The sequence below is a fragment of the Streptococcus mitis genome (genome assembly GCF_009496155.1).
Lineage (GTDB): Bacteria > Bacillota > Bacilli > Lactobacillales > Streptococcaceae > Streptococcus > Streptococcus mitis_BQ.
This window is the reverse complement of record NZ_WIJP01000010.1, coordinates 1-57,671: the sequence shown is the minus strand read 5'-3', so window position 1 is coordinate 57,671 and position 57,671 is coordinate 1. Positions and strand designations below refer to the sequence as shown.

Below are 57,671 nucleotides of genomic sequence, written 5' to 3'. Positions count from 1 at the left end.
ACAGGACAGGAACGCTTCCTCTATAACGATGGGTACAAGACGACACGTCAATATCTAAAAGATCCGATTATTGTGGTTTTAACGCCACAAGCGACTGGAACAAGACCTGTTGCAGGAATGTTATGGGGAACTACGGCTAATAGTGCCTTAAAACTAGATCGATATAGCGACAGCATCACAGCTCTAAAAGAGCAAGGTCTGTATCACAAGGTCTCTTACTTGGTAAAAAGCCAGCTATTTTTTGCCAAGGTACTAAATGACAAACGGATGGAGTTCTACTCTCTCCTTATTGGGACGATTCTGACCCTGTCTACGGCTATCTTGTTATTTGATTCCATGAATCTTCTCTATTTTGAGCAGTTCAGAAGGGAGATTATGATTAAACGTCTTTCTGGTATGACAATCTATGAACTTCATGGCAAGTACTTACTGGCGCAAGGAGGAGTTCTCTTGCTTGGGCTAATCCTATCTAGTGTTTTGACAGGAGATGGTTTGATCAGCGCTCTAGTTGTAGCTTTGTTTACTCTTAACGCCCTCTTGATTTTAGTAAGGCAGGATAAAAAGGAAGAAGCTGGTAGCATGGCAGTATTGAAAGGAAAATAAGATGATTGATATTCAAGGATTGGAAAAGAAATTTAATGACCGTGCGATTTTCTCTGGTTTAAATCTCAAGCTGGAGAAGGGCAAGGTTTATGCCTTAATCGGAAAGAGTGGAAGCGGAAAGACGACTTTGCTTAATATCTTAGGCAAACTAGAAAAGATAGATGGTGGAAGGGTTCTCTATCAGGGGAAAGATTTAAAAACCATTCCCACTCGTGAGTATTTTCGAGACCAGATGGGCTATCTCTTTCAAAATTTTGGCCTTTTAGAAAACCAATCAATCAAAGAGAATTTGGATTTGGGCTTTGTTGGTCAGAAAACCTCAAAAGTAGAACGTTTGGAAAGGCAAGTGGAGGCTTTAGAACAAGTTAATCTAGGGTATTTGGATTTAGAACAAAAAATTTATACTTTATCTGGGGGAGAGGCCCAACGAGTTGCCCTTGCGAAGACTATTTTGAAAAATCCCCCCTTGATTTTGGCGGATGAACCAACAGCAGCTCTTGATCCTGAAAATTCAGAGGAAGTTATGAATCTCTTGGTGGGCTTGAAAGATGAAAATCGAATGATCATCATTGCGACCCATAATCCCCTAGTCTGGAATAAGGCCGATGAAATCATTGATATGAGGGGGCTTGCTCATGTGTGAAAAAATCCGTATTCGCAGGGTATCTGATTATCCTAGTGCCAGAGGTGGTTTAGAAGATATCCTCATCATGGAAAATATGACCAACCATCTCCTTTTGGTTCAAATCCGAGTGAATGGATATTTGCTTGATTTTGCTAGTATTGAAGGTCAAAGGCAAAAGCATTATCGTTTGAAAAATTTACCTCAAACGGTTGAACTGACAGTGGACGATGTGGAGGAGGATGTAGATTTGACCCTACCTGAAAATCGAAGTTATCAAGAAGCTGATTTTTTCGAACGTATGTTTCGAGAGAACCGATAAGTTCACCTTTAAAGATTTCCAAGAGTCTGGGACAAAAGTCTAACCTTAAATATAAAAAGCGAACAAAACGAGTTATCCGACACTCAGAATTCTATCTTGTTCGCTTTTTTGTCTAATCTATCGGTTTTTAAAATTTATAATAAAGAATTCCTGAAATCAAAATCTTTTTGTCCCAGACTCTTTTAGTATGATTTTCACCCCCAAAATACAAGGGGAATGTGTTACAATAGAAGTAGCAGATAATAGAAAAGAGAATAGATGAGAATTGCAGATTATAGCGTGACCAAGGCAGTGCTGGAGCGTCACGGTTTTACCTTTAAAAAGTCCTTCGGGCAAAATTTCTTGACGGATACCAATATCCTACAAAAAATCGTGGATACGGCTGAGATTGATGACCAGGTTAATGTCATCGAAATCGGGCCAGGGATTGGTGCCTTGACAGAATTTTTGGCTGAGCGTGTAGCAGAAGTTATGGCCTTTGAGATCGACCACCGTTTGGTACCGATTTTGGCAGATACCCTACGTGATTTTGATAATGTGACTGTAGTCAACGAGGACATTCTTAAGGTTGACTTGGCGCAACATATCCAGAGTTTTAAGAATCCTGACCTGCCAATCAAGGTAGTGGCTAACTTGCCTTATTACATCACGACGCCTATTCTCATGCACTTGATCGAGAGTGGCATTCCTTTTAGTGAATTTGTCGTCATGATGCAAAAAGAGGTGGCGGACCGCATTTCAGCCCAGCCAAACACCAAATCCTATGGTAGCTTGTCGATTGCGGTTCAGTACTACATGACTGCCAAGGTTGCCTTTATCGTGCCTCGGACTGTCTTTGTGCCAGCGCCAAATGTGGACTCGGCCATTTTGAAAATGGTGCGTCGTCCAGAGCCAGCCGTAGCAGTAAAAGACGAGAACTTCTTCTTTAAGGTTTCCAAGGCTAGTTTTACCCATCGCCGAAAGACCTTGTGGAACAATTTGACAGGTTACTTTGGCAAGACCGAGGAAGTCAAGGACAAACTGACCAAAGCTCTAGACCAAGCAGGCTTGTCACCAAGTGTGCGTGGGGAAGCTCTCAGCTTGGCAGAATTCGCCAGCCTAGCAGATGCCTTGCAAAACATCTTTAAATAGTGTTAGTTAAGCTATGAAAATGCCAAAAGAGGCTGGGACAAAAACTTAATTTTAGTAAAAAATGAAGTAGATCTTTCTATGATAAAACGCATATTATCAAGGTTTTTCAACACCTGATAATATGCGTTTCTCTGATTTTAAAGACTTTTGTCCCAGCATCTTGGTATATATAGTAGATTGAAATAAGATATGAACAAAGAGATTAGGAAAGTCAAATTAATTTCTAGAAATGTTTTAGAATCCTTAGTGTACTATTCTAGGTTCAATCCATTATAGTTCGTATTAAATCAATGAATCAGTAGTTGATTGGGCACTTCATTAGATTTTTAAGCTCGTGAAATACCTGTTTCTGCCCCATCGATTTTTCATTCGACATTTATATATGAAATTTACTCTAACAATACTATTCTATCATAAAACTAGTAGAAAAAACAGTCTTGTATTTATTTATTTTTGTGATACATTAGTAGGTGAATAAGGGCATGTTCAATAGACTTAGAAAGGAGTTTTTTGTAGCAAACTATTGAAATATATGTAGCCAAGATTTGGAACAGTTACCTATAGGAGTGTGAATTGCTTTCAGATAGATATCCTATTCTGAAATATAAGGAAACGTTCATCTTATATTAGCTATTTTTACTCCTCTTGAAAATGGGAAGGATATATTCATGAGAAAAAAATTAGTCAATAGCCTTATGTGTGCAGTGGTTCTATCAGGATTTCCTATTGCGACTTATGCAAATGAGAAGAATATTGGTCCAAATATAACGGTTTCTAATGGGCAAACTAGATTATCTATACCTGAAAAAAATGGGGTAGAAGTGATTCAGTCTGAAGAAAATCGAGTTGTATATGAGGTGAAAGAGGCAGCTAAAATAAAAACTAGCGATGGAGATATGGTGGCCCCCATTGTTGTGGATAGCCGTATTACTTCTATAAACAATCAAGTAGTACAAGGAAAAACTGTTTATACCGCTGATTTAGAGAAGGCTACTTTTACTGAAGAGGGTTACAATAAGCTTGCTAAACCAACGAATATATTAGAACATATTTTTGGTATACAGAAAGTGCACGCTTATACTCAAAACATTACTACTCATCAAAGTCAGTTTGATAGTACTTATAGTGTGGAATTGTATACTGTTGTTCACTGGGTGAGTCATGATGGAGGTGTACAAAAAAATATTACTAAAATAAGTGGAGGAGTTGACTTCCATGAAAGGGATATCGAAATAGAATCTTCAAGTGTGGAAGTTAGACAAGGTGGTTTGTATTCATCCCAGCAAAAATGGTTTAATCCAGGTGCAAGAAGTAGTTGGGAGTATAGCACAGGTTTTTCTAAGGTTGGACCAGGTGAAAATCGGGTAGTAACTAATTATACTGTTAAGTTGATTCGATATGGAGATAGATGGTCAGCTTACTTGCAAAATAATCCATGGTAGAGAATATGAAAAAAATAATTAGTCCCCTTCTTTTTTTAGTGAGCTATTGTTTACCTTTCTATAAAGTAGTTGATGTGATTGATGGAGAAACGACTGAAAGTATGATTTATGGTTTTCAATTTATGTTGCGAAATTGGTCAATCTATCTACTTTGTCTGTTCTTATTGATGATTTTTCTATGGCGAAAGCAAGGATGGATTCTAATTGTAGCAGTATTTATGTATGTTCTTTGTTTACTATCTCTAACGACCTATGATTTCTATCAATTTCCAATCATCTATCTACCAGGCTATTTTATAGAGTCTGTCTTTCCCCATATGATGTATGGAATTTATATTCATATTTTTTGTCTTGCTTTATTAGGTTTTTTCTATTACACACAGAAAAAGTAAAGCGAACAGGGAGTTTTAGGCTCTCTGTTCGCCTGTTTTTATATAAGGAGGTAGATTCGTTATTTTTGTATAAAACTTTGTATCTAAAGCGTGAGTGTATCTTTTTCTTTTAGAATAGACTTATCGAAATTGTAATAGAGAAGCTAAGCTAAAATAGCTTTTTTTTGTTATAATGGAACTAACAATTTTAAAGGAGTTATTTTGCAGGGACAAATCATTAAAGCCTTGGCAGGGTTCTACTATGTAGAAAGTGATGGCCAGGTATATCAAACACGCGCGCGTGGGAATTTCCGTAAAAAAGGGCATACTCCCTACGTTGGGGATTGGGTCGATTTTTCTGCCGAGGAAAATTCAGAGGGCTATATCCTTAAGATTCACGAACGGAAAAATAGTCTGGTCCGTCCGCCCATTGTCAATATCGACCAAGCTGTAGTAATCATGTCCGTCAAGGAACCTGAATTTAACAGCAATTTGCTGGATCGTTTCTTGGTTCTTTTGGAGCATAAGGGCATCCATCCCATTGTCTATATTTCCAAAATGGATTTGTTGGAAGATAGAGGTCAACTGGATTTTTATGAACAGACTTATGGTGACATCGGCTATGACTTTGTGACCAGTAAAGAAGAACTTTTGCCCTTGTTAACAGGCAAGGTTACAGTCTTTATGGGGCAGACAGGTGTTGGGAAGTCAACTCTTCTCAATAAAATCGCACCGGATCTCAATCTTGAAACAGGAGAAATTTCAGATAGTCTGGGTCGTGGGCGCCACACTACTCGAGCAGTTAGTTTTTATAATCTCAATGGGGGTAAAATCGCAGATACACCAGGTTTTTCATCTCTGGATTATGAAGTGTCAACAGCAGAAGATCTCAATCAGGCCTTTCCAGAGATTGACAGTGTCAGCCGAGACTGTAAGTTTCGTACTTGTACCCATACCCATGAGCCGTCGTGTGCGGTTAAGACAGCTGTAGAAGAGGGTACCATTGCAACCTTCCGTTTTGACAACTACCTGCAATTCCTCAGCGAAATTGAAAATCGCAGAGAAACCTATAAAAAGGTCAGCAAAAAAATTCCAAAATAAGGAGAAACCGATGTCTCAATACAAGATTGCTCCGTCAATTCTGGCAGCAGATTATGCCAATTTTGAACGTGAAATCAAACGTCTAGAAGCAACTGGGGCAGAGTATGCCCATATCGATATCATGGATGGTCATTTTGTGCCACAAATCAGTTTTGGTGCGGGTGTGGTCGAATCTCTTCGTCCTCATAGTAAGATGGTTTTCGACTGCCACTTGATGGTGTCAAATCCTGAGCATCATTTAGAGGACTTTGCGCGTGCAGGTGCAGACATCATCAGTATCCATGTGGAAGCAACGCCTCATATTCATGGTGCCCTCCAAAAAATTCGTTCACTCGGTGTCAAGCCATCTGTTGTTATCAATCCTGGTACGCCTGTTGAGGCGATTAAGCACGTGATTCACCTAGTTGACCAAGTCTTAGTCATGACAGTGAACCCTGGCTTCGGTGGGCAAGCTTTTCTACCTGAAACCATGGATAAGGTTCGTGAGTTGGTTGCCCTTCGTGATGAAAAAGGTTTGAACTTTGAAATCGAAGTGGATGGTGGGATTGATGATAAAACGATTGCTCAAGCCAAAGAAGCTGGTGCGACCGTTTTTGTAGCAGGTTCCTATGTCTTTAAGGGAGATGTCAATGAGCGAGTACAAACTCTCAGAAAACAACTGGACTAGGGTTGCCGTTTTTGCTGGCGGAGACCGCGGTCATTATCGGACGGACTTTGATAGCTTTGTCGGTGTGGATCGAGGCTCACTCTGGGTCTTGGAGCAAAACCTACCTCTTGCTCTAGCAGTCGGAGATTTTGATTCTGTGACCGAAGAAGAGCGACAGGTGATTCAAAAACGTGCCCTGCGCTTTGTTCAAGCCCAGCCAGAAAAGGATGATACCGATTTGGAATTGGCTCTCTTAACCATTTTTGAGAACAATCCTCAGGCTGAGGTTACTATTTTCGGTGCTTTAGGTGGTCGTATTGATCACATGTTGGCTAATGTCTTTCTGCCCAGCAATCCCAAGTTGGCGCCCTATATGCGCCAGATAGCGATTGAGGATGGGCAAAATTTGATTGCCTATTGTCCAGAAGGGACCAGTCAGCTACATCCCCGTTCAGACTACGACTATCTAGCTTTTATGCCGGTTCGGGATAGTCAACTGACCATTCTTGGTGCCAAGTATGAGTTGGCAGAGGAAAATTTTTTCTTTAAAAAAGTGTACGCTTCTAACGAATATATAGATAGGGAAGTGTCGGTGACTTGCCCAGATGGCTATGTGGTTGTGCTGCATAGTAAGGACAGGAGGTAGGATGGAAAGTTTACTTGTTCTATTATTGCTTACCAACCTAGCTGGTCTCTTTCTGATTTGGCAAAGGCAGGATAAGCAGGAAAAACATCTCAGCAAGAACTTGGAGGACCAGGCAGATCACTTGTCAGACCAGTTAGATTATCGCTTTGAACAAGCCAGACAAGCCAGCCAGTTGGACCAAAAAGACTTGGAAGTGGCTGTCAGTGACCGTTTGCAAGAAGTGCGAATTGAATTGCACCAAGGGCTGACGCAAGTCCGTCAAGAAATGACAGATAATCTCCTCCAAACCAGAGACAAGACTGACCAACGTCTCCAAGCCTTGCAGGAATCAAATGAGAAACGTTTGGAACAAATGCGCCAAACGGTCGAGGAAAAACTAGAAAAGACCTTGCAGACGCGCTTGCAAGCTTCTTTTGAGACAGTTTCCAAACAACTGGAGTCAGTCAATCGTGGCCTTGGAGAAATGCAGACAGTTGCCCGCGATGTTGGAGCCCTCAATAAGGTTCTCTCAGGAACCAAAACGCGAGGAATTCTGGGAGAATTACAACTGGGGCAAATCATCGAAGACATCATGACCCCTGCCCAGTATGAACGAGAATACGCAACGGTTGAAAACTCTAGTGAACGAGTGGAGTACGCCATCAAGTTACCCGGACAAGGCGACCAGGAATACGTCTACCTACCAATTGACTCTAAGTTTCCACTGGCAGATTATTACCGCTTAGAAGAAGCCTATGAAGCAGGGGACAAGGATGAAATCGAACGCTGTCGTAAGTCGCTCTTAGCAAGTGTCAAGCGCTTTGCCAAGGATATCAAGAGCAAATACATAGCACCGCCTCGGACGACCAATTTTGGAGTTTTGTTTGTTCCGACAGAAGGTCTCTACTCAGAAATCGTCCGCAATCCTGTTTTCTTTGATGACTTGAGACGGGAAGAGCAGATTATTGTCGCAGGACCAAGTACCCTGTCAGCTCTGCTCAACTCCCTATCGGTTGGCTTCAAGACTCTCAATATCCAAAAGAGTGCCGACCATATCAGTAAGACCCTTGCTAGCGTTAAGACCGAGTTTGGCAAGTTTGGTGGTATTCTGGTCAAGGCACAAAAGCATCTCCAACATGCCTCTGGCAATATTGATGAACTATTAAACCGTCGCACCACAGCTATCGAGCGGACGCTCCGTCACATTGAGTTATCAGAAGGTGAGCCTGCGCTTGATCTACTCCATTTCCAAGAAAATGAGGAAGAATATGAAGATTAGTCACATGAAAAAAGATGAGCTGTTTGAAGGATTTTACCTAATCAAATCAGCTGACCTGAGGCAGACACGAGCTGGGAAAAACTACCTAGCCTTTACCTTCCAAGATGATAGTGGCGAGATTGATGGGAAGCTCTGGGATGCCCAACCTCATAACATTGAGGCCTTTACCGTAGGTAAGGTTGTCCACATGAAAGGACGCCGAGAAGTTTATAACAACACCCCTCAAGTCAATCAAATTACCCTACGCTTGCCTCAACCTGGCGAACCAAATGACCCAGCTGATTTCAAGGTCAAGTCGCCAGTTGATGTCAAGGAAATCCGAGAGTATATGATTCAGATGATTTTCAAAATAGAAAATCCTGTTTGGCAACGAATTGTCCGAAATCTCTACACCAAGTATGATAAGGAATTCTACTCCTATCCAGCAGCCAAGACCAACCACCATGCCTTTGAAACGGGTTTGGCCTATCATACGGCGACCATGGTGCGTTTGGCAGATGCTATTAGCGAAGTCTATCCTCAGCTCAATAAGAACCTGCTCTATGCAGGGATTATGCTGCATGACTTGGCTAAGGTCATTGAGTTGACGGGGCCAGACCATACCGAGTACACAGTGCGAGGCAATCTCCTTGGGCATATCGCTCTAATTGATAGCGAAATTACTAAGACAGTGATGGAACTCGGTATCGATGATACCAAGGAAGAAGTCGTTCTGCTTCGTCACGTCATCCTCAGTCACCACGGCTTACTTGAGTATGGAAGCCCAGTCCGTCCACGCATTATGGAAGCAGAGATTATCCATATGATTGACAATCTGGATGCAAGCATGATGATGATGTCAACAGCTCTGGCTTTGGTAGATAAAGGAGAGATGACCAATAAAATCTTCGCTATGGACAATCGTTCCTTCTATAAACCAGATCTAGATTAATAATTTAAGAAAAATGAGCATTTTTTAGGATAAGAATGTTCGTTTTTTTGTGTGAATATGGTATAATAGATAAAATATCAAAATTAAATGAAGTGGGAAATAGAAATGAAATTAAGAAGAAGTGATCGGATGGTTGTCATTTCCAACTATTTGATTAATAATCCTTATAAACTAACTAGTCTCAATACTTTTGCTGAAAAGTATGAATCTGCTAAATCATCCATCTCAGAAGATATCGTCATTATCAAACGCGCCTTTGAGGAAATTGAAATCGGTCATATCCAGACAGTAACTGGGGCTGGTGGAGGTGTTATCTTTACACCGTCTATTTCGAGTCAGGATGCTAAGGAAATGGTTGAAGACTTGCGTGCCAAGTTGTCAGAAAGTGACCGTATCTTGCCAGGTGGCTACATCTACCTGTCTGATTTGCTTAGCACACCAGCTATCTTGAAAAACATTGGTCGTATTATTGCCAAGAGCTTTATGGACCAAAAAATTGACGCGGTTATGACTGTAGCGACCAAGGGTGTTCCACTTGCAAATGCAGTTGCCAATGTCCTCAATGTTCCCTTTGTCATTGTACGCCGTGACTTGAAAATTACCGAAGGTTCAACGGTTAGCGTCAACTATGTTTCAGGTTCAAGTGGTGACCGCATTGAGAAAATGTTCCTTTCAAAACGTAGTCTCAAGGCAGGAAGCCGTGTCTTGATTGTGGATGACTTCTTGAAAGGCGGAGGAACTGTCAACGGGATGATCAGTCTCTTGCGTGAGTTTGATTCAGAATTGGCAGGTGTAGCGGTCTTTGCGGACAATGCCCAAGAAGAACGTGAAAAGCAGTTTGACTACAAGTCACTCTTGAAGGTAACCAATATTGATGTCAAGAATCAAGCCATCGATGTTGAGGTTGGAAATATCTTTGACGAAGATAAATAAGAAATAGAACTAAAGGTTGGAACGATTGTCCCAGCCTTTCTTTGCAAATAGAATAGAAGGAAGCTTATGAAAACACCATTTATCAATAAAGAAGACTTAGAAGAGATTGTTGCCGAGTTCCCCACTCCCTTTCACTTGTATGATGAGAAGGGAATTCGTGAGAAGGCAAGAGCCGTCAACCAAGCCTTTTCGTGGAACAAGGGCTTTAAGGAATATTTTGCAGTTAAGGCTACTCCAACCCCAGCTATTTTGAAAATTCTCCAAGAGGAAGGCTGTGGCGTGGACTGCTCTAGTTATGTAGAGCTTTTGATGAGTCATAAACTGGATTTTCCAGGTTATGAGATCATGTTCTCTTCAAACAATACGCCAGATAAGGAATATGCCTATGCGCGTGAATTGGGTGCGACCATTAACTTGGATGCTTTTGAAGATATTGAACATCTGGAGCGAGCAGCAGGCATTCCAGAAATCATCTCATGTCGTTATAATCCTGGAGGCGTTTTTGAACTGGGGACAGACATCATGGACAATCCTGGAGAAGCCAAGTTTGGCATGACCAAGGACCAGCTCTTTGAAGCTTTTGCTATCTTGAAGGAAAAAGGAGCCAAGACCTTTGGGATTCACTCCTTCCTAGCGTCCAATACCGTGACCCATCTCTATTATCCAGAGTTGGCTCGTCAGCTTTTTGAATTGGCTGTTGAAATCAAGGAAAAGTTGGGTATTTCGCTAGACTTTATCAATCTTTCTGGCGGTATTGGTGTCAATTATCGTCCAGACCAGGAGCCAAATGATATTGCCTTGATTGGCGAGGGAGTTCGTAAGGTGTATGAAGAGGTTCTTACGCCAGCAGGTCTTGGTCAGGTTAAGATTTTCACCGAATTGGGTCGCTTTATGCTAGCCCCTCATGGTGCTTTGGTCACAAGAGTTACTCATAAGAAGAAAACCTACCGTACCTATCTAGGTGTGGATGCATCAGCAGTCAACCTTATGCGTCCAGCCATGTACGGAGCCTACCACCATATCACCAATCTGACACATCCAGATGGGCCAGCTGAAGTGGTAGATGTGGTCGGTTCACTCTGTGAAAACAATGATAAATTTGCAGTGAATCGTGAACTGCCTCATACAGAAATTGGTGATTTGCTGGTAATTCATGATACAGGTGCCCACGGTTTTTCAATGGGCTACCAGTACAACGCCAAACTTCGTTCTGCGGAAATCCTTTATACTGAAGAAGGCAAAGCCCGTCAAATCCGCCGTGCAGAGCGCCCTGAGGACTATTTTGCAACCTTGTATGGTTTTGATTTTGAAGAATAAAATGATAATTAATTGAAAATGAAATTGAAAAACAGATTGCTTTCTAAAAAATAGGCAAAAATCTTGTTTTTCCTTCAAGTCATGATATAATAAAACTATAAAACGTTTTCAAGGAAGGTAACGATATGTCTGAAGAAACAATTGATTATGGACAAGTGACAGGAATGGTGCATTCAACGGAGAGCTTTGGTTCGGTAGACGGACCTGGTATTCGCTTTATTGTCTTTTTGCAGGGCTGTCACATGCGTTGCCAGTATTGCCACAACCCAGATACTTGGGCGATGGAGTCCAATAAATCACGTGAACGGACGGTAGATGATGTCTTGGCAGAGGCCTTGCGCTACCGTGGTTTCTGGGGAAATAAGGGTGGGATTACAGTCAGTGGAGGAGAAGCCCTCTTGCAGATTGATTTCTTGATTGCCCTCTTTACCAAGGCTAAAGAACACGGAATCCACTGTACCTTGGATACTTGTGCCCTTCCTTTCCGTAATAAACCACGTTACCTTGAAAAGTTTGACAAACTCATGGCTGTCACTGACTTGGTCCTCTTGGATATCAAGGAAATCAACGAAGAACAGCACAAGATTGTTACTAGCCAAACCAATAAAAATATCTTGGCCTGTGCCCAGTATCTATCAGATATCGGAAAACCTGTCTGGATTCGCCACGTGTTAGTTCCAGGTTTGACAGACAGAGATGATGACTTGATTGAACTTGGTAAGTTCGTCAAGACCCTCAAAAATGTTGATAAGTTTGAAATTCTACCATATCACACCATGGGTGAGTTTAAATGGCGTGAATTGGGAATTCCATATTCTCTCGAAGGGGTTAAACCACCAACAGCAGACCGCGTCAAGAACGCTAAAAAACTCATGGATACCGAAAGTTACCAAGACTATATGAAACGTGTACATGGATAAAAAAGAAGCCTGATGGAAACATCGGGCTTTTGATACTCAATGAAAATCAAAGTGCAAACTAGGAAGCTAGCCGCAGGTTGCTCAAAACACTGTTTTGAGGTTGCAGATAGAGCTGACGTGGTTTGAAGAGATTTTCGAAGAGTATGACTTGCAAAAAGACTTAGCAAACCAGCTAAGCCTTTTTCTTCTTATCTCGAACGTTGTTTTCCAGCGTTGCGATTTTTGTGTTTTTTCTTGCTTGTGATAGCAGTTGGTTGTTCAGGAGTAACGTCTTTTCGTCCACTTGGTGTAGAGAAAGAACTTGCTTTTGGTGGGTTCTTTGCCAGTTCTTCACGGACTTTTTTGCGAAGTTTTGGACGAACGATATAGTTGACGATAAACTGTTGGAGAATCATCATGAAACCACCGACAACCCAGTAAAGTGTGACACTGGCTGGTGAAATGAGGGAGAAGACAACAATCGTGATTGGGCTCACGTAAGCCATTTTCTTGATTTGTTCTCTTTGCGTTTCATCTTCTACTCCGTGAAGTGAAAGGAGCGATTGAAGATAGTAAAGGACACCTGCGCAGGCAACCAAAATCATACTTGGAGAACCTAGAGGAATGCCTAGGTAGCTTGCTTGAGCAACCCCTTCAGTATGTTGGGCAGCAAAGTAAATTGCAGAGAAGAAAGGCATTTGAAGGAGGATAGGGAAACATCCTACACCACCAAACATGCTGATGCCGTGCTCTTTTTGAGCGGCAAAGAGAGCTTGTTGGGCTTCGAGTTTTTCTTCTTGAGTCGTTGCTTCCTTGAGACGTGTTTGGTGTGGCTCAAGGACGTGCTTGAGGGCGTTCATCTTTTCAGAGTGAAGCGTTGCCTTCCATGATTGGTAGATACCAAGTGGTAAGATGATCAAGCGCACGATAATGGTTACGATGATGATAGCGACCCCGAAGCCTAGACCTTGATCATTAGCGAAGTACTTGATAGCTTCAGCCATAGGCGCTCCGAAAGTATTCCAAATGACTCCTGTTGGCTGTCCTGTGGCTTTATCGACGCTAACACAGCCAGTCAAGACAAGCAACATAGCCACTCCCATAGCTGAGAGTGCAAAACGTTTAATAGATTTCACTGTTTTTATTCCTTCTTTTAAAAATAATACCTTTCTATTCTACTGTTTTTTTACAAAATATACAATAGTTCTAGAGACCTAATTTGCGATTTTAAAGTCAGGGTAGGGAGGAAAGTTGCTTAGTTTGACATCTAAATAGCTGACTTTTGAAAAAGGTGTGGGTCCTTTGCGGATTTCTTGGATAAATTTCGCCATGATAGCAGATGAGTCTGCTTGGGCTAAGATTTCCACTGTGCCATCGTCGTTATTCCATACCCGACCTGTGATGCCACCAATTTCAAGGGCCAAGCTATAAACACCCCAACGAAAGCCGACTCCCTGCACCCTGCCTTGGGCAATCATTCTAACCTTTTGCATACCAAACCCCTTTGATTGTGTTATAATATTTCTATGACTATTATAACCTCAAAAGCCAATTCTGTGGTAAAAAATGCCAAGAAATTACACCAAAAAAAATACCGCAAGTCTGCCTATTTGATTGAAGGCTGGCACTTGTTTGAAGAAGCTGTTCAAGCTGGAGTGACGATTGAGAAAATCTTTGCCCTAGAAAATTACCGAGATCAGTTAGCTGCTTTTCCGCAAACTGTCTGGGTGTCAGAGGATATTTTGCTAGATTTGGCAGATTCTCAGACTCCACAGGGAATTGTTGCCGTCGTTCAAAAAGAAGAAGTAGGGCAAGTTGACTTTAGTCAGGGCAAGTTTTTATTTTTGGAAGATGTGCAAGATCCTGGTAATGTCGGAACTATCATTCGGACTGCGGATGCAGCAGGTTTTACTGGAGTGATTGTTTCAGATAAATCGGCAGATATCTACAGTCTCAAGACCCTCCGTTCCATGCAAGGCAGTCATTTCCACCTGCCCATTTATAGGATGTCGAGTCAAGCGCTTCTTAAGGAAATCAAAGAGGCAGGTATCTCAGTGCTGGCAACAACCTTATCTAAAGATTCTGTTGATTACAGAGAACTGCCTCCTATAGAAAATTTTGTACTAGTCATGGGAAATGAGGGTCAAGGAATTAGTCCCCTTATGGCTGAAAGTGCAGACCAGTTGGTCCATATTAGTATGAAGGGGCAGGCTGAGAGTTTGAATGTTGCAGTTGCAGCTGGTATTTTGATTTTCCATTTAAGCTAATTTTAACTTTTTTTGTTATAATCAAGGAAAGATGTTCATAGAAAAGGAGAAAAGATGAATCACACTATTATTCATGACCACGCAGGTCTCAATCAATTTTACGCTAAGGTTTATGCCTTTGTTGGTCTGGGGATCGGATTATCCGCTTTAGTATCAGGCCTTATGTTGACGGTCTTTCAATCTCAGTTGGTTTACTTTTTGATGCAAGGGCGTCTCTGGTTGACCATTGCTACTTTTGCGGAGTTAGCCTTGGTTTTCGTTGCTAGTAGTATGGCTTCAAAGAATAGCCCAGCAGCTCTTCCAGTATTTTTACTTTACTCAGTATTAAACGGCTTTACCCTCAGTTTTGTGGTGGCCTTCTATACTCCAGGTACAGTTTTATCTGCCTTTGTATCGAGCGCTCTTCTCTTCTTTGTCATGGCGGCAGTCGGTATGTTCACTAAGAAAGATTTGAGTGGGATTGGTCGTGCTATGATGGCAGCTCTTATCGGTTTGCTGATTGCTATGATAGTCAATATTTTCTTGGCTAGTGGTTTCTTTGATTATATGATTAGCGTGGCCATGGTTTTAGTTTTCTCAGGGTTGATTGCTTGGGATAACCAAAAAATTCGCCGTGCCTATGAACAATCACAAGGTCGTGTAGCGACAGGCTGGGTTGTGTCAATGGCTCTCAGTATCTATCTTGATTTTATCAATCTCTTCCTAAGTATTCTACGTATCTTCGGTCGTAATGACTAAAGGTCTATGAAATCAGTGTTTTGAATGACACTGATTTTTTTTAAAATTTCTCTTTTCTTTTCTTGGAAATAGGTGTATAATGCTTTTAATTAAATTTTTGAGGAGTAGCTTATGAAGAAAAGTTTTATCCACCAACAAGAAGAAATTTCCTTTGTCAAAAACACTTTTACCCAGTATTTGAAAGACAAGCTAGAAGTTGTCGAAGTTCAAGGTCCTATCTTGAGTAGGGTCGGTGACGGGATGCAGGACAACTTATCAGGTGTGGAGAATGCCGTATCGGTCAAGGTTCTCCAAATCCCTGATGCTACTTATGAAGTGGTACATTCACTTGCTAAATGGAAACGCCATACCTTGGCTCGTTTTGGTTTCGGTGAGGGTGAAGGTCTCTTCGTCCACATGAAGGCCCTTCGTCCAGATGAAGATTCGCTGGATGCGACCCACTCTGTTTATGTCGACCAGTGGGATTGGGAGAAGGTTATTCCCAATGGACAACGTAACATTGCCTACCTAAAAGAAACAGTTGAGAAGATTTATAAGGCTATTCGCCTTACTGAGCTAGCTGTTGAAGCCCGCTATGACATCGAGTCTGTCTTGCCAAAACAAATCACTTTTATCCACACAGAAGAGTTGGTAGAACGCTACCCAGACTTGACACCAAAAGAGCGTGAAAATGCTATCTGTAAAGAATTTGGCGCTGTTTTCTTGATTGGTATCGGTGGCGAGTTGCCAGATGGTAAACCGCACGATGGACGTGCACCAGACTACGATGACTGGACAAGCGAATCTGAAAATGGCTACAAGGGTCTGAATGGAGATATTCTTGTCTGGAATGAGTCTTTAGGTGGAGCCTTTGAGTTGTCTTCTATGGGAATCCGTGTGGATGAAGAAACCCTTCGCCGTCAGGTTGCCATCACAGGTGATGAAGACCGCTTGGAATTGGAATGGCACAAGGCTTTGTTGAACGGTCTATTCCCATTGACAATCGGTGGAGGAATTGGACAATCTCGGATGGCTATGTTCCTACTTCGCAAGAAACATATCGGAGAGGTGCAAACAAGTGTTTGGCCTCAAGAAGTTCGCGATACTTACGAAAATATTTTGTAGAGAATCGAACCGCAAGGTTCGGTTTTCTTTCTCTTTTTGCCTATAATTTGGTATAATAAACGGTATGAAAATCGTATCAGGAATCTATGGGGGACGTCCCCTCAAGACATTAGAAGGCAAGACGACAAGGCCTACTTCGGATAAGGTTAGGGGAGCCATTTTTAATATGATTGGCCCCTACTTTGAAGGGGGACGAGTCTTGGATCTGTATGCAGGTAGTGGTGGTTTATCTATCGAGGCAGTCTCACGTGGCATGTCCAGCGCTGTTTTGGTGGAGCGAGACCGTAAAGCTCAGACCATCGTGGCTGAAAATATCCAGATGACCAAGGAAGTTGGAAAATTTCAACTCCTCAAGATGGATGCAGAAAGGGCATTGGAACAGGTATCTGGGGAATTTGATCTCATTTTCTTAGACCCTCCTTATGCCAAGGAACAAATCGTAGCAGATATTGAAAAAATGGCTGAGAGAGAGCTTTTTTCTGAAGATATCATGGTCGTGTGTGAAACGGATAAGGCCGTTGAACTTCCAGAAGAAATTGCCTGTCTGGGTATCTGGAAGGAAAAGATTTATGGAATTAGTAAGGTGACAGTCTATGTCAGATAAGATTGGTTTATTCACAGGCTCATTTGATCCGATGACAAATGGGCATCTGGATATCATTGAACGGGCGAGCAAACTTTTTGATAAGCTCTATGTCGGTATTTTTTTTAATCCCCACAAACAAGGATTTCTCCCTCTTGAAAATCGTAAACGAGGGCTAGAAACGGCTTTGAAACATTTGGCAAATGTTGAAGTTGTGTCTTCTCATGATGAATTGGTGGTTGATGTCGCAAAAAGACTGGGGGCTACTTGCCTAGTGCGGGGTTTGAGAAATGCGTCGGATTTGCAATATGAAGCCAGTTTTGATTACTACAACCATCAGCTGTCTCCTGATATAGAGACTATTTATTTACATAGCCGACCTGAACATCTTTATATCAGTTCATCAGGTGTTAGAGAACTTTTGAAGTTTGGTCAGGATATTGCCTGCTATGTTCCTGAGAGTATTTTGGAGGAAATAAGAAATGAAAAAAAAGATTAGATGGCCCTTATATGTTATAGCTGCCTTGATTGTGACTTTCTTGGCGTTTGTAGTGCCCTTGCCCTACTATATAGAGGTTCCAGGTGGTTCGGAAGATATTCGTCAAGTCCTTAAAGTAAATGACACAGAAGATAAGGAAGCTGGTGCCTATCAATTCGTTACGGTTGGTGTCCAGCACGCTACTTTAGCCCATATGATTTATGCTTGGTTGACGCCTTTTACAGATATTCGTAGCGCTCAGGAGACTACAGGTGGTTCTTCCGATGTTGAATTTATGCGAATTAATCAATTCTACATGCAAACATCGCAAAATATGGCCAAGTATCAAGGGCTAAAAACAGCTGGTAAGGATATTGAACTTAAATACCTTGGAGTTTATGTCTTGACTGTGACGGATAATTCGACCTTTAAAGGGATTCTCAACATCTCTGATACGGTCACAGCAGTCAATGATCAGACCTTCGACAGTTCCAAAGACTTGATTGATTACGTCAATTCTCAAAAATTAGGAGATTCTGTCAAAGTCACCTATGAAGAGGATGGGCAAACCAAGTCTGCAGAAGGTAAGATTATCACCTTGGAAAATGGCAAAAATGGGATTGGAATCGGTTTGATTGACCGTACAGAAGTGACCAGTGATGTCCCAATTCGCTTTTCAACAGCTGGTATCGGCGGTCCAAGTGCAGGTCTCATGTTTAGTCTGGCCATCTATACCCAAATAGCTGACCCAGGTCTTCGTAATGGTCGTATCGTTGCCGGTACAGGGACCATTGACCGTGATGGTAATGTGGGGGACATTGGAGGTATTGATAAGAAAGTTGTAGCTTCGGCTAGAGAAGGTGCCGCGATTTTCTTTGCCCCTGATAATCCTGTTAGCGAAGAAGAACAAAAAGCGCATCCTGATGCTAAAAACAACTACCAGACAGCCCTAGAAGCAGCCAAAACAATCAAGACAGATATGAAAATCGTGCCCGTTAAAACCCTACAAGATGCAATTGATTACTTGAAAAATAATCCCTAGTTTTTGAGTGAAGTTTCCAAACTAGCGCACAAACAGAGAAGATGGTATAATAGTCAAATGGTTCAATTATTATTCACTCTAAGCAGTCACATGCTCTTTATTTATGTGAGTTTTTACCTTTTAAAGAATCTTGTTAGATGGGAAAAGGTTTTAAAAGTGACAGCTGAGAACACAAGAAAAGTCCGTTTATTGATAGTCCTTTTCAGCATTGTAATGGGCTACATCATGAGTTCTTTCTTTATCAGCCTATATCAGTTGTGGCAAGAAGCGCTTAGAGGATTATTATAATTTGCGTGTTTAAGAAATTGCTTTCAAGTAGTTAGCTTTTTAAAGATATTGTTAAACTTATAAGGAGAAATAGAAATCATGGATATTATAGTCTTGTTATTGATAACGCTATTAATTTATTTGTTGCCCCAAAATAAGGAATATCTAAGTGTTGAATCTACATCAGGGCTTAGAGGATTTCTAGCTATAGGAATCATATTTCATCATTTGTCACAATGGGTTACATCGGGTGAGGAATTTTCTAATTTTTCCTATATGGGAACTTATATCGTTTCTATTTTCTTCTTTTTGTCCGCCTATGGATTGTATTCTCAGAATGAAAATAAGAAAAATTATCTAGATAATTTTTTAGTTAAGAGGCTTTCTAAAATTTTAGTTCCATTTTTTTCTATATCTTTGATTTATATGTTTTACAGATTTGTAAACGGTCAATTAATGGATTTAGATTTTTTTGCTAATTTATTTAAAAAAGGAAGTACAATTATTTATAATGGTTGGTTTGTCGATATTATAATTTTAATGTATATATTTTTTTATATATCGTTTAAGTTTTTCAGAAATAAGTCCATATCTATTGTTATCAATACAATATTTGTAATCGGTTATATCTGTTTGGCTATAAAATTAGGCTATAGTGTCTGGTGGTATAATAGTGCTTTGGCCTTCGTTATTGGTCTAATATGGGCTAAAAATCAAAATAAAATTGATAGATTTTTAGATAGGTATTACATTATAGCAATTATTTTAGTCACTGTGTTACTCTTTTTCTCACATAAATACAATATTTTATTGAAGTATATACATTTAGAAGATAGCTATAGTTATGCACTGGCGGCTAATTTAGATAATATTATTTTTACAATCTACTTAATTATTGTTTTTCTGAAAAAAATAAATTTTTCAAATATGTATTTGATTTTACTAGGTAGTATATCGTTTGAATTATATATGATACATGGATTAGTAATCTCTATTCTAGAAAAAATATTTGTGTCATCCAGAGTAAATGATGTGTTATTTACATTTTTTGTATTGATGATAAGTCTGATTTTAGCTTGGATTATTAACAAATTAGTTAATAGGTTTATTCAACAAGTAAGTCTATTTATAAAATCAACATTAAAGGAAAATACTCTATGGAAAAAATTGTAGTTCAAGGTGGCGATAATCGTCTGGTAGGAAGTGTTACGATCGAAGGAGCAAAGAATGCAGTCTTGCCCTTGTTGGCAGCGACTATTCTAGCAAGTGAAGGAAAGACTGTTTTGCAGAATGTTCCCATCTTGTCAGATGTTTTCACTATGAATCAGGTGGTTCGTGGTTTGAATGCCAAGGTGGATTTTAATGAAGAAGCTCATCTTGTTGAGGTGGACGCGACTGGTGATATTACTGAGGAAGCTCCTTACAAGTATGTCAGCAAGATGCGTGCATCTATCGTTGTCTTGGGACCAATTCTTGCCCGTGTAGGTCATGCCAAGGTATCCATGCCAGGTGGTTGTACGATTGGTAGCCGCCCTATTGACCTTCATTTGAAAGGTCTAGAAGCTATGGGGGCTAAGATTAGTCAGACAGCTGGTTACATCGAAGCCAAGGCTGATCGCTTGCAGGGTGCTCATATCTACATGGACTTCCCAAGTGTTGGTGCTACGCAGAACTTGATGATGGCAGCGACTCTGGCTGATGGTGTGACAGTGATTGAAAACGCTGCGCGTGAGCCTGAGATTGTTGACCTAGCCATTCTCCTCAATGAAATGGGAGCTAAGGTTAAGGGTGCTGGTACAGAGACCATTACCGTTACTGGTGTTGACAAACTTCATGGTACGACTCATAATGTAGTCCAAGACCGTATCGAAGCAGGAACCTTTATGGTAGCTGCTGCCATGACTGGTGGTGATGTCTTGATTAAAGACGCTGTTTGGGAGCACAACCGTCCCTTGATTGCCAAATTGCTTGAAATGGGGGTGGAAGTGACAGAGGAGACTGAAGGAATTCGAGTTCGCTCTCAACTAGAAAATTTAAAAGCTGTTCATGTGAAAACCTTGCCCCATCCAGGATTTCCAACAGATATGCAGGCTCAATTTACAGCCTTGATGACCGTCGCAAAAGGGGAATCAACCATGGTGGAGACAGTTTTCGAAAATCGTTTCCAACACCTAGAAGAGATGCGTCGCATGGGCTTACATTCTGAGATTATCCGTGACACAGCTCGTATTGTTGGTGGACAACCTTTGCAGGGAGCAGAAGTTCTTTCTACCGATCTTCGTGCCAGCGCAGCTTTGATTTTGACAGGTTTGGTAGCACAGGGAGAAACCGTGGTTGGTAAATTGGTTCACTTGGATAGAGGTTACTACCGATTCCATGAGAAGTTAGCACAGCTAGGTGCTAAGATTCAGCGGATTGAGGCAAGTGATGAAGATGAGTAAGAAATCAAGCTATGTAATCAAGCGTCTACTTCTAGTCATTTTGGTACTGTTTTTAGGTGCTCTTGCCCTAGGAATCGGTTTAATGGTAGGTTATGGAATCTTGGGCAAGGGTCAAGATCCATGGGCTATCCTGTCTCCAGCAAAATGGCAGGAATTGATTCATAAATTTACAGGAAATTAGGCTGGAGAACCAGCCTTTTTCTAAAGATAAGGAGAAACATGAACAAAAAAACAAGACAGACACTGATCGGACTGCTAGTGTTATTGCTTTTGTCTGCAGGGAGCTATTATATCAAGCAGATGCAGTCGACAGCTAATAGTCCTAAAACAAAGGTTAGTCAGAAAAAACAAGCGTCTGAAACTCCTAGTCAAGAATTGGCAGAGAGTGTCTTAACAGACGCAGTCAAGAGTCAAATAAAAGGGAGTCTTGAGTGGAACGGCTCAGGTGCTTTTATCGTCAATGGTAATAAAACAAATCTAGATGCCAAGGTTTCAAGTAAGCCTTACGCTGATAACAAAACAAAGACAGTGGGTAAGGAAACTGTGCCAACCGTAGCAAATGCCCTCTTGTCTAAGGCTACTCGCCAGTACAAGAATCGTGAAGAAACTGGGAATGGTTCGACTTCTTGGACACCTCCAGGCTGGCATCAGGTTAAGAATCTAAAGGGATCTTATACGCATGCCGTCGATAGAGGTCACTTGTTAGGCTATGCCTTAATCGGCGGCTTGGATGGTTTTGATGCCTCAACAAGTAATCCTAAAAACATTGCTGTTCAGACAGCCTGGGCAAATCAGGCGCAGGCCGAGGATTCGACTGGTCAAAACTACTATGAAAGTCTGGTGCGTAAAGCCCTAGACCAAAACAAGCGTGTCCGTTACCGTGTAACACTTTACTACGCTACAAACGATGACTTAGTTCCTTCAGCTTCACAGATTGAAGCCAAGTCTTCAGACGGAGAATTGGAATTTAATGTTCTAGTCCCCAATGTTCAAAAGGGACTTCAACTGGATTACCGAACTGGAGAAGTGACTGTTACTCAGTGAAATATAACATAAACTCCTATGTCACTTGTAGATGTAGGAGTTCTTCTTTTACTAGTTTAATCAAGGTTAAGGAGGGCTACAATAGACACTGATAAAAAATAATATGTACTGGACTAGATTTTGTGATATAATAAAGGATAAATTACTATTTTAGGAGAAGAACTATGGAAGACCCAAGTAGTCAGAATTTGTTGCTACAATTTGTTTTATTGTTTATCTTGACGGTGTTAAATGCTTTTTTCTCAGCTACAGAAATGGCCATGGTGTCACTAAATCGTGCGCGGGTTGAACAAAAAGCAGAAGAAGGAGATAGACGCTATATCCGTCTGCTGAAGGTACTAGAAAATCCTAACCATTTTTTATCAACCATTCAAGTAGGAATTACTCTGATTACGATCTTATCAGGGGCTAGTTTGGCAGAAACTCTGGGACGAGAAATTGCTTCTTGGCTTGGAAATAGCGAAACAGCTTATGCCGTTGCAAGTTTTCTATCTTTAGCATTTTTGACTTATATTTCCATCGTTTTTGGGGAATTGTATCCCAAAAGAATCGCTCTTAATCTGAAGGATGCCTTGGCGATTCGTACAGCGCCAGTTATCATTGGGCTGGGGAAACTAGTTAGTCCCTTTGTTTGGCTCTTATCTGCATCTACCAATCTATTGAGTCGCTTGACTCCTATGACCTTTGACGATGCTGATGAAAAAATGACCCGTGATGAAATTGAGTACATGCTGACCAATAGTGAAGAAACACTAGATGCTGATGAAATTGAGATGTTACAGGGGATTTTTTCACTGGATGAATTGATGGCCAGAGAGGTCATGGTTCCTCGAACGGATGCATTTATGGTGGATATTCAGGATGATAGTCAAACCATTATCCAAAGTATTTTAAAACAAAATTATTCTCGTATCCCTGTCTATGATGGAGACAAGGATAACGTGATTGGGATTATTCACACCAAGAGTCTTCTTAAGGCAGCTTTTGTAGACGGTTTTGACAATATTGTATGGAAGAGAATTTTACAAGATCCACTCTTTGTTCCTGAAACTATTTTTGTGGATGACTTGCTAAAAGAATTGCGCAATACCCAAAGACAAATGGCAATCTTGCTAGATGAATACGGTGGTATGGCTGGTTTGGTGACCTTAGAAGACCTCTTAGAGGAAATTGTTGGGGAAATCGATGACGAAACAGATAAGGCAGAAATCGAAGTTCATCAAATCGGAGAAGACACTTATATCGTTCAAGGTACCATGAATCTCAATGATTTCAATGACTACTTTGATGTTGAACTGGAAAGTGATGACGTTGATACCATCGCTGGTTATTATTTGACAGGAGTTGGGACCATTCCAACGACTGAGAAACTCAGCTATGAATTGGTCAGCCAAAACAAACAGCTTATCCTAACCAATGATAAGGTAAAAAATGGACGTGTTACCAAGGTAAAAGTCCAAATTACAGAAGTCGAAATAGAAGAAGAAACAGAGTAAACTAGAGGCTTTTGTCACCAGGTGTGACGAAGCTTTTTTCAGTTGATTTCAAAAGAGAATTGTACCCTCGAAAAATTCAGCCCAAACTTGCCCCAAAAGTTTTTTAAAGTGATACGTATTTATTCGAGGAAAAAGAAAAAAGCCCTTCAAACTGGGCTTTCTGTTCGTTTGAAACCTGATAAATCAAGTTCGTAGAAGGCGGTAGACGGATTTGAACCGACGATCAAGCTTTTGCAGAGCCGTGCCTTACCACTTGGCTATACCGCCTTTACTTTTATTATTATACCTTGAAAATCATTCACAGTCAATAGCTTTTTCAGATTTTTTGTATGAATAAGCCTAAATATTCTGAAAATTCGTTTACTTTTCTTGAAATCTATGTTATAATTGATAAAACCTATACTTTATAAGAGGAGTAAAGAAATGAAAAAAAGTAGAGTCTTTGTTGCAGCAGGAGTTGCTTTATTAGCAACAGGTGTATTAGTAGCTTGTGGGAATTCAAAATCATCTGATTCGACAGCTCCAAAAACTTATGGCTATGTCTATTCAGCTGATCCAGAAACATTGGACTATCTTATCTCTGGAAAAGAGAGTACGAAAGTGGCTACTTCAAACGGGATCGATGGCCTCTTCACAAATGACAAATACGGGAATTTGACTCCTGCGGTTGCAGAAGACTGGTCTGTATCAAAAGACGGATTGACATATACCTACAAAATTCGTAAAGGTGTCAAATGGATGACATCCGATGGTGAAGAATATGCCGAAGTGACTGCTAAAGATTTCGTGAATGGATTGAAACATGCGGCAGATAAGAAATCAGAAGCTCTATATCTAGCTGAAACTTCTGTTAAAGGTTTATCTGATTATTTGGCTGGGAATTCAAAAGATTTCTCTACAGTAGGTGTTAAAGCGGTTGATGACTATACTCTTGAGTATACTTTGAACCAACCAGAACCTTACTGGAACTCTAAGATGGTTTATTCAATTTTCTGGCCATTAAACGAAGAATTTGAAAAATCAAAAGGCTCTGATTTTGCTAAAGCGACAGATCCTACATCATTGCTATATAATGGACCTTTCTTGCTCAAAGGTTTGACTGCTAAATCTTCTATCGAATTTGCTAAGAACGAGCAGTACTGGGATAAAGAGAATGTTCATTTAGATACAGCAACACTGGCATATTTTGATGGTTCGGACCAAGAATCACTTGAGCGTAACTTTACAAGTGGAGCTTATAGTTTTGCTCGTCTTTACCCAACAAGTTCAAACTTCTCAAAGGTAGAGGAGTCATACAAGGATAATATTTTCTACACTCCATCAGGAGCTGGTATTGGAGGTTTAGGTGTAAATATCGATCGACAAAATTACAAATATACATCTAAAACGACAGATGAAGAGAAAACATCTACTAAGAAAGCTCTTCTTAACAAAGACTTCCGCCAAGCCTTGAACTTTGCCTTTGACCGTACAGGTTATTCTGCTCAAGTTAACGGTAAAGAAGGTGCTCCTCTCGCAGTTCGTAATTTATTTGTGAAACCAGACTTTGTGACTGCAGGCGAAAAAACTTTCGGTGACTTGGTTGCTGAAAAAGTTAAGACTTATGGAGATGAGTGGAAAGATGTAAACTTTGCTGATGGTCAAGACGGTCTCTTTAACGCTGACAAAGCTAAAGCAGAATTTGCTAAAGCTAAAACTGCTCTGGAAGCAGAAGGTGTGAAATTCCCTATCCACTTGGATGTTCCAGTAGACCAAACCTCTAAAAACTTTGTCGCACGGATTCAGTCGTTCAAACAATCAGTTGAAAAAGTTTTAGGCGAAGAAAATGTTGTCATCGATATTCAACAAATTTCTAAAGATGAATTCTTTAATGCGACTTATTATGCTGCTAATGCAGCAGCTGAGGATTGGGATCTTTCAGGTGCGGTTGGATGGAATCCTGACTATGAAGATCCATCAACTTACCTTGATATCCTTAAATCAACTAATAGTGAGCAAACGAAAACTTATATGGGGTATGATGACCCATCAAATGCAGCTGCAGCTAAAGTTGGTGTGAAAGATTACGATAAATTGCTTGATGAAGCTGGAAAAGAAACAAGTGATCTTAACAAACGTTATGAAAAATATGCTGCTGCTCAAGCTTGGTTGACAGACAGTTCACTCTTCTTACCAGCTATGTCTTCTAGTGGTGCTGCACCATTCATTTCTCGTGTTGTACCATTCTCAGCTTCTTATAGCCAATCTGGAGACAAAGGTTCAAATCTCTACTTCAAATATATTCAGTTACAAGACAAAGTTGTAACAAAGGCTGATTATGAACAAGCTCGTGAGAAATGGCTCAAAGAGAAAAAAGAATCAAACGAAAAAGTTCAAAAAGAATTGACTAAACACGTTAAATAAATAACTCTCAAGGGAACTTTCTCTCCATGAGGAGAAGGTTCTTTTGGGATTTAAAAAGGAAACGATATGAAGAAATATATTTTTATGCGTGTCTTGCGGTCATTGGTTTCTATCTTCTTAGTAACAACCTTGACTTACACGATTATCTATACAATGGTTCCTCGAAAATTAATTTTCAAACAGGATACCAACTATAACAAGATTGCGACAACTGCTGATAAGCGTGATAACTATGAGAACACTGTTTATGAGCGTATGGGCTATATCGAGTACTACGATACCAAGGAATTGCAAGAAAAAGCTAGCCAGATGGATGCCTCTGTAACAGTTGAAGCTAATGACACCAACAAGGCTATCTATGAAAAATACATCAAACAAATCGGTCATGGTTGGACTCTAGGAGAATTTACTGAAAGTGGCCAATTCTACGCTACTCGTGAAATCCCAATTTTTGAACGTGTTTTCAAATTCTATGCTAACTTAATTGACATTGACCATACAAATAAAATTCAAGACCCTGAAAATCCAGACTTGAAACGTTACCTTCGTTTCGAAAATGATCCAGCAATCGGATGGTCATTGGTTGGTTCAGGAACTAAACATAAATATCTCTTGTACTTCAACAGTCAGTTCCCATTCGTGCATCAAAACTTTGTGAACATCAATTTAGGTGACTCTTATCCAACATATGCTAATAGCCCTGTTTTACAGGTTATTACTCAGGGGCAAGGGCAAACAAAAACGGGTCAAGTTCAGTTCCCAACAGGTAAGAAAACTTCTTCTGTAAATATTTACTCAAGAACCTACAAATCACCTAGTCAGGCTGATTCTCGTGAAGTAGCCAACTACGGAAAAGATGATCCTTATACAGCTACTGAAAGTAACTACCAATATCCTTCTATGATTGCCAGCTCTGCTGTCGTTGGATTGATTGGTTTAGTGATTTCTTATGCGATTGCCGTGCCGCTTGGTTCAGCCATGGCCCGTTTCAAGAACACTTGGATTGATAGCTTTTCGACAGGTGCTTTGACCTTCTTGATGGCTCTTCCAACGATTGCCTTGGTTTACATCGTTCGTTTGATTGGATCATCAATTGGTCTTCCAGATTCATTCCCTATCCTGGGAGCTGGAGATTGGCGTTCTTATGTTTTACCAGCAGTTATCCTTGGTTTGTTGGGGGCTCCTATTACAGCTATTTGGATTCGTCGTTATATGATTGACTTGCAATCACAAGATTTTGTACGTTTTGCTCGTGCAAAAGGTTTATCTGAAAAAGAAATTTCAAACAAACACATCTTTAAAAATGCCATGGTTCCGCTTGTTTCAGGAATTCCTGGTGCCGTTATCGGGGTTATCGGTGGTGCAACTCTTACTGAAACAGTCTTCGCCTTCCCAGGTATGGGTAAAATGTTGATTGATTCTGTAAAAGCATCTAATAACTCTATGGTCGTTGGTCTTGTCTTCATCTTTACATGTATTTCTATCCTCTCTCTTCTTTTAGGAGATATTTGGATGACTATTATTGACCCACGTATTAAATTGACTGAGAAAGGAGGCAAATAATGTCTACAATCGATAAAGAAAAATTTCAGTTCGTAAAACGTGACGATTTTGCCTCTGAAACTATTGATGCGCCAGCATATTCTTACTGGAAATCAGTGTTTAGACAATTTATGAAGAAAAAATCAACTGTAGTCATGTTGGGAATCTTGGTAGCCATCATTTTGATGAGTTTCATCTACCCAATGTTTTCTAAGTTTGATTTCAATGATGTCAGCAAGGTAAACGATTTTAGCGCTCGTTATATCAAGCCAAATGCTGAGCATTGGTTCGGTACTGACAGTAACGGTAAATCGCTCTTTGACGGTGTCTGGTTCGGAGCTCGTAACTCTATCCTCATTTCTGTCATTGCGACAGCGATTAACTTGGTTATCGGTGTCTTTGTCGGTGGTATTTGGGGAATTTCAAAATCCGTTGACCGTGTCATGATGGAAGTTTATAACGTCATCTCAAACATTCCATCTCTTTTGATTGTCATTGTCTTGACTTACTCAATCGGAGCTGGATTCTGGAATCTGATTTTTGCCATGAGTGTAACAACATGGATTGGGATTGCTTTCATGATCCGTGTGCAAATCTTGCGTTATCGTGATTTGGAATACAACTTGGCGTCGCGTACTTTGGGAACCCCAACCTTGAAGATTGTTGCCAAAAATATCATGCCACAATTGGTATCTGTTATTGTGACAACGATGACCCAAATGCTTCCAAGCTTTATCTCATACGAAGCCTTCTTGTCTTTCTTCGGTCTTGGATTACCGATTACAGTGCCAAGTTTGGGTCGTTTGATTTCGGATTATTCACAAAACGTAACAACCAATGCTTACTTGTTCTGGATTCCATTGACAACTCTTGTCTTGGTATCCTTGTCCTTTTTCGTAGTTGGTCAAAACTTAGCAGATGCTAGTGATCCACGTACACATAGATAGGAGTAGAAATGACAAAAGAAAAAAATGTAATTTTGACTGCTCGCGATATTGTCGTGGAATTTGACGTTCGTGACAAAGTATTGACAGCCATTCGCGGCGTTTCCCTTGAACTAGTTGAAGGAGAGGTACTAGCCTTGGTAGGCGAGTCAGGATCAGGGAAATCTGTTTTGACAAAAACCTTTACAGGTATGCTTGAAGAAAATGGTCGTATTGCCCAAGGAAGTATTGACTACCGTGGTCAAGATTTGACATCCTTGTCTTCTCACAAGGATTGGGAACAAATTCGTGGCGCTAAGATTGCGACGATTTTCCAGGATCCAATGACTAGTTTGGACCCAATTAAAACAATTGGTAGTCAGATTACAGAAGTTATTGTAAAACACCAAGGAAAAACAGCCAAAGAAGCAAAAGAATTGGCGATTGACTATATGAATAAGGTTGGGATTCCAGACGCAGATAGACGTTTTGATGAATACCCATTCCAATATTCTGGAGGAATGCGTCAACGTATCGTTATTGCGATTGCTCTTGCCTGCCGACCTGATGTCCTGATCTGTGATGAGCCAACGACTGCCTTGGATGTGACTATTCAGGCACAGATTATTGATTTGCTGAAATCTTTACAAAACGAGTACCATTTCACAACAATCTTTATCACCCACGACCTTGGTGTGGTAGCAAGTATTGCGGATAAGGTAGCGGTTATGTATGCAGGAGAAATCGTTGAATATGGAACGGTTGAGGAAGTCTTCTATGACCCTCGCCATCCATATACATGGAGTCTCTTGTCTAGCTTGCCTCAGCTTGCTGATGATAAAGGGGATCTTTACTCAATCCCAGGAACACCTCCGTCACTTTATACTGACTTGAAAGGGGATGCCTTTGCCTTGCGTTCAGACTATGCAATGCAGATTGACTTCGAACAAAAAGCCCCTCAATTCTCAGTATCAGAGACGCATTGGGCTAAAACTTGGCTGCTTCATGAGGATGCTCCAAAAGTAGAAAAACCAGCTGTGATTGCAAATCTCCACGATAAGATTCGTGATAAAATGGGATTTGCCCATCTGGCAGACTAGGAGGAAGGAAATGTCTGAAAAATTAGTAGAAATCAAAGATTTAGAAATTTCCTTCGGTGAAGGAAGTAAGAAGTTTGTCGCGGTTAAAAATGCTAACTTCTTTATCAACAAGGGAGAAACTTTCTCGCTTGTAGGTGAGTCAGGTAGTGGGAAAACAACTATTGGTCGTGCGATAATCGGTCTCAATGATACAAGTAATGGTGACATCATTTTTGATGGTCAAAAGATTAATGGTAAGAAATCTCGTGAACAAGTTGCGGAATTGATTCGTCGTATCCAGATGATTTTCCAAGACCCTGCAGCAAGTTTGAATGAACGTGCGACTGTTGATTATATTATTTCTGAAGGTCTTTACAATCACCATCTGTTCAAAGATGAAGAAGAACGTAAAGAGAAAGTTCAAAATATTATCCGTGAAGTAGGTCTTCTTGCTGAGCACTTGACTCGTTACCCTCATGAATTCTCAGGTGGTCAACGTCAACGTATCGGTATCGCCCGTGCCTTGGTCATGCAACCAGACTTTGTTATTGCAGATGAGCCAATTTCAGCCTTGGACGTTTCTGTACGTGCCCAAGTCTTGAACTTGCTTAAAAAATTCCAAAAAGAACTTGGTTTGACCTATCTCTTCATCGCCCATGATTTGTCGGTTGTTCGCTTTATTTCAGATCGTATTGCAGTTATTTATAAGGGGGTTATTGTAGAGGTTGCAGAAACAGAAGAATTGTTTAACAATCCAATTCACCCATATACTCAAGCCTTGCTTTCAGCGGTACCAATCCCAGATCCAATCTTGGAACGTAAGAAGGTCTTGAAGGTTTACGATCCAAGTCAACATGACTATGAGACTGATAAGCCGTCTATGGTTGAAATCCGTCCAGGTCACTATGTGTGGGCTAACCAAGCAGAATTAACACGTTATAAACAAGATATACGCTAATATTGGTTTTATAATTTCCATGTCAATTTTATGGAAATTATAAACCTTTTTTCTATCCTTAAAAGAGATAGGTTTAAAAATTTTAAAATGATAAAAACGCATAATATTAGATGTAGGTAAGCTTGATATTATGCGTTTTTATTATGTAAAGTTTTGATAAATTTCTCCTAATACTCTTTGATTTTCATTGAGTATAAGCTTGAGTTTTTCTATAGCTTCAAACTTATGTATAGAGAATTTTAGAAATTGGAGTATGTTAAATTAGTGAATTTGATAGCCCGTATCTGTTTCAAAGTATTATAAAATTTGTTTATCCCATATTTTTTATTTAAAATTGACCAATAACAACTGTACTAGTTTTCTCCAATGAGATTGAAGAGAGAGCATCTAATAGTTCATTATAGTAGAATCCATTTTTCAAATCTGTTTTAGTAGCTAGAGCGAACACTTCTAGCGTATATCGATGATCTTTATCAGGAGGAGTTGGTCCAACAAACATAGAATCAATTTCAGAAAAATCAGTTTCCAATAGAGGACTTGCGAAACTATTTTTCCCTTGCGTAATAGAATCTTTATAATCTAGACTGTAATTTTCAGGAATAATGACTGTATTATTTTTGACTTCTATATCCGTAGCAAGCCAGTGAATCCAAGGGAATGAACAAACTGGAATAGCATCATAATCAATTAAAGTAATAGCTGTATATTTTGTCCCTTCTGGTAATTCGCTAATTTCAAAGGGGAAAGATCGTATAGGATTCCCCTTAATAATGTCAGTACAATCTGCTTCTTTTCCAAATCGTTTAGGCAATAAGTTCTGGTTAAAAGGTATATTAATCTTCATCATATTGCTCCTTTCATATAATCGAATAAATTATTCTTGATTCTATGATATAATAAATACTAACTTTTTAAAATTTGGAAAAAGTTAATAATTCATTAAATATTATTTTAGGAAGGAGAGGAGATAATGAATTTAGATTGGTATTATACATTCTTAGTATTATCTAAACACCTCAATTATCATAGAGCAAGTGAAGAATTATTTTTAACGGAACCAACACTTCACCAGCAAATAAAAAAACTCGAAAAACACTTGCAAGTAAATTTATTTGAAACAGTTGGAAGAAATTTAACTCTGACTCCAACAGGACGAGAATTTATCCCTATCGTAAAAAAAATAATTGCGACATATGAAGATGGAATTAAAAAAATACAGTTAAAAAATAAAAAGTTGGAAACACATTTAAACATCGCAGTTTCACCTTACATAGCTACCTATCTGTTACCGAAATTTCTTCCAGAATTTTTTGAAGAACAACCATCTGTAGGTATTTCAATTACCGTTTTACAAAATGATATTGCTCGAGAAATTGAAAATAATCAATTTGATATTGGGATAGCTAGGGAAGAACCTTATACTACAAAGATTAATTCAGAAAAAATTTGTGAGGGGAAAATTGCTCTTTTTTATCCCAAAAATGATTCTCAACTAACTGAGGTGGAGTTATTTCAAAAATATAAGATTTTATCAGATAATCATCCTGTTTATTGGAATAAAGTAAAACAAGAAATTTCTGAAATTGTTCCAGAATCTCAATTTGTTTCTATAAAGGATATAGCAGTGACTGAGAAATTGATTGAAATGGGACAAGGGATATCTTATCTTCCTCTATACCTTAAAATGACTTTAAATCCTAATATTGCTACTCGAATACCAGAAGAAATTTCTATTCCACTATCCTTTACTTACATAATGACTAGAAAAAATTTGGAAGCTATTGAACTTTTCAAAGATAAATTTAAGGAATTTATTGTTTTTGAGCAAAATAAAGTAAATTTTTGACTCTTAAAAAGATGACTTGTGTATCTAGAAGCTAGTGTTAATGTATAAAATTGAAATTTCGTGTCATCTTTTCTGGGTTTAGACTGACTTTGTTATGAGTTTGAAACAGAAATCGAAAAACTTTGAAAGAATTTTCGAAAAATTTTAAAAAATTCTGAAATATTCTTGACAGCTAATGAAAAAGGTGGTAAGATAGGAAACATCAAAAAAGAAAGCAGAAAAAGAAATGAATAAAAGACAAGCTGTAACGATGAATCAAAACTTTTACTTTAGCTACTTTAGATAGTGTTTGTAGACATGTCACCATGGATGCAAACAGTTCAAGCAATTTGTTTGTATCTATGTGGCTAAGATTTTTGATTGTGGTCCATATAGATGAATATCTAAATGGACTAGCAAAGTTATAACTTGTTAGATTATTTCAAGCATCCGTTTAGATAGTATCTAGGCGGTTTTTTTGTTTTATCTTTTCTGAGAAGGAGTTTCATTATGAAAGTTGTTCGAAAATTACTAGCCCCTCTCTTGGTAGTGGGTATCCTCTTGCTCTCTCTGATTAGTTTACATCAGTTGAAGGCAGATAAGAAAAAAGATGTGTTTCGTATCGGTATTTCGCAATTTATTACCCACCAGTCTCTAGATGCTACTAGAGAAGGATTTGTGGATGAGCTGGCTAAACAAGGCTATGTGGAGGGGAAAAATATTGAGATTGATTTACAAAATGCACAAGGAGAACAGAGAAATCTAAAAACCATTTCCCAGCAACTAGCAGAATCCAGTGATGTTGTTCTAGCTATCGCAACGCCTTCTGCTCAGAGCTTGACCAATACAACGCAAACAACACCTGTTATCTTTTCAGCTGTAACAGACCCAGTCAGTGCCAAGTTGGTTGAGTCAAGAGAACATCCTGGGGGCAATGTAACTGGGACAAGCGACCAGTCGTCAGATGCCATTTCAACCCAAATCAATTTGATAAAGAAAGTCCTACCAAAGGCTAAAACGATTGGAATTCTCTATACTCAGAGCGAGCCAAATTCGGTTGTCCAAAAGGATGAAGCCAAACGACTTCTAGAAGAAAAAGGATTTACCGTTGTTGAAAAAACAATCTTGGACAGTAACAACGTCAAGGCGGCTGCAGAAAGCTTGATGGCAGAGGTGGATATGGTTTTTGTCCCAACGGACAATATCATTTCGTCAACCATGGAAACAGTCAAGCAGGTTTCTATTAAACACAAGGTTCCAGTATTTGGTGGTTCAACAGAAATGATTGCTGTTGGTGGCTTGTATAACTACGGAACCAATTATGAAGAATTGGGACGGCAGACAGCACGAATGCTGGTTCGTGTTTTAAAAGGGGAAAAGCCAGAAAATATAGCAGTTGAGTTGCCTGAAAAACTGGAATTGCATATTAATCAAGAAATGGCAGATGCACTAGGAATTGATATTAGTAAGTTAGAAGGCAAGGAATAAGGAGGTTTAAGATGAATTTTGTATTATCTAGTTTATCAGAAGGTTTGTTGTGGTCGATTATGGCGATTGGGGTCTACTTGACTTTCCGTATTTTGGATATTGCGGATATGACTGCTGAAGGAGCCTTTCCACTGGGGGCGGCTGTCGTCGTATCTCAGATACAGGCAGGGACAAATCCTTGGATTGCGACCTTACTTGCTTTGCTGGCAGGTATGGTAGCAGGTCTAGTATCAGGAATGCTCCACACCAAGATGAAAATTCCAGCTCTCTTGACAGGTATTGTGACTTTGACAGGGCTTTATTCAATCAATATTAAAATCATGGGAAGTGTGCCCAATCTTTCCTTGGGAGATTCTTCGACTGTCTTTAAACAGTTGGCGAGCTTAGGGCTGACAACTGAGGAAGCTGTTTTCTCACTCAGTTTAGCCTGTCTCTTACTTGTTTGTTTGGTCTTGACTCTTTTGATGAAAACAGAGATTGGCTTGGTCTTGCGTTCGACTGGTGATAATATTCCGATGAGTGAGGCAAATGGGGTCAATGTAGATACCATGAAGATTGTTGGTTACATGATTTCAAACGGCTTGATTGCCCTATGTGGTTCCTTGTTCGCCCAAAATGATGGATTTTCAGATGTGACTTCTGGGACAGGGACTATCGTGGTTGGTTTGAGTGCTGTGATTATTGCGGAAGTCTTGATTCACGATTTGACCATTGGAGGTCGCTTGTTATCTATCGGAATCGGTGCTATTGTTTACCGTTTGATTATTTTAAATATCTATGAAATTCCAAGTCTAGATCAAAATCTGGTTCGTCTCTTTAATGCAATCTTGCTTGCCTTGGTTTTATTTGCACCAGAATTGCAAAAGAGATTAAAGATTCGTGGTTTGAAACTGAGAAATGAATAGGAGGAGAAAGTTATGGCAAGCTTGTTAACACTTGAAAATATTCACAAAACATTTGAAGCAGGGACGGTCAATGAGAACCATGTCCTCAAAGGATTAGATTTAGAAGTTGAAGAGGGAGATTTTATCTCTGTAATCGGTGGAAATGGAGCAGGTAAATCCACTTTGATGAATATCCTAGCTGGCAATCTATCGGTGGACGAAGGAGACCTTTTATTGGCAGGGAAATCCATTAAAAATCTGAGTGTAAGAAAGAGAGCAAAGGATATCGCCCGTGTTTTTCAGGATCCTAAGATGGGAACAGCTTCTCGTTTGACGATTGAGGAGAATATGGCTATTGCCTTGAGACGCGGTCAGAAGAGAGGGCTTGGTTGGGGCGTGAAGGAGAAGGATAGAATCCAGTTCCAAGAAGCCTTGAAAAAGTTGAATATTGGCCTTGAAAATCGCTTGAAAGTGGATACTCAATACCTCTCGGGAGGACAAAGACAGGCCTTGACCCTAGTCATGGCATCTCTGGTGAAACCCAAACTCTTGCTTTTGGATGAACATACTGCGGCACTTGACCCGAAAACGAGTCAAATGGTGATGGATTTGACGCAAAAGATTGTGGAACACCATCAGTTGACAACCTTGATGATTACCCATGATATGAACCATGCGATTGAGTACGGAAATCGTCTCATTATGCTCTATCAAGGCAAGATAGTGGTGGATGTCAAGGGAGAGGAGAAAAAGCATCTGACGGTTGAAGATCTCATGCATCTCTTCCAGAAAAATAGTGGCCAAAGTCTAGTCAGTGATGAGTTAGTTTTGGGATAAAGAAAAAGGCTGAGATGTGGCTCAATAATTTTTATGCCACAGAAGTGGAAATGGATTTACCACTAGCCTAGCAAAATAGGCAAATTTTGATTTCCAATTATGAAGATGTAGAAGTGTCTGAAAAAATCCTACTCAAACCTTATCAAACACTGGCTATCTATATAAATTAATACTCTTCGAAAATCTCTTCAAACTGTGTCAGCTCTATCTGCAACCTCAAAACAGTGTTTTGAGCAGCCTGCGGCTAGGTTCCTAGTTTGCTCTTTGATTTTCATTGAGTATAAACTCAGTAAGGAGCCCTCTTTTGCAGAAAAGAAGGGTTCTTTTTGCTGTCTATTCGGTAAATTCCCAAACTAAGTTCCACCGCTAGTAGAAGTGGAAGTTAGTCTGATAAAAATCATAAAAACCAGTAGAATTCCGTGTCAGGGTAAGTTCCACTGGTTTTACTAATGCTTGATTTCATCGCTTTTGTAGCCGAAAGGCATCGAAAAAAAGAGCGCACAAAATCCCCTCATCTGAAAGCGTTTCAGATTAAGTTCCGCTATGGTGGAAGTTAGTGTGAGACGTTTGAATGGGGTTTTAGGTTAGTTTTTAGATTTTATGTTGGAGTAATTTAGAAGACTGACAGACGTCTTCTGCAGGTATTTTAGAAATACCGAGAAGCTTAGGAATCTCTTCTCCGTAAGTAAAGGCAAAGAGTTCATAGGCTGACTTTCCATTCAAAGCAGCCCGTTTGACACTGTTGACATGCGAACAAACAAGATTGATGTCCTCTTGAGTTAAGTTATCAAAGGAAGTTCCCTTTGGAAGAATGTCGCGAATTAGTGTGTGATTTTTCTCAATTCTCCCTTTCTGGTCAGAGCGATTAGGGTCACAAAAGAAGAGTTTACTCTCTCCTCGCACATCCATTTCGATGTCATCAACCCTGGCAAACTCTCCACCATTATCTGTCAGGATGACAGGAAAGAGTAGGAAGAAATCTTTGTCAGCTTGGTGAAGAGTGTTCTTGATATCATAGAGGTGTTTGGTAACCTCAAGGGCAGTTTTATTATCCAGAATCCTAGCGAAGATAAAGTTACAGAAAGAGAGATTGAAGGTGAGTAGGACTTTACCTCCTATCCTGCCCATAACAGTGTCCATTTCCAGCCAAGAGTTCAGTTGGTTAAGAGCTAAATAATTTTGGAAATCCTCATAGGAACGTCCTTTTTTAGCTTCTTTAGGGATGGAAGGTAACTTACTTTTCCGTCTTTCTTTGAATTTAACGGCTCTGGCTAAATCAATCGGAGCGATAGATAGGTATCCTTTTCGGATGTGTCGATAGACAGTTGAGGAGCTGACATCAAGGTTATGAGTTTTGAGGATATGATAGATGTGTTGTCCCTTTTTAACCCCATCAGAAATGACTTTGTCCATGTCCCAGAAAGTCTGCGAGTTAAGGGGAGTGCCTTCACGAGCTTCGACAAGAGTTTGTTCGTACTGCTTTTGAGCTTGTTTAGCGAGGTAGAAGATTTTCTGATAGCCACAATTTTGTCTTCTTTTAGGGCAACCGTTACAGACAAAGGGAGCCTTATCGAGTAGAGGGCAAGGAAGGTTATCGCATGTAGACTCTCGGACTTGTCTGTTTCGTTTGACTTCTTTAGAAACAGTGGTCGGGTCTTTTAGAATGGATTGTCCGATAACTTTGAAGGTTTCACCGCGCTCTAAGCCTAATTGGATATCATTACGGTCTGAAAGGGTAAGGTGTTTATGTTTTGTCATAGTGGACCTCATTTCTAACTCAAACGTCTCATACTTAATTCCACCATAAAAATCCGTTTTAGACTAATTTCCACTTCGATTGGGCAAGTGGAAGTTACTTTGAAAAGTTACCCTTTTTGCTGTCTATTCCATTCCTGAAAGCGTAAAACAAACTAGTCAGGGTGGCTAGTTTGTGGTATAATGAAAGAGACTCAAAAAGAAACAGGAGAAATATAATGGATTTACTATTAGCAATTGTATTGATTGTGTTAGCTTTTCTAGGAGGAGCTCTTGGAGGAATGTACTTGGTTCGTAAGCAAATCGAAAAAGAATTTGCTGACAACCCACGTTTGAATGTTGAAGCAGTTCGTACTCTTTTGAGTGCAAATGGTCAAAAACCAAGCGAAGCTAAGGTACAACAAGTTTACCACCAAATCATCCGCCAACAAAAGGCAGCCCTTGCTAACAATAAAAAGAAAAAATAAATAAGGAAAAGTCTGGGATGAAAGTTCCAGACTTCTCACTATGTTGGCTAAGGGTTTAGGGATGAGACTTTTTCCTTGCATTCTATTGATATTTGATTATGATTAAGAGAGATAGTTGTTGATTAGGCTGTCATTCAGTTCATAAGGAACGGTAATCATAATGAACTATCAATCAGAAAAAAGACTAGAAAGAAGACTGTATGGATAATCGACCAATTGGTTTTTTGGATTCGGGTGTCGGGGGCTTGACCGTTGTGCGCGAGCTCATGCGCCAACTTCCCCATGAAGAAATCGTCTATATTGGAGATTCGGCACGAGCGCCTTACGGGCCCCGTCCTGCTGAGCAAATTCGGGAATATACTTGGCAGTTGGTCAACTTTCTCTTGACCAAGGATGTTAAGATGATTGTCATTGCTTGTAATACTGCGACTGCGGTCGTCTGGGAAGAAATCAAGGCTCAACTAGATATTCCCGTCCTAGGTGTAATTTTGCCAGGAGCTTCAGCAGCCATCAAGTCCAGCCAAGGTGGGAAAATCGGAGTGATTGGAACACCCATGACGGTACACTCAGACATCTACCGCCAGAAAATCCATGATTTGGATCCGGACTTACAGGTGGAGAGTTTGGCCTGTCCCAAGTTTGCCCCTTTGGTGGAGTCTGGTGCTCTGTCAACCAGTGTCACCAAGAAAGTGGTCTATGAAACCCTGCGTCCCTTGGTTGGAAAGGTGGATAGCCTGATTTTGGGTTGTACCCATTATCCACTGCTCAGACCTATTATTCAAAATGTCATGGGACCCAAGGTTCAGCTCATTGATAGTGGGGCAGAGTGCGTACGGGATATCTCAGTCTTACTTAATTATTTTGAAATCAATCGTGGTCGCGATTCCGGACCACTCCATCACCGTTTTTACACAACAGCCAGCAGCCAAAGTTTTGCACAAATTGGTGAAGAATGGCTGGAAAAAGAGATTCATGTGGAGCATGTAGAATTATGACAAATAAAATTTATGAATACAAGGATGAACAGGACTGGTATGTCGGGTCCTATGGTATTTTTGGTGGCGTCCGAACGTTGACGGATGATGACTTGGATTTTCCTCTATTGGAGTTTGCCCAAAGATTTCGAGATGAGGATCGAGGTTTTCCTGTTTCTGTTACTGTTTTACGCTATGGTTCTCTCTATCGTTTATTGTCTTTTGTGGTAGATATCCTTAACCAAGAAATGGGACGAAATGTGGAAGTCATCCAACGTCAGGGGGCTTTGCTCTTGGTTGAAAATGGGCAACTCCTGCATGTAGAATTACCTAAAGAAGGTGTTGGTGTAGAAGCCTTCTTTGAGACAAACAAGGTCAGAGAAACCTTATTGATTGCGACTCGTAACGAGGGCAAGACTAAGGAATTCCGAGCTATCTTTGACAAGCTAGGTTACGATGTGGAAAATCTTAATGACTACCCTGACCTGCCTGAAGTAGCAGAAACAGGTATGACCTTCGAAGAAAATGCCCGTCTCAAGGCAGAAACTATTTCCCAATTAACGGGCAAGATGGTTCTGGCAGATGATTCTGGACTGAAAGTTGATGTTTTGGGTGGTTTGCCTGGTGTCTGGTCGGCTCGTTTCGCAGGTGTGGGAGCTACTGACCGTGAAAACAATGCCAAACTCTTGCACGAATTGGCCATGGTCTTTGAACTCAAGGACCGCTCGGCTCAATTCCATACAACCCTAGTCGTAGCCAGTCCAAACAAGGAAAGTTTGGTTGTTGAAGCAGACTGGCCAGGTTACATTAACTTTGAACCTAAGGGTGAAAATGGCTTTGGCTATGATCCTCTCTTCCTTGTAGGGGAGACAGGCAAGTCATCAGCTGAATTAACCCTTGAAGAAAAAAATAGTCAATCTCACCGTGCCTTAGCCGTTAAGAAACTTTTGGAGGTATTTCCATCATGGCAAAGCAAACCATCATTGTAATGAGTGATTCTCATGGCGATAGCTTGATTGTGGAAGAAATCCGTGATCGCTATGTGGGCAAAGTTGATGCCGTTTTTCATAACGGCGATTCTGAACTGCGTCCCGATTCTCCACTTTGGGAGGGAATCCGCGTAGTTAAAGGGAACATGGACTTCTACGCTGGCTATCCAGAACGTTTGGTGACTGAGCTTGGTTCGACCAAGATTATCCAAACTCATGGACACTTGTTTGACATTAATTTCAACTTTCAAAAGTTGGACTACTGGGCTCAGGAGGAAGATGCCGATATCTGTCTCTATGGTCACTTGCATGTGCCAAGTGCTTGGATGGAAGGCAAGACCCTCTTTCTAAATCCAGGTTCCATCAGTCAACCACGTGGTACCGTCAGAGAATGTCTTTATGCTCGTGTGGAGATTGATGACAGTTATTTCAAAGTGGACTTTTTGACACGAGACCATGAGGTGTATCCAGGCTTGTCCAAGGAGTTTAGCCGATGATTGCCAAGGAGTTTGAAACTTTCTTGTTGGGGCAGGAGGAAACTTTTTTGACCCCTGCTGAAAATCTAGCTGTGTTGATTGATACCCACAATGCAGATCATGCAACCCTCTTGCTCAGTCAGATGACCTACACCCGTGTTCCCGTTGTGACAGATGAAAAACAGTTTGTTGGAACGATTGGGCTCAGAGATATTATGGCTTATCAGATGGAGCAGGGCTTGAGCCAAGAAATCATGGCGGATACGGATATTGTCCACATGACGAAAAGGGATGTAGCTGTCGTTTCGCCTGATTTTACCATTACGGAGGTCTTGCACAAGCTGGTAGATGAGTCTTTCTTGCCAGTTGTGGATGCGTCTGGTATTTTCCAAGGGATCATCACGCGCAAGTCTATCCTCAAGGCAGTTAATGCCCTCTTGCATGACTTTAGTAAGGAATATGAGATTCGATGCAAATGAGAGATAGGATTTCAGCCTTTTTAGAGGAAAAGCAGGGCTTGTCTGCCAATTCCAAGCAGTCCTATAAGTATGATTTGGAACAGTTTGTAGATTTGGTAGGCGAGCGGATTTCTGAGACTAGTCTCAAGATTTACCAAGCCCAGCTAGCCAATCTAAAAATCAGCGCCCAGAAGCGAAAGATTTCGGCCTGTAATCAATTTCTCTACTTTCTCTATCAAAAAGGAGAGGTGGACAGCTTTTATCGTTTGGAATTAGCTAAACAAGCTGAGAAGAAGACCGAAAAGCCAGAACTGTTAGACCTAGACTCTTTTTGGCAAGAAAGTGACTATCCAGAAGGACGCTTGCTAGCGCTCTTAATCCTAGAAATGGGACTCTTGCCGAGTGAGATTTTAGCCCTCAAGGTTGCGGATATCAATTTGGATTTTCAGGTGTTGCGAATCAAGAAGGCTTCCCAACAGAGGATTGTCACCATTCCCACGACCTTTCTGTCAGAATTGGAACCCTTGATGGGCCAGACCTATCTTTTTGAAAGGGCAGGAAAAGCCTATTCTCGTCAGTGGGCCTTCCGTCAGCTAGAGTCCTTTGTCAAGGAGAAAGGTTTCCCATATCTGTCAGCCCAAGCCTTGCGGGAGCAGTTCATTCTAAGACAAATAGAAAACAAGGTTGATTTGTACGAAATTGCAAAAAAATTAGGATTAAAAACAGTCCTGACCTTAGAAAAATATAGATAATGGATATTAAATTAAAAGATTTTGAAGGGCCTCTGGACTTGCTCTTGCACCTGGTTTCCAAGTACCAGATGGATATCTACGATGTGCCCATTACGGAAGTTATCGAACAGTATCTAGCCTATGTCTCAACCCTGCAGGCTATGCGTCTGGAAGTGACGGGCGAGTACATGGTCATGGCCAGTCAGCTCATGCTGATTAAGAGTCGCAAACTCCTTCCAAAGGTAGCAGAAGTGACAGACTTGGAGGATGACTTGGAGCAGGATCTTCTCTCCCAAATCGAAGAATACCGCAAGTTCAAGCTCTTGGGTGAGCACTTGGAAGCCAAGCACCAAGATCGAGCCCAGTATTATTCAAAAGCGCCGACAGAGTTGATTTACGAAGATGCGGAGCTTGTGCATGATAAGACGACCATTGATCTCTTTTTGGCTTTTTCAAATATCCTAGCCAAGAAAAAAGAGGTGTTTGCTCAGAACCACACGACTATCCTGCGGGATGAGTATAAGATTGAGGACATGATGGTCATCGTGAAAGAGTCCTTGACTGGACGAGATCAATTGCGCTTGCAGGATTTGTTCAGGGAAGCTCAGAATGTCCAAGAGGTCATCACCCTCTTTTTGGCAACCCTAGAGTTAATCAAAACCCAGGAGTTGCTCCTCGTGCAAGAGGAGAGTTTCGGAGATATTTATCTCATGGAAAAGAAGGAAGAAAGTCAAGTGGCCCAAAGCTAGACTTGATAGAGAGGAAAGATGAGTACTTTAGCAAAAATAGAAGCGCTCTTGTTTGTAGCGGGTGAAGATGGGATTAGAGTCCGCCAGTTAGCTGAACTCCTCTCTCTACCACCGACAGGCATTCAACAGAGTTTAGAAAAATTAGCCCAGAAGTATGAAAGGACCCCAGATTCCAGTTTGGCTCTGATTGAGACAGGGGGCGCTTATAGATTGGTGACCAAGCCTCAATTTGCAGAGATTTTGAAGGAATACTCTAAGGCACCTATCAACCAGAGTTTATCTCGGGCTGCCCTTGAGACCTTGTCCATCATTGCCTACAAACAGCCGATTACGCGGATAGAAATTGATGCCATTCGTGGGGTTAACTCGAGTGGAGCCTTGGCAAAGTTGCAGGCTTTTGACCTGATAAAGGAAGACGGGAAAAAAGAAGTGTTGGGGCGCCCCAACCTCTATGTGACTACGGATTATTTCCTAGATTACATGGGAATTAACCATTTGGAAGAATTACCAGTGATTGATGAGCTTGAGATTCAAGCCCAAGAAAGCCAATTATTTGGTGAAAGGATAGAAGAAGATGAGAATCAATAAGTATATTGCCCACGCAGGTGTGGCCAGTAGGAGAAAAGCAGAAGAGCTGATCAAGCAAGGTTTGGTGACGGTTAACGGCCAAGTGGTGCGTGAACTAGCAACCACTATCAAGTCAGGCGACAAGGTCGAAGTTGAAGGCCAGCCTATCTACAACGAAGAAAAAGTCTACTATCTGCTTAACAAACCACGCGGTGTCATTTCCAGTGTGACAGATGACAAGGGCCGCAAGACGGTTGTCGACCTCTTGCCCAACGTGAAGGAGCGCATCTACCCTGTAGGTCGTTTGGACTGGGATACATCAGGAGTCTTGATTTTGACCAATGATGGTGACTTTACAGACGAGATGATTCACCCACGTAATGAGATTGACAAGGTCTATGTCGCGCGTGTTAAAGGTATGGCCAATAAGGATAATCTCCGCCCCTTGACCCGTGGACTTGAGATTGATGGAAAGAAAACCAAGCCGGCTGTCTATGAGATTCTCAAAGTGGATCCAGTCAAAAACCGCTCTGTGGTGCAGTTGACTATCCATGAAGGGCGTAACCACCAAGTTAAAAAGATGTTTGAAGCTGTCGGTCTTCAAGTGGACAAGTTGTCACGGACCCGTTTTGGACATCTAGACTTGACAGGACTCCGTCCAGGAGAATCCCGCCGTCTTAATAAAAAAGAAATCAGCCAACTACACACCATGGCTGTAACCAAGAAATAATGAAACGAATTTTAATAGCGCCTGTGCGCTTTTACCAACGGTTTATCTCACCAGCCTTTCCCCCCTCTTGTCGCTTTGAGCCAACTTGTTCAAACTACATGATTCAGGCTATTGAAAAACATGGCTTCAAAGGTGTTTTGATGGGCTTGGCTCGGATTTTACGTTGCCATCCCTGGACGAAAACAGGTAAGGACCCTGTGCCAGACCACTTTTCTTTAAAGAGGAATGCAAAATAAATTAGATTCTAATGTATAAAACACAGATAGATGGTACTTGGTGTTTATCAAGTGCCATCTATCTGTGTTTTTATTTATTATTGATGTTTCTGCTATTTATTCCAAAATGTTTTTGCCTTCTTTAACACGCCAACGATAATCCGATAAAATAATATCTTCGAGGGAGTAGCTAGCCTTCCAATCAAGGTATTTTCTAGCTTTTGATGCGTCTGCTAGGACGCTAGCTGGGTCACCAGCACGACGCGCAACAATTTCATGTGGAATTTTTTGGTTTAGTAATTTTTCAGCAGTTTTAAAGATTTCTTTGACGGTATAGCCTTTTTCAGTTCCTAAGTTAAAGATTTGAGAAGAACTGTCTTCTTGAAATAGGTAGTTCATTCCTTTAACGTGAGCCTGTGCAAGGTCCAAGACATGAATGTAATCCCGAATACATGAACCGTCACGTGTATCGTAGTCATCTCCAAATATTTTGAGGCTATCATTTTGTCCCAATGCGGTCTTGTTGATATTGGGAATGATATGAGTTGGATTTTTCACACGGAGACCGTTTGAAGCATCCATTTCAGCCCCAGCTACATTAAAGTAACGGAAAATGACATATTTCCAGTCGTAGCGATTGGCCATCCAGTAAATCATTCGTTCGCCCATCAGTTTTGTTTCTGCATAAGGGTTGACAGGGTCGAGCAGGGTATCTTCAGTTGCTGGCTTGTCAATACAGTTATTACCATAGAGGGAAGCAGTCGAAGAGAACATGATTTTTTGAATGCCAACTTCAGATAAGACTTTGAGAACTTGGTTCATACCCGCAACATTGGCAGTGAAGTATTTGCTTGGATTTTCAATACTTTCGCTCACAACAATCTCACCTGCACAATGGAGAACAGCGTCAACCTTGTTTTCTTCCAAATAAGCTTTTAAGGCACTAGCATCATAAACGTCCAGTTGTTTAAAGCTAGCACGACTATCCACAGCCGAACGATTTCCTGTAGAGAGATTATCTAGGACATGAACCTGGTATCCAGCATTTAAAAGAGCTTTAACGGTATGGGAGCCAATGTAGCCAGCTCCACCTGTAACAAGAATTGTTTTGGTCATGATTTTTTCCTTTTCCTATTTTTGTACTATTTTAAAGAAAGAAGAAAGGAAAGTCAATTATTTTCTGTAATTTTTACGAAAAAAACTGAACAAATATAGTGTTGAATTGTTTTTTTGTTTGGAAATTAAGAGTTGAATTAATCTTGGAATAGTTCTTAGATTTCACCTCACATGTAAGGGAATACTAGCCTTTTCTAAGATAGAGAAAGACGAAGATACTAACTTAGAAATCTACCTTCCCGCTACCCTTCTCCTATAAAAAATGGTAAAATGGATGAAAGAAAGAAGGAACTGAAATGACAACATTATTTTCAAAAATCAAAGAAGTAACAGAACTTGCTGCGATCTCAGGTCATGAAGCACCTGTCCGTGCCTATCTTCGTGAAAAGTTAATACCGCACGTGGATGAAGTGGTGACAGATGGCTTGGGTGGTATTTTCGGAATTAAACACTCGGAAGCAGTGGATGCACCTCGTGTCTTGGTCGCTTCTCATATGGATGAAGTTGGTTTTATGGTCAGCGAAATCAAGCCAGATGGTACCTTCCGTGTCGTTGAAATTGGTGGCTGGAATCCTATGGTGGTTAGTAGCCAACGTTTTAAACTCTTTACTCGCGATGGTCGTGAAATTCCAGTGATTTCAGGTTCAGTCCCTCCACATTTGACACGTGGAACAGGTGGACCAAGCATGCCTGCTATTTCAGATATTATTTTTGATGGTGGTTTTGCGGACAAGGTTGAGGCAGAAAGCTTTGGCATCCGTCCTGGCGACACCATCGTACCAGATAGTTCTGCAATCTTGACAGCCAATGAAAAAAATATCATCTCAAAAGCTTGGGACAACCGCTACGGTGTTCTTATGGTTAGCGAGTTGGCGGAAGCTCTGTCAGGTCAAAAACTAGGCAATGAACTCTATCTTGGTTCTAACGTCCAAGAAGAGGTTGGTCTCCGCGGTGCTCATACTTCCACAACTAAGTTTGATCCAGAAGTCTTCCTAGCAGTTGACTGCTCACCTGCTGGTGATGTTTATGGCGGTCAAGGCAAGATTGGGGATGGAACCTTGATTCGTTTCTATGATCCAGGTCATTTGCTTCTCCCAGGTATGAAGGATTTCCTTTTGACAACAGCTGAAGAAGCTGGTATCAAGTACCAATACTACTGTGGAAAAGGCGGAACAGACGCTGGCGCAGCTCATCTGAAAAATGGTGGTGTCCCATCTACAACAATCGGTGTTTGCGCTCGTTATATCCATTCTCATCAAACCCTCTATGCGATGGATGACTTCCTAGAAGCGCAAGCTTTCTTGAAAGCCTTGGTGAAAAAATTGGATCGTTCAACGGTTGATTTGATTAAAAATTATTAAACCATAAGGGAGGTGGTTGGGATGGTAGAACCAAACCTAGAAAGCCTTATAAAAGATCTTTACAATCATGCTCGACATGATTTGAGTGAAGATTTAGTTGCTGCTCTCTTAGAGACTGCTAAAAAACTGCCTACTACAAATGAGCAATTGCTGGCAGTTCGTCTCTCAGGCCTGGTCAATCATGAATTGCTCCTAAATCCCAAACATCCAGCACCTGAGTTGCTCAACTTAGCTCGCTTTATTAAGAGAGAAGAAAACAAGTATAGAGGAACCGCAGCTTCTGCGATTATGTATGGGGAACTCTTTAAAATGCTTTGATTCCATTGTGAATCAAAGCATTTTTCTATATGATAGAGAAAATCAATTCTTGATGAGGAGAAGAAAAAGCCATCCCATTTATACTCTTCGAAAATCTCTTCAAACCACGTCAACGTCGCCTTGCCGTACTCAAGTACAGCCTGTGGCTAGTTTCCTAGTTTGCTCTTTGATTTTCATTGAGTATTAGGATAGCTTCTTGGTTCTTAGATTTGTTCAGCGATGACCTTTTCAGCTAGATTCATAGCGTGGTCTGACACACGAGTGTAGTGGGAAATAATGTCGATAAAGTTGACCCCAGCTTGTGTTGAACACTCACCCTTGTTGAGGCGTTTGATGTGAGTCTTTCTGAGAACACGTTCCATATTGTTGATTTCTTTATGGCGTTCAATCAGACTTTGAGCTTTTTCAATATCATTGTTTTCCACGCTATCAAGGGCATCCTTGATAAAGCCAGTGGTTTTTTGATAGATATCAGCCAATTCCTGTAAAGCAGCTTCAGAGAACTCAACATTTTTACGTTGAAGGTAGTCAGTCAGATTGATTAGCGCTTCTGCGTGGTCCCCAATCCGTTCCAAATCACGGGATGAATCCAGGATGTTGGTCAGCACTTCACTTTCTTTCTGGCTAAGGGCTTCACTTGAAAGAGTAATCAGGTAACGAGTCAATTTTTCATCAATGGTATTGATGGCTTCTTCTGTCTTGTGTCCTTTTTCAGCAACCTTTTCATTGAGGTCAATGATGTAGTTGTACGAAAGGTCAAAGGCTTTAGAAGCATAATTTCCTAAGTGAAGGAGTTCTTTCTTCGCATTTCCGAGAGCGATTGATGGAGCTTGTTTAATCAAATGCTCATCAAGGTAAAGTGGCTCGTACTTGACAACTTCATCTTCACCAGGGATGAGCTTGGTTACAAAGTAGGCCAAGGCTCCGATGAAGGGAAATTGTACAATGGTGTTACTTACGTTAAAGGCACCGTGAGAGAAGGCAATGGTCATCTCAGGAGAGAGGTGAAGGAGTGCCTGGAAGTACTCAATCATAGACGTAAATGGACCTAATAAGATTAAGCAAAGAATAGTTCCTAAAACGTTAAAGGTAACGTGGGTTGCTGCAACGCGTTTCGCAGAGACATTGGCTCCAGCTGCCGCGATGATAACGGTTAGGGTTGTCCCGATATTATCCCCGAAGAGAACTGGTAGAGAACCTTTAAGGTCAAGGAACCCACCTGCATAGAGACCTTGCAAAATCCCGATTGTCGCAGAAGAAGCTTGGATGAGAACGGTAATCACTGCACCAGCAAAAACTCCCAATACAGGATTTTGTCCCAAGGTTACCATGTATTCCTTGAATTGTGGTAAATCTTTAAGAGGGCTCATACCGGCACTGATGAGGTTGAGGGCGTAGAAGATTCCACCTACACCAAACAGGATGCGCCCGATATTGTTTGCTGTTCTGTTTTTTGTAAAGAATAGGAACATGGTTCCAAGGAAAATCAAGGGTAAAGCATACTCACCAAGTTTGAAACCGATGATAAAGGAAGTAACGGTAGTTCCTATGTTGGCTCCCATGATAATTCCGATAGCCTGTCTAAGAGTTAGAAGGCTAGCGCTGACCAGACCAACCGTGATAACTGTAACCCCTGTACTTGACTGAATCAGGGCAGTTACGACAATCCCAACTAGAACACCTAAAAAGGGATTGCTGGTGTACTTGTCAATGTAAAAACGAAGGCGATCTCCAGCAGCTTGTTGCAAACCGTCTCCCATGGTCTTGATACTATATAAGAATAGTCCCAGACCACCTAGAAAGTGAAATAAAATTTCCTGCCAATTAATGGACATTTCTTTTTCCTCCGAAAAATAATAACGGAATTTCTCCTATTCTATTTTAAAGGATAAAAGTAAATCTAACAAGTATTTAGATGAAATTTTAGAAAGAAAATTCGTGAGAATGGGCCTTAATTATATTAATTTTACCAATTTCTAACCTAGATATAGGTATTTCCTTTTATATATTGACATTTAAAAGAAATATTTTAAAATGAGGGAGGAATTATCTTGGTTCCTGTGATTGGGATAAAAAATTTTACTAAGAAAGTTAAGCGCTTTCTTTTGCACAATAAGATCAATCTTTTAGGAGGAGAAAATGAAGAATCCATTTTTCGAAAGACGTTGCCGTTACAGCATTCGTAAGTTGTCAGTAGGTGCCTGCTCACTGATGATTGGGGCTGTTTTATTTGCTGGTCCAGCCTTGGCAGAAGAAACTGTAGTTCCTGAAAATAAGGGAGCCAATACAGAACTTGTTTCAGGGGAGAGTGAGCATTCGACTAATGAAGCTGACAAGCAGAATGAAGGAGAACATGCTAGAGAAAACAATCCAGAAAAGGTAGAAGGAGTAGAGAGAGCATCTGAAACTACTTCGCCAGCAAGCAATGAAGCTACAACTACTGAAAAAGCAGAGGCAGCTAGCGTACTTAAACCAGAGGAAAAACCAAGCGAGGTGACTGCAGAAACACCATTTGCAGAAGTAAAACCTAAGTCTGAAAAGGAAACAGAAACAAAAGCTGAAGTAACTAGCCAGGGGGACGAGTCTAAGCCAGTAGCAGAAGATAATAAGACTGAAAAAGAAGTCCAGCCAGATGTCCCTAAAAATGTAGAAAAAACATTAAAACCAAAGGAAATCAAATTTAATTCTTGGGAGGATTTGTTGAAATGGGAACCTGGAGCTCGTGAAGATGATCCCATCAATCGTTCCTCAGTTGAACTAGCCAAGCGCCATAGAGGCCAGTTGGTGAATGAAAAAGCAAGTAGAAGAGCCAAGGTTCAGGCGCTAGCAAATACCAATTCTAAAGCCAAAGACCACGCTTCTGTTGGTGGAGAAGAATTCAAGGCCTACGCCTTTGACTACTGGCAATACTTGGATTCAATGGTCTTTTGGGAAGGTCTAGTCCCAACCCCAGATGTCATTGATGCAGGACATCGTAACGGAGTTCCCGTTTATGGAACACTTTTCTTCAACTGGTCAAATAGCATCGCTGACCAAGAGAAATTTGCTGCTGCCTTGAAACAAGATGAGGATGGCACCTTCCCTATTGCCCGAAAACTTGTTGATCTTGCTAAGTACTATGGCTTTGATGGGTATTTTATCAACCAAGAAACAACGGGTGACTTAGTGACGCCTCTTGGTGAAAAAATGCGTCAATTCATGCTCTATACAAAAGAATACGCGGCAAAAGTTAACCATCCAATCAAGTATGCTTGGTACGATGCCATGACTTATAAATATGGTCGTTACCACGAAGATGGTCTAGGTGATTACAACTACCAGTTCATGCAAAAAGAAGGAGACAAAGTACCTGCGGATCAATTCTTTGCCAATTTCAACTGGAATAAGGAAAAGAATGACCACTCCGTAGAGATGGCAAAATGGCTAGAACGTAGTCAATATGATGTCTTTGCAGGATTGGAATTGCAACAAGGTGGTTCTTATAAGACAAAAGTTAAATGGGATGCCCTCTTAGATGAAAAGGGTAAGTTGCGTTTGTCACTTGGACTATTTGCACCAGATACAATTACCAGTCTAGGAAAAACAGGTGAAGATTACCATAAAAACGAAGATATCTTCTTCACAGGTTACCAAGGAGATCCGACAGCTCAAAAACCAGCGGACAAAGAGTGGTATGGGATTGCTAATTTAGTTGCAGACCGCACACCAGCAGTAGGCCGAACCTTCACTACCTCCTTTAATACAGGCCATGGTAGAAAGTGGTTTGTAGACGGAAAAGTTTCTAAGGATTCTGAGTGGAATTACCGTTCAGTTTCAGGTGTTCTACCAACATGGCGCTGGTGGCAGACTTCAACAGGGGAAAAACTTCGTGCAGAATATGATTTTACAGATGCCTATAATGGCGGAAATTCCCTTAAATTCTCAGGTGATGTAGCTGGTAAGACAGATCAGGATGTGAGACTTTATTCTACTAAGTTAGAAGTAACTGAGAAAACTAAACTTCGTGTTGCCCACAAGGGAGGAAAAGGTTCTAAAGTTTATATGGCCTTCTCTACAACTCCAGACTACAAATTCGATGCTGCAGATGCATGGAAAGAGTTAACCCTTTCTGACAACTGGACAAATGAAGAATTTGACCTTAGCTCACTAGCAGGTAAAACCATCTATGCAGTCAAACTCATCTTCGAACATGAAGGAGCTGTGAAAGATTATCAGTTCAACCTAGGACAATTAACTATCACGGACAATCACCAAGCGCCACAAGCACCGACAAGCTTTTCTGTAGTGAAACAATCTCTTAAAAATGCCCAAGAAGCTGAAGCGGTTGTTCAATTTGCTGGTAATCAAGATGCCGATTTCTATGAAGTCTACGAAAAAGATGGGGATAACTGGCGTTTGTTGACAGGTTCATCTGCTTCAACCATCTACTTGCCAAAAGTTAGCCGTTCTGCTAATGCCACTGGTACGACTCAAGAATTGAAAGTCGTTGCAGTTGGTAAAAATGGCCTTCGTTCTGAGGCTGCAACTGCGTCATTCAACTGGGGCATGACTGTTCAGGATACAACTCTCCCAAGACCTTTGGCTGAAAATATTGTTCCAGGGGCAACGGTTATTGGTAGTACTTTCCCCAATACTGAAGGTGGGGAAGGCATCGAAGGCATGTTGAACGGTACAATTACAAGTCTGTCAGACAAGTGGTCTTCAGGACAATTGAGCGGTAGTGTCGATATTCGTTTGACTCAACCACGTCGTGTTGTCAGATGGGTGATGGATCATGCGGGAGCTGGTGGTGAGTCTGTTAACGATGGTTTGATGAACACCAAGGACTTTGATCTTTACTACAAGGATACAGATGGCGAGTGGAAATTAGCCAAGGAAGTCCGTGGCAATAAAGCGCACGTTACGGATATCACTCTTGACAAACCAATCACTGCCCAAGACTGGCGTTTGCATGTCATTACATCTGATAACGGAACACCTTGGAAGGCTATTCGTATCTATAACTGGAAGATGTATGAAAGCTTGGACACAGAAAGTCAAAATATTCCAATGGCTAAGGTAGCTGCCCGTTCACTTGGAAACCATCAAGTTCAACTAGGTTTCTCTGATGTTCCAGCAGGCGCGACCATCACCGTTTACGACAAGGCAGACTCACAAACACCAATTGCAACCTTGAAGACTGAAACTGGTGGTGATCTGGCAACAGCACCATTAGCCTTTGACAAACAACCAAAACTCCTCTATTATCGTACCCAACTACCTGACAAAGAAATCAGTAACACCTTGGCTGTAGCGATTCCACAGGATGAAAGAAAAATTGCTGCAGTTAGTCTTGAAAAAGGGCCTAAGAAGACAGTTTACAAAGAGGGAGAAAAACTTGACCTTAGAGGTGGAACACTCCGCGTTCAATACGAAGGGGGACAAGCCGACGAGTTGATTAACCTTACTCATTCAGGTGTGACTGTGTCTGGCTACGACGCTCATCAAAAAGAGGAACAAAATCTAACACCTCAATACCTTGGTTTACCAGTGTCAGGTGCTCTGAAAGTCCAAGTGACTGGTCAAGATGAAGGAAAAGCAAAAGAAGTAGCAGGTTTGTATATTACTAAGAAACCAAAAACAGACTATCTAGTAGGAGAACAACTGGATCTCTCTGAAGGTCGCTTCGGCGTTCTCTATGATGATGAGACAGAAGAGACTCACAGTTTTACTGATAAAGGTGTTGAAATCACGGGCTATGATGCTCAAAAGACTGGTCGTCAGACCTTGACCCTGCATTACAAGGGGCATACAGCTGAGTTTGATGTCTTGGTTTCTCCAAAAGCAGCTGTCAACGATGAGTATCTCAAACAAGAAATCACTGCTGCCCAAGGTCGTCAGTCAACCCTTGCCTATACCTTCTCAAGTGAGGACAAAAAAGCTGTACTAGTAGAGAAACTCAATGCAGCGAAAGCTGTTGCAGAAAACCATGATGCCAGTCAAGAAGAAGTCAACAAAGCCTTGAATGAATTGAAACAGGCTGGAGCGAGATTGGATGGAAATCAACGTTACCAAACTGCTAGAGAAGAATTAGAAGGCTTGCTCGAATCCGTCCGTGAAAAAGACCCTAAAGCTGAGTTGGTTGCCCAAGCTGAAGCTTTATTGTCTTCACAAATACCGACTCCACAAGCTTTTGCGGACATGAAAGAAAAGTTGAATAAGAAACTAGCTCCTGCAGAAGAAAGTCAACAAGTTGGCAGCATGGTTCCTAACGAAGGAGCTCCTACAGTAGAGGCTTTGCCTGAACTGGTTGTTGAAACAGAAATAAAACCCTTTGAACGCCAAGAACGTGAGACTCCAGACCTTCTTAAAGGTCAACGTCGTCTTGTTCAAGCTGGAGTCGAGGGCCAAATCCGTCACCTAATAGAAGTAGATGCCCAAGGCAAACGTACCCTTCGCTCAACAGAAGTCCTGAAAGAAACTCTTCCAGAAATTGTTAAAATTGGTACAAAAGTTCTGTCAAGCAACCAACCAGCTGAGGGAGTAAAAGACCTAGTTTTAGAAGTTCCGAAACTAGAAATTGAAGAGGATACAGTTGTCTTCAATCGTCAAGAGCGACCAAATGCAAGTCTTCTTAAAGGTCAACGTCAACTTGTCCAAAAAGGAGAGGAAGGACAAATTCGTCACCTAATAGAAGTAGATGCCCAAGGCAAACGCACCCTTCGTTCAACTGAGGTTCTTAAGGAAGCCATCCCAGAAATCACAGAAGTTGGAACAAAAGAAGAGCAAGTTTCACCAACAACAGACCAATCGCTTTTAGCAACGTCAGCAAAAGGTGAAGCAGTAAGCAAACAACTGCCAAATACAGGAGTAGAAACAGATACTGATCTGGTAGCACTGGGACTTCTCGGAGTGATGAGCGTCTATGGACTTGTAGCTTTGAAAAAGAGAGAAGATTAAGAATAGATAGTATTTCTTAAGTTGAGATTAGAAAGAAATCGTTTCAAGAAGCAACAGCTAAAAAATAGTTGTTGCTTTTTGCACCCTTTCATCCCAATGTTTTCTGAATTGAGATTGAATAGCTTGTAAGCCATCATAAAGTGTTTTTCAGAAACATAACCTTCAAATTCAGTTCGGTCATATTTCTGGACTTTAATCAGTTTATTTGATACCATGAAATTTCAGTGAAATTTTAAGGAGATGTTGTGAAATTATTTGTAAAACATGGGATATTTCTTTTTGCAACGGTTCTATCCCTCAGTACCTATAGTGTCATGGCTGATGAAGCTGTACAGTCTAGTACAAAATCTAGTGTTGAAAATATGGCAAAATCTACGCCAAATGATGTCGTTGTCGGCAATCCGAACAATGCAATTTCCAATCTAAAAGAAGACAAAAATAGTGGATCTTCTGAACCTAGCATTACTAAAATTGAAGTCTCTGGTGGGGTAAATCCATCTGCGACAGGTGTCGATTTTTTCAAAGATGTTGAAATTAATCTTGAGGGAAATAACCTAACTGATGATAACTTTCTCAGCAAAGAAGGACTTCATTGGTCTGATAAAACATATGTCGAAATTGATAAAGGAACTGAAAATGGCCTTTTAAATGACAGTGAACGATTTGGTGAGGCCAATACTCCCTCAACCCCTGTTGTAGCATATAGTAACAATGTAGGTGATAGTGGACGAATCAATTTTGTCGGCAAAACCTTATCTGGTATAGATTTAGATTTACTATGGACGGTCATTGAAAGTGATAAAGATGAGTGGGCTTCAAATTCTGGATTTCAGGATAGTCGTCCAAAAGGACTCGGTTTCTCAGGTGAGCAATTTATTCCAGGCGCAACAGGGAATTCTATCGTTGTATTGTACAACAATGCAAGTAATCTCGCTCTACATTATCAAATTGTAAAACATGGAACTAAGATTGAGCAACCCATACTTGTTAGTTTCATTTCTACCGATATTGATGCCGCTCAGGGAGTTCAAACGAACCTTGCAAATTTAGTTGAAATCATTCCGACAGAATCTAATCTCGTCAAGGAAGATGGGATTATCTATGATGCTACTTCAGGCGTAGTCGGTCTAAATGGCTCTAAAGATCTTCCGAAAGGTGGCTATCTTGGAGCTGGCTTTATTTCAAATTTTGATTATATCTTTTACTCGCCTGCCCCAAAAAGAGTGAATGATTCTTATTACTACCCAATAGCTGTAAGGTACGATATTTTTGGAAGCAGCTTGCAAGCCAATATCAATACGCGAGTTTCTAAACCGATTATTGTCCAGTATGTTGATAAACAAGGGAAAGAATTAAGGAAAGCAGAATTCTATAAAGGTTTCGATGATGAATCCTATAAAGTGGAATCCCTTAATATTCCAAATTATCGATTAGTAGATGTTAAGAGATTAACAGAAAATAAGGCAAGAACAAGGATTCAGTTCGTCTATCAGAAAGAACTACCCGTAACGTTAAAGTTTCAAGATGAAAAAGGGAAGGAGTTGTACGGCGCTCTAACTTATAAAGTTCTTGAGGGGCAAAGACTAAAGCATACACCTAGGAAAGTAGATGGTTATGTGACGCCAACAGTATTTGAGACCTTGGTCGAACATGCTGTAGAAAAGGTTTTTGTTTATCAGAAGATTCCACAAGCTAAGGAAAATCTTCAACCTTCTAGTAAAATGACGAATCCTAACGTGGAGAAGACTATCAGGCCACAGCTGCCATCATCCTTTTCCTCAGCAAACTCTAATCACCCTGTAGAGACCTCTTTGGCTGGGGGCTCATTAGCACCCTTTTCTCAGGGGTCAAACCAAGTGCTAACTGACCAAGGTCAAAGAGTAGAGGATAGTCATACCGAACCCAAAAAGCAAGAGATACCAACTAAAAAAGATCCCTTTTTAACCAATACCAAGATGAATCAAGATGAGAAGAAATTGTTTCTTGATTATATCAGGGCCGTTGGAGATGAAGCACGGAAAAAATATGGCAATGATCGAGATAAAATAAACCATACCATCGCTAACGCCATCGCGCGTGTCCCCTACGCAAATGATGGTCTACAGTCTATGACCAATGATTTTGGAGAAGCTCCTTATGCTTATAGCGATAAAATTAGAGAGCTATTAAATAAGATTCATGATTTACCAGAATATGCAATAGATTTTCCTCATCTGGCTGCACCGATTGCCACCTCTTATAAAAGTAGTTCTCTAAAAGAAAAATTGAAGTTCTTCGTGGGCCTCTCTCCATTTAACCTCCTAGGCTTATCTCCAAAAACGCTTCTTTTTCAAAATAATTCTCTAACAGGGGACTTATTAACAACCATCGATGAAAAGGACACGCTCACAGATATAGATGCCTTTATCCTGAAGTATCATAGGGACTTTAAAGACTTGGATCTGGATCTAGCAATTGAAAAATATTATAGCACAGATGGTTTGGAGCAGAAACGCCAAGAGTATTATTATCAAGTGCTCAAAGAGCAGTCGGGAGATACCACTGCTGAAGGCTATAAAGATTTCTTGTTACTTGGCAGCATTGTGAGTTTATCAGGACTTGCCTTGATTGGAATGAAAAAGTTCAATGAAGGCAAAGCTTTTAAAAAACGATTAAAGGAAGATCCTTCTGCTGCTCTTCGAGAATATCTCTGGAATCCATTGAAATCTGGAGTTGCTTCCTTTAATAAACATCCATTAAAATTTATTGAGGAGCATATTACGGCACCAATTGGCAATACTTTGGCTACTTTAGGGAGTGCTGGTTTATATGTTGGGGCTAAAATAGTAAAAACTGTCAATGACAAGCTCGTTAAACCGGTTGTAACTTTCTTGTCAACGAATGTGGTGAAACCCCTCTACAATAGTGTCGTCAAACCAGTAGTTGATGTTACTGTGAATAAAGTGGCTAAACCGCTCTATCAAAAGGTTATAAAACCAGTAGTAAAACCGATTGTAAACTTTGCTTATAATGCAGTAGCGAAACCCTTCTACCATGGAGTTGTCAAACCTGCCTATAATCACGTAGTGAAGCCTATTGCGAAGGCTATCCACAACAATGTGCTTAAGCCCGTCTACAATCATGTACTTAAGCCTGCGGCAAGTTTTGTGAATCGGACAGTCGTCAAACCCGTCTATAACTATGTTGTTAAACCAGTTGTCAAACCAGTCTACAATCATATTGTGAAACCAATCGTCAAACCGATTTATCAGAAGGTGGTAAAGCCAATCGCTCGGGCAACAAATCGCTATGTTATAAAACCAGTGGTAAACACTGTAAACAAATGGATCGTTAATCCCATCAAGAATTGGTTTGGGAATAGGAAAGGAAAAAGAAGATGAAAGCATTAAAAAGAATCATTATAGGAACTATCCTAGTATTTAGTATAGGGGTGGTTGTCTTCTTAGGGTTGAGTTTATACGCTTATAACAACTTGAAATATTATTCGGTCTACTATGCGCAACAGATGCCCCATAAGGAGGGAACAGAGCCCGACTTAGTTATGCTGATTGAAAATATGTGGTGGATTTATACACCAGAAATAGAAGGAATCCGCTATGATGATGATGGTAGAAATTTTATTGAAAATTCAACCAATATGATTGGTAAACCTACAAATTTTTCTGAGTTTGATGGAGGTTATAGCTATAGAGATCAAAATGATGTAGCTTATAAATTCGGGAAAAATTTTTCTCTTGAGTGGGCCATGAATAAAAAATATGAAAAAATTGATCTAGCTACAGTTGATGAAAAAAAAATAAAAGAAGAGATTAGAGAAACCGTTCAGCCCATACTTGATGTACAGAGTAAACCCCTCATCAACCTGCAGTGGTTGTTTAATAAAATGTATCAGGACAGGTTTAATTAGAGATGAAAGCATTAAAAGGAATCATTATAGGAACTATCCTAGTATTTAGTATAGGGGTGGTTGTATTTTTAGGGTTGAGTTTATACGCTTATAGCAACTTGAAATATTATTCGGTCTACTATGCGCAACAGATGCCTCATAAGGAGGGGACAGAGCCTGACTTAGTTATGTTGATTGAAAATATGTGGTGGGTTTATACACCAGAAATAGAAGGAATCCGCTATGATGATGATGGAGAAAATGCTATTATTGACACTAAAAACAATTTTGTTTTATCAGAAACCATGGGAAATTTTTC

Annotated in this window: 55 protein-coding genes, 1 tRNA gene and 2 pseudogenes (1 of these 58 running past the window's edge); 51 read left to right on the top strand and 7 right to left on the bottom strand. The window is 40.6% G+C overall.

Going from position 1 to position 57,671, the window contains the following annotated elements; translation table 11 throughout:
• The 13 genes from GEZ84_RS07255 to pflA form a co-directional block, all read left to right on the top strand.
• On the top strand, positions 1 to 603 hold the final stretch of the coding sequence (locus GEZ84_RS07255; RefSeq protein ID WP_194252043.1) for a bacteriocin-associated integral membrane family protein. The gene continues 1,428 nt to the left of window position 1, outside the view; only the last 603 of its 2,031 coding nucleotides appear in the window; its start codon lies beyond the left edge, outside the window; its stop codon occupies positions 601 to 603.
• 1 nt (position 604) lies between these two features.
• Entirely contained in the window at positions 605 to 1,246 is a 642-nt protein-coding gene (locus tag GEZ84_RS07250; RefSeq protein ID WP_153224040.1) for an ABC transporter ATP-binding protein, read from the top strand.
• A complete protein-coding gene (locus GEZ84_RS07245) occupies positions 1,239 to 1,547 on the top strand; it encodes a hypothetical protein (protein WP_000333264.1) in 309 nt (102 codons plus the stop codon). Before GEZ84_RS07250 ends, GEZ84_RS07245 begins: the two co-directional genes overlap by 8 nt.
• A 258-nt stretch (positions 1,548 to 1,805) precedes the next feature.
• Positions 1,806 to 2,678, top strand: a complete 873-nt coding sequence (rsmA, locus tag GEZ84_RS07240) for a 16S rRNA (adenine(1518)-N(6)/adenine(1519)-N(6))-dimethyltransferase RsmA (protein ID WP_153224039.1) — start codon at positions 1,806 to 1,808, stop codon at positions 2,676 to 2,678.
• Positions 2,679 to 3,346: 668 nt separating this feature from the next.
• Complete coding sequence (locus GEZ84_RS07235) at positions 3,347 to 4,120, top strand: cell surface protein (protein WP_153224038.1); 774 nt, start codon at positions 3,347 to 3,349, stop codon at positions 4,118 to 4,120.
• Positions 4,121 to 4,713: 593 nt separating this feature from the next.
• Entirely contained in the window at positions 4,714 to 5,592 is an 879-nt protein-coding gene (rsgA, locus tag GEZ84_RS07230) for a ribosome small subunit-dependent GTPase A (RefSeq protein ID WP_153224037.1), read from the top strand.
• A gap of 10 nt (positions 5,593 to 5,602) precedes the next feature.
• Positions 5,603 to 6,259: a ribulose-phosphate 3-epimerase gene (rpe, locus tag GEZ84_RS07225; protein ID WP_153224036.1), complete on the top strand. Its 657-nt coding sequence runs from the start codon at positions 5,603 to 5,605 to the stop codon at positions 6,257 to 6,259.
• Positions 6,222 to 6,884: a thiamine diphosphokinase gene (locus tag GEZ84_RS07220; protein WP_153224035.1), complete on the top strand. Its 663-nt coding sequence runs from the start codon at positions 6,222 to 6,224 to the stop codon at positions 6,882 to 6,884. The genes rpe and GEZ84_RS07220 overlap by 38 nt, the downstream gene beginning before the upstream one ends.
• A gap of 1 nt (position 6,885) precedes the next feature.
• A complete protein-coding gene (gene rmuC / locus GEZ84_RS07215; RefSeq protein WP_194252042.1) occupies positions 6,886 to 8,142 on the top strand; it encodes a DNA recombination protein RmuC in 1,257 nt (418 codons plus the stop codon).
• The gene (locus GEZ84_RS07210; protein WP_153224033.1) at positions 8,132 to 9,073 is read left to right on the top strand and encodes a 3'-5' exoribonuclease YhaM family protein; all 942 of its coding nucleotides are present in this window, start codon (positions 8,132 to 8,134) and stop codon (positions 9,071 to 9,073) included. The genes rmuC and GEZ84_RS07210 overlap by 11 nt, the downstream gene beginning before the upstream one ends.
• A gap of 105 nt (positions 9,074 to 9,178) precedes the next feature.
• Positions 9,179 to 10,006 (top strand): pur operon repressor, encoded by an 828-nt coding sequence (gene purR / locus GEZ84_RS07205; RefSeq protein WP_023943469.1) that lies wholly within the window; start codon positions 9,179 to 9,181, stop codon positions 10,004 to 10,006.
• A gap of 66 nt (positions 10,007 to 10,072) precedes the next feature.
• Positions 10,073 to 11,323, top strand: a complete 1,251-nt coding sequence (locus tag GEZ84_RS07200) for a diaminopimelate decarboxylase (protein ID WP_153224032.1) — start codon at positions 10,073 to 10,075, stop codon at positions 11,321 to 11,323.
• Positions 11,324 to 11,448: 125 nt separating this feature from the next.
• The gene (pflA, locus tag GEZ84_RS07195) at positions 11,449 to 12,243 is read left to right on the top strand and encodes a pyruvate formate-lyase-activating protein (protein WP_153224031.1); all 795 of its coding nucleotides are present in this window, start codon (positions 11,449 to 11,451) and stop codon (positions 12,241 to 12,243) included.
• Between the two features lie 188 nt (positions 12,244 to 12,431).
• Here the strand turns inward: pflA and yidC are convergent, their stop codons facing one another.
• Entirely contained in the window at positions 12,432 to 13,358 is a 927-nt protein-coding gene (gene yidC, locus GEZ84_RS07190) for a membrane protein insertase YidC (RefSeq protein ID WP_319946436.1), read from the bottom strand.
• Positions 13,359 to 13,436: 78 nt separating this feature from the next.
• Positions 13,437 to 13,715 carry an acylphosphatase gene (locus GEZ84_RS07185; RefSeq protein WP_001174612.1) on the bottom strand — a complete coding sequence of 93 codons (279 nt, stop codon included), beginning with the start codon at positions 13,713 to 13,715 and terminating at the stop codon, positions 13,437 to 13,439.
• Positions 13,716 to 13,748: 33 nt separating this feature from the next.
• On the opposite strand from GEZ84_RS07185, the gene GEZ84_RS07180 reads away from it, so the two are divergent.
• The 12 genes from GEZ84_RS07180 (at position 13,749) to GEZ84_RS07125 (ending at position 23,682) form a co-directional block, all read left to right on the top strand.
• On the top strand, positions 13,749 to 14,489 hold the full coding sequence (locus GEZ84_RS07180) for a TrmH family RNA methyltransferase (RefSeq protein WP_153224030.1): 741 nt from the start codon (positions 13,749 to 13,751) through the stop codon (positions 14,487 to 14,489).
• A gap of 54 nt (positions 14,490 to 14,543) precedes the next feature.
• Positions 14,544 to 15,227: a Bax inhibitor-1/YccA family protein gene (locus GEZ84_RS07175; protein ID WP_153224029.1), complete on the top strand. Its 684-nt coding sequence runs from the start codon at positions 14,544 to 14,546 to the stop codon at positions 15,225 to 15,227.
• A gap of 111 nt (positions 15,228 to 15,338) precedes the next feature.
• Complete coding sequence (gene asnA / locus GEZ84_RS07170) at positions 15,339 to 16,331, top strand: aspartate--ammonia ligase (protein ID WP_049510788.1); 993 nt, start codon at positions 15,339 to 15,341, stop codon at positions 16,329 to 16,331.
• Positions 16,332 to 16,395: 64 nt separating this feature from the next.
• On the top strand, positions 16,396 to 16,935 hold the full coding sequence (gene rsmD, locus GEZ84_RS07165; protein ID WP_153224028.1) for a 16S rRNA (guanine(966)-N(2))-methyltransferase RsmD: 540 nt from the start codon (positions 16,396 to 16,398) through the stop codon (positions 16,933 to 16,935).
• Positions 16,925 to 17,413: a pantetheine-phosphate adenylyltransferase gene (coaD, locus tag GEZ84_RS07160; RefSeq protein ID WP_153224027.1), complete on the top strand. Its 489-nt coding sequence runs from the start codon at positions 16,925 to 16,927 to the stop codon at positions 17,411 to 17,413. The genes rsmD and coaD overlap by 11 nt, the downstream gene beginning before the upstream one ends.
• Positions 17,397 to 18,434 (top strand): SepM family pheromone-processing serine protease, encoded by a 1,038-nt coding sequence (locus GEZ84_RS07155; RefSeq protein ID WP_000727281.1) that lies wholly within the window; start codon positions 17,397 to 17,399, stop codon positions 18,432 to 18,434. The genes coaD and GEZ84_RS07155 overlap by 17 nt, the downstream gene beginning before the upstream one ends.
• Positions 18,435 to 18,491: 57 nt before the next feature.
• Positions 18,492 to 18,722 carry a DUF1146 family protein gene (locus GEZ84_RS07150; RefSeq protein WP_153224026.1) on the top strand — a complete coding sequence of 77 codons (231 nt, stop codon included), beginning with the start codon at positions 18,492 to 18,494 and terminating at the stop codon, positions 18,720 to 18,722.
• 78 nt (positions 18,723 to 18,800) lie between these two features.
• Positions 18,801 to 19,874, top strand: a complete 1,074-nt coding sequence (locus GEZ84_RS07145) for an acyltransferase family protein (RefSeq protein WP_153224025.1) — start codon at positions 18,801 to 18,803, stop codon at positions 19,872 to 19,874.
• Complete coding sequence (murA, locus tag GEZ84_RS07140) at positions 19,859 to 21,142, top strand: UDP-N-acetylglucosamine 1-carboxyvinyltransferase (protein ID WP_153224024.1); 1,284 nt, start codon at positions 19,859 to 19,861, stop codon at positions 21,140 to 21,142. Before GEZ84_RS07145 ends, murA begins: the two co-directional genes overlap by 16 nt.
• Positions 21,135 to 21,323 carry a DNA-directed RNA polymerase subunit beta gene (locus GEZ84_RS07135; protein ID WP_025171934.1) on the top strand — a complete coding sequence of 63 codons (189 nt, stop codon included), beginning with the start codon at positions 21,135 to 21,137 and terminating at the stop codon, positions 21,321 to 21,323. The genes murA and GEZ84_RS07135 overlap by 8 nt, the downstream gene beginning before the upstream one ends.
• A gap of 38 nt (positions 21,324 to 21,361) precedes the next feature.
• Positions 21,362 to 22,186 (top strand): DNA-entry nuclease EndA, encoded by an 825-nt coding sequence (endA, locus tag GEZ84_RS07130; RefSeq protein ID WP_153224023.1) that lies wholly within the window; start codon positions 21,362 to 21,364, stop codon positions 22,184 to 22,186.
• 164 nt (positions 22,187 to 22,350) lie between these two features.
• Positions 22,351 to 23,682: a hemolysin family protein gene (locus GEZ84_RS07125; protein ID WP_153224022.1), complete on the top strand. Its 1,332-nt coding sequence runs from the start codon at positions 22,351 to 22,353 to the stop codon at positions 23,680 to 23,682.
• 196 nt (positions 23,683 to 23,878) lie between these two features.
• Here GEZ84_RS07125 and GEZ84_RS07120 read toward each other — a convergent pair.
• Positions 23,879 to 23,949, bottom strand: a tRNA-Cys gene (locus GEZ84_RS07120).
• A gap of 156 nt (positions 23,950 to 24,105) precedes the next feature.
• On the opposite strand from GEZ84_RS07120, the gene GEZ84_RS07115 reads away from it, so the two are divergent.
• The 5 genes from GEZ84_RS07115 (at position 24,106) to GEZ84_RS07095 (ending at position 30,587) form a co-directional block, all read left to right on the top strand.
• Complete coding sequence (locus GEZ84_RS07115) at positions 24,106 to 26,085, top strand: peptide ABC transporter substrate-binding protein (RefSeq protein WP_153224021.1); 1,980 nt, start codon at positions 24,106 to 24,108, stop codon at positions 26,083 to 26,085.
• Between the two features lie 66 nt (positions 26,086 to 26,151).
• Positions 26,152 to 27,648, top strand: coding sequence for an ABC transporter permease (locus tag GEZ84_RS07110; RefSeq protein WP_153224020.1), 1,497 nt, complete (start codon positions 26,152 to 26,154; stop codon positions 27,646 to 27,648).
• On the top strand, positions 27,648 to 28,574 hold the full coding sequence (oppC, locus tag GEZ84_RS07105) for an oligopeptide ABC transporter permease OppC (protein ID WP_153224019.1): 927 nt from the start codon (positions 27,648 to 27,650) through the stop codon (positions 28,572 to 28,574). The genes GEZ84_RS07110 and oppC overlap by 1 nt, the downstream gene beginning before the upstream one ends.
• Positions 28,575 to 28,582: 8 nt before the next feature.
• Positions 28,583 to 29,650, top strand: coding sequence for an ABC transporter ATP-binding protein (locus GEZ84_RS07100; protein ID WP_153224018.1), 1,068 nt, complete (start codon positions 28,583 to 28,585; stop codon positions 29,648 to 29,650).
• A 10-nt stretch (positions 29,651 to 29,660) separates the two neighbouring features.
• Positions 29,661 to 30,587, top strand: a complete 927-nt coding sequence (locus GEZ84_RS07095) for an ATP-binding cassette domain-containing protein (protein ID WP_153224017.1) — start codon at positions 29,661 to 29,663, stop codon at positions 30,585 to 30,587.
• Positions 30,588 to 30,915: 328 nt separating this feature from the next.
• On the opposite strand, the gene GEZ84_RS07090 is transcribed toward GEZ84_RS07095, so the two are convergent.
• A complete protein-coding gene (locus GEZ84_RS07090; RefSeq protein ID WP_153224016.1) occupies positions 30,916 to 31,431 on the bottom strand; it encodes a YbhB/YbcL family Raf kinase inhibitor-like protein in 516 nt (171 codons plus the stop codon).
• Between the two features lie 126 nt (positions 31,432 to 31,557).
• On the opposite strand from GEZ84_RS07090, the gene GEZ84_RS07085 reads away from it, so the two are divergent.
• The 5 genes and pseudogenes from GEZ84_RS07085 to GEZ84_RS07065 form a co-directional block, all read left to right on the top strand.
• Positions 31,558 to 32,433 carry a LysR family transcriptional regulator gene (locus tag GEZ84_RS07085; RefSeq protein ID WP_153224015.1) on the top strand — a complete coding sequence of 292 codons (876 nt, stop codon included), beginning with the start codon at positions 31,558 to 31,560 and terminating at the stop codon, positions 32,431 to 32,433.
• Between the two features lie 489 nt (positions 32,434 to 32,922).
• Entirely contained in the window at positions 32,923 to 33,900 is a 978-nt protein-coding gene (locus GEZ84_RS07080) for an ABC transporter substrate-binding protein (protein WP_153224014.1), read from the top strand.
• A gap of 11 nt (positions 33,901 to 33,911) precedes the next feature.
• Positions 33,912 to 34,805, top strand: a complete 894-nt coding sequence (locus GEZ84_RS07075) for an ABC transporter permease (protein WP_153224013.1) — start codon at positions 33,912 to 33,914, stop codon at positions 34,803 to 34,805.
• Between the two features lie 12 nt (positions 34,806 to 34,817).
• Positions 34,818 to 35,621 carry an ABC transporter ATP-binding protein gene (locus GEZ84_RS07070; protein WP_153224012.1) on the top strand — a complete coding sequence of 268 codons (804 nt, stop codon included), beginning with the start codon at positions 34,818 to 34,820 and terminating at the stop codon, positions 35,619 to 35,621.
• Positions 35,622 to 35,641: 20 nt separating this feature from the next.
• A pseudogene (locus GEZ84_RS07065) lies at positions 35,642 to 35,791 on the top strand (alpha,alpha-phosphotrehalase); the annotation flags it as partial.
• A gap of 421 nt (positions 35,792 to 36,212) precedes the next feature.
• On the opposite strand, the gene GEZ84_RS07060 reads toward GEZ84_RS07065, so the two are convergent.
• On the bottom strand, positions 36,213 to 37,379 hold the full coding sequence (locus GEZ84_RS07060; protein ID WP_153224011.1) for an IS30 family transposase: 1,167 nt from the start codon (positions 37,377 to 37,379) through the stop codon (positions 36,213 to 36,215).
• Between the two features lie 215 nt (positions 37,380 to 37,594).
• Here GEZ84_RS07060 and GEZ84_RS07055 point away from each other — a divergent pair, with 215 nt between their 5' ends.
• The 10 genes from GEZ84_RS07055 to yidD all read left to right on the top strand — a co-directional run bounded on the left by GEZ84_RS07055 (position 37,595) and on the right by yidD (position 43,753).
• Positions 37,595 to 37,843 (top strand): YneF family protein, encoded by a 249-nt coding sequence (locus GEZ84_RS07055; RefSeq protein ID WP_153224010.1) that lies wholly within the window; start codon positions 37,595 to 37,597, stop codon positions 37,841 to 37,843.
• A gap of 200 nt (positions 37,844 to 38,043) precedes the next feature.
• Positions 38,044 to 38,838, top strand: coding sequence for a glutamate racemase (gene racE / locus GEZ84_RS07050; protein ID WP_153224009.1), 795 nt, complete (start codon positions 38,044 to 38,046; stop codon positions 38,836 to 38,838).
• Positions 38,796 to 39,806: a nucleoside-triphosphate diphosphatase gene (locus GEZ84_RS07045; RefSeq protein ID WP_413777004.1), complete on the top strand. Its 1,011-nt coding sequence runs from the start codon at positions 38,796 to 38,798 to the stop codon at positions 39,804 to 39,806. Before racE ends, GEZ84_RS07045 begins: the two co-directional genes overlap by 43 nt.
• Positions 39,782 to 40,303, top strand: a complete 522-nt coding sequence (locus GEZ84_RS07040; protein WP_153224007.1) for a metallophosphoesterase — start codon at positions 39,782 to 39,784, stop codon at positions 40,301 to 40,303. Before GEZ84_RS07045 ends, GEZ84_RS07040 begins: the two co-directional genes overlap by 25 nt.
• Positions 40,300 to 40,761, top strand: coding sequence for a cyclic-di-AMP-binding protein CbpB (gene cbpB / locus GEZ84_RS07035; protein WP_153224006.1), 462 nt, complete (start codon positions 40,300 to 40,302; stop codon positions 40,759 to 40,761). The genes GEZ84_RS07040 and cbpB overlap by 4 nt, the downstream gene beginning before the upstream one ends.
• Positions 40,758 to 41,492 carry a site-specific tyrosine recombinase XerD gene (gene xerD, locus GEZ84_RS07030; RefSeq protein WP_319946435.1) on the top strand — a complete coding sequence of 245 codons (735 nt, stop codon included), beginning with the start codon at positions 40,758 to 40,760 and terminating at the stop codon, positions 41,490 to 41,492. The genes cbpB and xerD overlap by 4 nt, the downstream gene beginning before the upstream one ends.
• Complete coding sequence (locus tag GEZ84_RS07025; RefSeq protein ID WP_153224004.1) at positions 41,492 to 42,220, top strand: segregation/condensation protein A; 729 nt, start codon at positions 41,492 to 41,494, stop codon at positions 42,218 to 42,220. Before xerD ends, GEZ84_RS07025 begins: the two co-directional genes overlap by 1 nt.
• A gap of 18 nt (positions 42,221 to 42,238) precedes the next feature.
• The gene (gene scpB / locus GEZ84_RS07020) at positions 42,239 to 42,808 is read left to right on the top strand and encodes an SMC-Scp complex subunit ScpB (RefSeq protein ID WP_153224003.1); all 570 of its coding nucleotides are present in this window, start codon (positions 42,239 to 42,241) and stop codon (positions 42,806 to 42,808) included.
• On the top strand, positions 42,795 to 43,517 hold the full coding sequence (locus GEZ84_RS07015) for a pseudouridine synthase (RefSeq protein ID WP_153224002.1): 723 nt from the start codon (positions 42,795 to 42,797) through the stop codon (positions 43,515 to 43,517). The genes scpB and GEZ84_RS07015 overlap by 14 nt, the downstream gene beginning before the upstream one ends.
• Complete coding sequence (gene yidD / locus GEZ84_RS07010; RefSeq protein WP_153224001.1) at positions 43,517 to 43,753, top strand: membrane protein insertion efficiency factor YidD; 237 nt, start codon at positions 43,517 to 43,519, stop codon at positions 43,751 to 43,753. The genes GEZ84_RS07015 and yidD overlap by 1 nt, the downstream gene beginning before the upstream one ends.
• Positions 43,754 to 43,849: 96 nt before the next feature.
• On the opposite strand, the gene galE is transcribed toward yidD, so the two are convergent.
• Complete coding sequence (gene galE, locus GEZ84_RS07005) at positions 43,850 to 44,848, bottom strand: UDP-glucose 4-epimerase GalE (protein ID WP_153224000.1); 999 nt, start codon at positions 44,846 to 44,848, stop codon at positions 43,850 to 43,852.
• A 296-nt stretch (positions 44,849 to 45,144) separates the two neighbouring features.
• Here galE and pepA point away from each other — a divergent pair, with 296 nt between their 5' ends.
• Entirely contained in the window at positions 45,145 to 46,209 is a 1,065-nt protein-coding gene (gene pepA, locus GEZ84_RS07000; RefSeq protein WP_153223999.1) for a glutamyl aminopeptidase, read from the top strand.
• Between the two features lie 21 nt (positions 46,210 to 46,230).
• Positions 46,231 to 46,527 (top strand): hypothetical protein, encoded by a 297-nt coding sequence (locus GEZ84_RS06995; RefSeq protein ID WP_000230143.1) that lies wholly within the window; start codon positions 46,231 to 46,233, stop codon positions 46,525 to 46,527.
• Between the two features lie 203 nt (positions 46,528 to 46,730).
• On the opposite strand, the gene GEZ84_RS06990 is transcribed toward GEZ84_RS06995, so the two are convergent.
• Positions 46,731 to 48,362 carry a Na/Pi cotransporter family protein gene (locus tag GEZ84_RS06990; protein WP_004260992.1) on the bottom strand — a complete coding sequence of 544 codons (1,632 nt, stop codon included), beginning with the start codon at positions 48,360 to 48,362 and terminating at the stop codon, positions 46,731 to 46,733.
• A 304-nt stretch (positions 48,363 to 48,666) separates the two neighbouring features.
• Here GEZ84_RS06990 and GEZ84_RS06985 point away from each other — a divergent pair, with 304 nt between their 5' ends.
• The 4 genes and pseudogenes from GEZ84_RS06985 to GEZ84_RS06970 form a co-directional block, all read left to right on the top strand.
• Positions 48,667 to 53,466, top strand: a complete 4,800-nt coding sequence (locus GEZ84_RS06985; protein WP_153223998.1) for an endo-beta-N-acetylglucosaminidase — start codon at positions 48,667 to 48,669, stop codon at positions 53,464 to 53,466.
• A gap of 245 nt (positions 53,467 to 53,711) precedes the next feature.
• On the top strand, positions 53,712 to 56,846 hold the full coding sequence (locus GEZ84_RS06980) for a MucBP domain-containing protein (RefSeq protein ID WP_153223997.1): 3,135 nt from the start codon (positions 53,712 to 53,714) through the stop codon (positions 56,844 to 56,846).
• Positions 56,843 to 57,373 carry a hypothetical protein gene (locus GEZ84_RS06975; protein ID WP_153223996.1) on the top strand — a complete coding sequence of 177 codons (531 nt, stop codon included), beginning with the start codon at positions 56,843 to 56,845 and terminating at the stop codon, positions 57,371 to 57,373. The genes GEZ84_RS06980 and GEZ84_RS06975 overlap by 4 nt, the downstream gene beginning before the upstream one ends.
• Positions 57,374 to 57,375: 2 nt before the next feature.
• Positions 57,376 to 57,671 (top strand): annotated as a pseudogene (locus GEZ84_RS06970) (hypothetical protein); the annotation flags it as partial.

Coding starts and splice junctions, on each gene's coding strand:
- GEZ84_RS07250 (WP_153224040.1), top strand. CDS start 605: ATGATTGATATTCAAGGATTGGAAAAGAAATTTAATGACCGTGCGATT.
- GEZ84_RS07245 (WP_000333264.1), top strand. CDS start 1,239: ATGTGTGAAAAAATCCGTATTCGCAGGGTATCTGATTATCCTAGTGCC.
- rsmA (WP_153224039.1), top strand. CDS start 1,806: ATGAGAATTGCAGATTATAGCGTGACCAAGGCAGTGCTGGAGCGTCAC.
- GEZ84_RS07235 (WP_153224038.1), top strand. CDS start 3,347: ATGAGAAAAAAATTAGTCAATAGCCTTATGTGTGCAGTGGTTCTATCA.
- rpe (WP_153224036.1), top strand. CDS start 5,603: ATGTCTCAATACAAGATTGCTCCGTCAATTCTGGCAGCAGATTATGCC.
- GEZ84_RS07220 (WP_153224035.1), top strand. CDS start 6,222: ATGAGCGAGTACAAACTCTCAGAAAACAACTGGACTAGGGTTGCCGTT.
- rmuC (WP_194252042.1), top strand. CDS start 6,886: ATGGAAAGTTTACTTGTTCTATTATTGCTTACCAACCTAGCTGGTCTC.
- GEZ84_RS07210 (WP_153224033.1), top strand. CDS start 8,132: ATGAAGATTAGTCACATGAAAAAAGATGAGCTGTTTGAAGGATTTTAC.
- purR (WP_023943469.1), top strand. CDS start 9,179: ATGAAATTAAGAAGAAGTGATCGGATGGTTGTCATTTCCAACTATTTG.
- GEZ84_RS07200 (WP_153224032.1), top strand. CDS start 10,073: ATGAAAACACCATTTATCAATAAAGAAGACTTAGAAGAGATTGTTGCC.
- pflA (WP_153224031.1), top strand. CDS start 11,449: ATGTCTGAAGAAACAATTGATTATGGACAAGTGACAGGAATGGTGCAT.
- GEZ84_RS07185 (WP_001174612.1), bottom strand. CDS start 13,715: ATGCAAAAGGTTAGAATGATTGCCCAAGGCAGGGTGCAGGGAGTCGGC.
- GEZ84_RS07180 (WP_153224030.1), top strand. CDS start 13,749: ATGACTATTATAACCTCAAAAGCCAATTCTGTGGTAAAAAATGCCAAG.
- GEZ84_RS07175 (WP_153224029.1), top strand. CDS start 14,544: ATGAATCACACTATTATTCATGACCACGCAGGTCTCAATCAATTTTAC.
- asnA (WP_049510788.1), top strand. CDS start 15,339: ATGAAGAAAAGTTTTATCCACCAACAAGAAGAAATTTCCTTTGTCAAA.
- rsmD (WP_153224028.1), top strand. CDS start 16,396: ATGAAAATCGTATCAGGAATCTATGGGGGACGTCCCCTCAAGACATTA.
- coaD (WP_153224027.1), top strand. CDS start 16,925: ATGTCAGATAAGATTGGTTTATTCACAGGCTCATTTGATCCGATGACA.
- GEZ84_RS07155 (WP_000727281.1), top strand. CDS start 17,397: ATGAAAAAAAAGATTAGATGGCCCTTATATGTTATAGCTGCCTTGATT.
- GEZ84_RS07150 (WP_153224026.1), top strand. CDS start 18,492: ATGGTTCAATTATTATTCACTCTAAGCAGTCACATGCTCTTTATTTAT.
- GEZ84_RS07145 (WP_153224025.1), top strand. CDS start 18,801: ATGGATATTATAGTCTTGTTATTGATAACGCTATTAATTTATTTGTTG.
- murA (WP_153224024.1), top strand. CDS start 19,859: ATGGAAAAAATTGTAGTTCAAGGTGGCGATAATCGTCTGGTAGGAAGT.
- GEZ84_RS07135 (WP_025171934.1), top strand. CDS start 21,135: ATGAGTAAGAAATCAAGCTATGTAATCAAGCGTCTACTTCTAGTCATT.
- endA (WP_153224023.1), top strand. CDS start 21,362: ATGAACAAAAAAACAAGACAGACACTGATCGGACTGCTAGTGTTATTG.
- GEZ84_RS07125 (WP_153224022.1), top strand. CDS start 22,351: ATGGAAGACCCAAGTAGTCAGAATTTGTTGCTACAATTTGTTTTATTG.
- GEZ84_RS07115 (WP_153224021.1), top strand. CDS start 24,106: ATGAAAAAAAGTAGAGTCTTTGTTGCAGCAGGAGTTGCTTTATTAGCA.
- GEZ84_RS07110 (WP_153224020.1), top strand. CDS start 26,152: ATGAAGAAATATATTTTTATGCGTGTCTTGCGGTCATTGGTTTCTATC.
- oppC (WP_153224019.1), top strand. CDS start 27,648: ATGTCTACAATCGATAAAGAAAAATTTCAGTTCGTAAAACGTGACGAT.
- GEZ84_RS07100 (WP_153224018.1), top strand. CDS start 28,583: ATGACAAAAGAAAAAAATGTAATTTTGACTGCTCGCGATATTGTCGTG.
- GEZ84_RS07095 (WP_153224017.1), top strand. CDS start 29,661: ATGTCTGAAAAATTAGTAGAAATCAAAGATTTAGAAATTTCCTTCGGT.
- GEZ84_RS07090 (WP_153224016.1), bottom strand. CDS start 31,431: ATGAAGATTAATATACCTTTTAACCAGAACTTATTGCCTAAACGATTT.
- GEZ84_RS07085 (WP_153224015.1), top strand. CDS start 31,558: ATGAATTTAGATTGGTATTATACATTCTTAGTATTATCTAAACACCTC.
- GEZ84_RS07080 (WP_153224014.1), top strand. CDS start 32,923: ATGAAAGTTGTTCGAAAATTACTAGCCCCTCTCTTGGTAGTGGGTATC.
- GEZ84_RS07075 (WP_153224013.1), top strand. CDS start 33,912: ATGAATTTTGTATTATCTAGTTTATCAGAAGGTTTGTTGTGGTCGATT.
- GEZ84_RS07070 (WP_153224012.1), top strand. CDS start 34,818: ATGGCAAGCTTGTTAACACTTGAAAATATTCACAAAACATTTGAAGCA.
- GEZ84_RS07060 (WP_153224011.1), bottom strand. CDS start 37,379: ATGACAAAACATAAACACCTTACCCTTTCAGACCGTAATGATATCCAA.
- GEZ84_RS07055 (WP_153224010.1), top strand. CDS start 37,595: ATGGATTTACTATTAGCAATTGTATTGATTGTGTTAGCTTTTCTAGGA.
- racE (WP_153224009.1), top strand. CDS start 38,044: ATGGATAATCGACCAATTGGTTTTTTGGATTCGGGTGTCGGGGGCTTG.
- GEZ84_RS07045 (WP_413777004.1), top strand. CDS start 38,796: ATGGCTGGAAAAAGAGATTCATGTGGAGCATGTAGAATTATGACAAAT.
- GEZ84_RS07040 (WP_153224007.1), top strand. CDS start 39,782: ATGGCAAAGCAAACCATCATTGTAATGAGTGATTCTCATGGCGATAGC.
- cbpB (WP_153224006.1), top strand. CDS start 40,300: ATGATTGCCAAGGAGTTTGAAACTTTCTTGTTGGGGCAGGAGGAAACT.
- xerD (WP_319946435.1), top strand. CDS start 40,758: ATGAGAGATAGGATTTCAGCCTTTTTAGAGGAAAAGCAGGGCTTGTCT.
- GEZ84_RS07025 (WP_153224004.1), top strand. CDS start 41,492: ATGGATATTAAATTAAAAGATTTTGAAGGGCCTCTGGACTTGCTCTTG.
- scpB (WP_153224003.1), top strand. CDS start 42,239: ATGAGTACTTTAGCAAAAATAGAAGCGCTCTTGTTTGTAGCGGGTGAA.
- GEZ84_RS07015 (WP_153224002.1), top strand. CDS start 42,795: ATGAGAATCAATAAGTATATTGCCCACGCAGGTGTGGCCAGTAGGAGA.
- yidD (WP_153224001.1), top strand. CDS start 43,517: ATGAAACGAATTTTAATAGCGCCTGTGCGCTTTTACCAACGGTTTATC.
- galE (WP_153224000.1), bottom strand. CDS start 44,848: ATGACCAAAACAATTCTTGTTACAGGTGGAGCTGGCTACATTGGCTCC.
- pepA (WP_153223999.1), top strand. CDS start 45,145: ATGACAACATTATTTTCAAAAATCAAAGAAGTAACAGAACTTGCTGCG.
- GEZ84_RS06995 (WP_000230143.1), top strand. CDS start 46,231: ATGGTAGAACCAAACCTAGAAAGCCTTATAAAAGATCTTTACAATCAT.
- GEZ84_RS06990 (WP_004260992.1), bottom strand. CDS start 48,362: ATGTCCATTAATTGGCAGGAAATTTTATTTCACTTTCTAGGTGGTCTG.
- GEZ84_RS06985 (WP_153223998.1), top strand. CDS start 48,667: ATGAAGAATCCATTTTTCGAAAGACGTTGCCGTTACAGCATTCGTAAG.
- GEZ84_RS06975 (WP_153223996.1), top strand. CDS start 56,843: ATGAAAGCATTAAAAAGAATCATTATAGGAACTATCCTAGTATTTAGT.